50 protein-coding genes and 1 tRNA gene (2 of these 51 only partly in view) are annotated in these 57,671 nt (G+C 46.0%); 22 read left to right on the plus strand and 29 right to left on the minus strand.

All coding sequences use genetic code 11. From position 1 onward, the window contains the following. Together EKG39_RS03475 and EKG39_RS03480 are read right to left on the minus strand one after the other, a co-directional pair. Positions 1 to 949, minus strand: partial view of a general secretion pathway protein GspB gene (locus EKG39_RS03475; RefSeq protein WP_126504238.1) — the 5' portion only. The gene continues 86 nt to the left of window position 1, outside the view; the window shows 949 of its 1,035 coding nt (coding positions 1-949); its start codon is at positions 947 to 949; its stop codon lies beyond the left edge, outside the window. Beyond that, positions 949 to 2,571, minus strand: coding sequence for an ExeA family protein (locus tag EKG39_RS03480; protein ID WP_126504240.1), 1,623 nt, complete (start codon positions 2,569 to 2,571; stop codon positions 949 to 951). The genes EKG39_RS03475 and EKG39_RS03480 overlap by 1 nt, the downstream gene beginning before the upstream one ends. A gap of 210 nt (positions 2,572 to 2,781) precedes the next feature. On the opposite strand from EKG39_RS03480, the gene EKG39_RS03485 reads away from it, so the two are divergent. Continuing rightward, complete coding sequence (locus tag EKG39_RS03485) at positions 2,782 to 4,023, plus strand: multifunctional CCA addition/repair protein (RefSeq protein WP_126504242.1); 1,242 nt, start codon at positions 2,782 to 2,784, stop codon at positions 4,021 to 4,023. Between the two features lie 221 nt (positions 4,024 to 4,244). After that, complete coding sequence (locus EKG39_RS03490) at positions 4,245 to 4,511, plus strand: Lpp/OprI family alanine-zipper lipoprotein (protein WP_012141430.1); 267 nt, start codon at positions 4,245 to 4,247, stop codon at positions 4,509 to 4,511. A 325-nt stretch (positions 4,512 to 4,836) separates the two neighbouring features. Here the strand turns inward: EKG39_RS03490 and EKG39_RS03495 are convergent, their stop codons facing one another. The 5 genes from EKG39_RS03495 to folB form a co-directional block, all read right to left on the minus strand. Beyond that, positions 4,837 to 5,838, minus strand: a complete 1,002-nt coding sequence (locus EKG39_RS03495) for a L,D-transpeptidase family protein (RefSeq protein WP_126504244.1) — start codon at positions 5,836 to 5,838, stop codon at positions 4,837 to 4,839. 159 nt (positions 5,839 to 5,997) lie between these two features. Then, complete coding sequence (locus tag EKG39_RS03500) at positions 5,998 to 6,891, minus strand: putative RNA methyltransferase (RefSeq protein WP_126504246.1); 894 nt, start codon at positions 6,889 to 6,891, stop codon at positions 5,998 to 6,000. 51 nt (positions 6,892 to 6,942) lie between these two features. Then, entirely contained in the window at positions 6,943 to 7,743 is an 801-nt protein-coding gene (locus EKG39_RS03505) for an undecaprenyl-diphosphate phosphatase (protein ID WP_126504248.1), read from the minus strand. A 97-nt stretch (positions 7,744 to 7,840) separates the two neighbouring features. Next, positions 7,841 to 8,338, minus strand: a complete 498-nt coding sequence (folK, locus tag EKG39_RS03510; protein ID WP_126504250.1) for a 2-amino-4-hydroxy-6-hydroxymethyldihydropteridine diphosphokinase — start codon at positions 8,336 to 8,338, stop codon at positions 7,841 to 7,843. Further along, positions 8,339 to 8,692 carry a dihydroneopterin aldolase gene (gene folB, locus EKG39_RS03515; RefSeq protein WP_126504252.1) on the minus strand — a complete coding sequence of 118 codons (354 nt, stop codon included), beginning with the start codon at positions 8,690 to 8,692 and terminating at the stop codon, positions 8,339 to 8,341. A gap of 307 nt (positions 8,693 to 8,999) precedes the next feature. Between folB and plsY the strand changes: the two genes are divergently transcribed. Continuing rightward, positions 9,000 to 9,602, plus strand: a complete 603-nt coding sequence (gene plsY / locus EKG39_RS03520; protein ID WP_126504254.1) for a glycerol-3-phosphate 1-O-acyltransferase PlsY — start codon at positions 9,000 to 9,002, stop codon at positions 9,600 to 9,602. 275 nt (positions 9,603 to 9,877) lie between these two features. Here plsY and tsaD read toward each other — a convergent pair whose 3' ends face one another. Beyond that, positions 9,878 to 10,891, minus strand: a complete 1,014-nt coding sequence (gene tsaD, locus EKG39_RS03525; protein ID WP_126504709.1) for a tRNA (adenosine(37)-N6)-threonylcarbamoyltransferase complex transferase subunit TsaD — start codon at positions 10,889 to 10,891, stop codon at positions 9,878 to 9,880. A 283-nt stretch (positions 10,892 to 11,174) separates the two neighbouring features. Here tsaD and rpsU point away from each other — a divergent pair, with 283 nt between their 5' ends. The 5 genes from rpsU (at position 11,175) to EKG39_RS03550 (ending at position 15,906) form a co-directional block, all read left to right on the plus strand. Continuing rightward, positions 11,175 to 11,390 carry a 30S ribosomal protein S21 gene (gene rpsU / locus EKG39_RS03530; RefSeq protein ID WP_012141422.1) on the plus strand — a complete coding sequence of 72 codons (216 nt, stop codon included), beginning with the start codon at positions 11,175 to 11,177 and terminating at the stop codon, positions 11,388 to 11,390. A gap of 6 nt (positions 11,391 to 11,396) precedes the next feature. Further along, positions 11,397 to 11,840, plus strand: a complete 444-nt coding sequence (locus tag EKG39_RS03535; protein WP_126504256.1) for a GatB/YqeY domain-containing protein — start codon at positions 11,397 to 11,399, stop codon at positions 11,838 to 11,840. Positions 11,841 to 11,937: 97 nt separating this feature from the next. Then, positions 11,938 to 13,659: a DNA primase gene (dnaG, locus tag EKG39_RS03540; protein ID WP_126504258.1), complete on the plus strand. Its 1,722-nt coding sequence runs from the start codon at positions 11,938 to 11,940 to the stop codon at positions 13,657 to 13,659. A gap of 131 nt (positions 13,660 to 13,790) precedes the next feature. Continuing rightward, positions 13,791 to 15,623, plus strand: a complete 1,833-nt coding sequence (gene rpoD, locus EKG39_RS03545; protein WP_185817510.1) for an RNA polymerase sigma factor RpoD — start codon at positions 13,791 to 13,793, stop codon at positions 15,621 to 15,623. 206 nt (positions 15,624 to 15,829) lie between these two features. Then, a tRNA-Ile gene (locus EKG39_RS03550) sits at positions 15,830 to 15,906 on the plus strand. A 482-nt stretch (positions 15,907 to 16,388) separates the two neighbouring features. On the opposite strand, the gene EKG39_RS03555 is transcribed toward EKG39_RS03550, so the two are convergent. Then, positions 16,389 to 16,991, minus strand: a complete 603-nt coding sequence (locus EKG39_RS03555) for a YagK/YfjJ domain-containing protein (RefSeq protein WP_126504262.1) — start codon at positions 16,989 to 16,991, stop codon at positions 16,389 to 16,391. A gap of 383 nt (positions 16,992 to 17,374) precedes the next feature. Beyond that, on the minus strand, positions 17,375 to 17,560 hold the full coding sequence (locus EKG39_RS03560) for a helix-turn-helix transcriptional regulator (RefSeq protein WP_126504264.1): 186 nt from the start codon (positions 17,558 to 17,560) through the stop codon (positions 17,375 to 17,377). 463 nt (positions 17,561 to 18,023) lie between these two features. Here EKG39_RS03560 and EKG39_RS03565 point away from each other — a divergent pair, with 463 nt between their 5' ends. Next, a complete protein-coding gene (locus tag EKG39_RS03565; protein WP_126504266.1) occupies positions 18,024 to 18,614 on the plus strand; it encodes a hypothetical protein in 591 nt (196 codons plus the stop codon). A 242-nt stretch (positions 18,615 to 18,856) separates the two neighbouring features. Here the strand turns inward: EKG39_RS03565 and EKG39_RS03570 are convergent, their stop codons facing one another. The 9 genes from EKG39_RS03570 to EKG39_RS03610 form a co-directional block, all read right to left on the minus strand. After that, a complete protein-coding gene (locus EKG39_RS03570) occupies positions 18,857 to 20,620 on the minus strand; it encodes a hypothetical protein (protein ID WP_126504268.1) in 1,764 nt (587 codons plus the stop codon). A gap of 785 nt (positions 20,621 to 21,405) precedes the next feature. Continuing rightward, complete coding sequence (locus tag EKG39_RS03575; RefSeq protein ID WP_126504270.1) at positions 21,406 to 22,716, minus strand: McrC family protein; 1,311 nt, start codon at positions 22,714 to 22,716, stop codon at positions 21,406 to 21,408. Next, positions 22,697 to 24,448: an McrB family protein gene (locus EKG39_RS03580; RefSeq protein ID WP_126504272.1), complete on the minus strand. Its 1,752-nt coding sequence runs from the start codon at positions 24,446 to 24,448 to the stop codon at positions 22,697 to 22,699. The genes EKG39_RS03575 and EKG39_RS03580 overlap by 20 nt, the downstream gene beginning before the upstream one ends. An 18-nt stretch (positions 24,449 to 24,466) precedes the next feature. Next, positions 24,467 to 25,603, minus strand: coding sequence for an HNH endonuclease (locus tag EKG39_RS03585; RefSeq protein ID WP_126504274.1), 1,137 nt, complete (start codon positions 25,601 to 25,603; stop codon positions 24,467 to 24,469). Next, positions 25,604 to 26,302, minus strand: a complete 699-nt coding sequence (locus EKG39_RS03590; protein WP_126504276.1) for an OmpA family protein — start codon at positions 26,300 to 26,302, stop codon at positions 25,604 to 25,606. After that, complete coding sequence (locus tag EKG39_RS03595; protein WP_126504278.1) at positions 26,302 to 28,068, minus strand: MotA/TolQ/ExbB proton channel family protein; 1,767 nt, start codon at positions 28,066 to 28,068, stop codon at positions 26,302 to 26,304. Before EKG39_RS03595 ends, EKG39_RS03590 begins: the two co-directional genes overlap by 1 nt. A 260-nt stretch (positions 28,069 to 28,328) precedes the next feature. After that, positions 28,329 to 29,300, minus strand: a complete 972-nt coding sequence (locus EKG39_RS03600) for an Abi family protein (protein WP_126504280.1) — start codon at positions 29,298 to 29,300, stop codon at positions 28,329 to 28,331. A gap of 2 nt (positions 29,301 to 29,302) precedes the next feature. Next, a complete protein-coding gene (locus EKG39_RS03605) occupies positions 29,303 to 31,120 on the minus strand; it encodes a restriction endonuclease subunit S (RefSeq protein ID WP_126504282.1) in 1,818 nt (605 codons plus the stop codon). Next, entirely contained in the window at positions 31,120 to 32,601 is a 1,482-nt protein-coding gene (locus EKG39_RS03610) for an N-6 DNA methylase (protein WP_126504284.1), read from the minus strand. The genes EKG39_RS03605 and EKG39_RS03610 overlap by 1 nt, the downstream gene beginning before the upstream one ends. A 304-nt stretch (positions 32,602 to 32,905) precedes the next feature. Between EKG39_RS03610 and EKG39_RS03615 the strand changes: the two genes are divergently transcribed. Further along, the gene (locus tag EKG39_RS03615) at positions 32,906 to 33,310 is read left to right on the plus strand and encodes a hypothetical protein (protein ID WP_126504286.1); all 405 of its coding nucleotides are present in this window, start codon (positions 32,906 to 32,908) and stop codon (positions 33,308 to 33,310) included. Between the two features lie 206 nt (positions 33,311 to 33,516). Here the strand turns inward: EKG39_RS03615 and EKG39_RS03620 are convergent, their stop codons facing one another. Continuing rightward, positions 33,517 to 33,666, minus strand: coding sequence for a hypothetical protein (locus tag EKG39_RS03620; protein WP_126504288.1), 150 nt, complete (start codon positions 33,664 to 33,666; stop codon positions 33,517 to 33,519). An 80-nt stretch (positions 33,667 to 33,746) separates the two neighbouring features. Here EKG39_RS03620 and EKG39_RS03625 point away from each other — a divergent pair, with 80 nt between their 5' ends. Beyond that, positions 33,747 to 34,085: an elongation factor Ts gene (locus EKG39_RS03625; RefSeq protein ID WP_126504290.1), complete on the plus strand. Its 339-nt coding sequence runs from the start codon at positions 33,747 to 33,749 to the stop codon at positions 34,083 to 34,085. 86 nt (positions 34,086 to 34,171) lie between these two features. Here the strand turns inward: EKG39_RS03625 and hsdR are convergent, their stop codons facing one another. The 3 genes from hsdR to EKG39_RS03645 all read right to left on the minus strand — a co-directional run bounded on the left by hsdR (position 34,172) and on the right by EKG39_RS03645 (position 39,379). Beyond that, positions 34,172 to 36,640 carry an EcoAI/FtnUII family type I restriction enzme subunit R gene (hsdR, locus tag EKG39_RS03630; protein WP_126504292.1) on the minus strand — a complete coding sequence of 823 codons (2,469 nt, stop codon included), beginning with the start codon at positions 36,638 to 36,640 and terminating at the stop codon, positions 34,172 to 34,174. Positions 36,641 to 37,326: 686 nt separating this feature from the next. Beyond that, entirely contained in the window at positions 37,327 to 38,082 is a 756-nt protein-coding gene (locus tag EKG39_RS03640; protein WP_126504296.1) for a hypothetical protein, read from the minus strand. Further along, positions 38,072 to 39,379 carry a tyrosine-type recombinase/integrase gene (locus EKG39_RS03645; RefSeq protein WP_126504297.1) on the minus strand — a complete coding sequence of 436 codons (1,308 nt, stop codon included), beginning with the start codon at positions 39,377 to 39,379 and terminating at the stop codon, positions 38,072 to 38,074. The genes EKG39_RS03640 and EKG39_RS03645 overlap by 11 nt, the downstream gene beginning before the upstream one ends. 1,574 nt (positions 39,380 to 40,953) lie before the next feature. Between EKG39_RS03645 and EKG39_RS03650 the strand changes: the two genes are divergently transcribed. From EKG39_RS03650 to EKG39_RS03695, 10 genes are all read left to right on the plus strand, one after another. Continuing rightward, entirely contained in the window at positions 40,954 to 41,502 is a 549-nt protein-coding gene (locus EKG39_RS03650; protein ID WP_126504299.1) for a Na+/H+ antiporter subunit E, read from the plus strand. Beyond that, entirely contained in the window at positions 41,489 to 42,472 is a 984-nt protein-coding gene (locus tag EKG39_RS03655) for a universal stress protein (protein ID WP_126504301.1), read from the plus strand. Before EKG39_RS03650 ends, EKG39_RS03655 begins: the two co-directional genes overlap by 14 nt. A 6-nt stretch (positions 42,473 to 42,478) precedes the next feature. After that, positions 42,479 to 42,757 (plus strand): MrpF/PhaF family protein, encoded by a 279-nt coding sequence (locus EKG39_RS03660; RefSeq protein WP_126504303.1) that lies wholly within the window; start codon positions 42,479 to 42,481, stop codon positions 42,755 to 42,757. Beyond that, the gene (gene mnhG, locus EKG39_RS03665) at positions 42,744 to 43,043 is read left to right on the plus strand and encodes a monovalent cation/H(+) antiporter subunit G (protein WP_126504305.1); all 300 of its coding nucleotides are present in this window, start codon (positions 42,744 to 42,746) and stop codon (positions 43,041 to 43,043) included. Before EKG39_RS03660 ends, mnhG begins: the two co-directional genes overlap by 14 nt. Further along, a complete protein-coding gene (locus EKG39_RS03670) occupies positions 43,031 to 43,354 on the plus strand; it encodes a Na(+)/H(+) antiporter subunit B (RefSeq protein ID WP_185817511.1) in 324 nt (107 codons plus the stop codon). Before mnhG ends, EKG39_RS03670 begins: the two co-directional genes overlap by 13 nt. A 90-nt stretch (positions 43,355 to 43,444) precedes the next feature. Further along, a complete protein-coding gene (gene mbhE / locus EKG39_RS03675) occupies positions 43,445 to 44,101 on the plus strand; it encodes a hydrogen gas-evolving membrane-bound hydrogenase subunit E (protein ID WP_126504306.1) in 657 nt (218 codons plus the stop codon). Then, positions 44,098 to 44,406: an NADH-quinone oxidoreductase subunit K gene (locus EKG39_RS03680; RefSeq protein WP_126504307.1), complete on the plus strand. Its 309-nt coding sequence runs from the start codon at positions 44,098 to 44,100 to the stop codon at positions 44,404 to 44,406. The genes mbhE and EKG39_RS03680 overlap by 4 nt, the downstream gene beginning before the upstream one ends. Positions 44,407 to 44,446: 40 nt before the next feature. After that, positions 44,447 to 45,877, plus strand: coding sequence for a complex I subunit 5 family protein (locus EKG39_RS03685; RefSeq protein WP_246028399.1), 1,431 nt, complete (start codon positions 44,447 to 44,449; stop codon positions 45,875 to 45,877). Then, positions 45,877 to 47,373 (plus strand): proton-conducting transporter transmembrane domain-containing protein, encoded by a 1,497-nt coding sequence (locus tag EKG39_RS03690; protein WP_126504308.1) that lies wholly within the window; start codon positions 45,877 to 45,879, stop codon positions 47,371 to 47,373. The genes EKG39_RS03685 and EKG39_RS03690 overlap by 1 nt, the downstream gene beginning before the upstream one ends. Next, a complete protein-coding gene (locus EKG39_RS03695; RefSeq protein WP_126504309.1) occupies positions 47,370 to 48,677 on the plus strand; it encodes a proton-conducting transporter transmembrane domain-containing protein in 1,308 nt (435 codons plus the stop codon). Before EKG39_RS03690 ends, EKG39_RS03695 begins: the two co-directional genes overlap by 4 nt. A gap of 256 nt (positions 48,678 to 48,933) precedes the next feature. Here the strand turns inward: EKG39_RS03695 and EKG39_RS23730 are convergent, their stop codons facing one another. Both EKG39_RS23730 and EKG39_RS03700 read right to left on the minus strand, forming a co-directional pair. Further along, positions 48,934 to 49,062 (minus strand): hypothetical protein, encoded by a 129-nt coding sequence (locus EKG39_RS23730; RefSeq protein ID WP_281276224.1) that lies wholly within the window; start codon positions 49,060 to 49,062, stop codon positions 48,934 to 48,936. A gap of 71 nt (positions 49,063 to 49,133) precedes the next feature. Continuing rightward, complete coding sequence (locus EKG39_RS03700) at positions 49,134 to 51,299, minus strand: TonB-dependent receptor (RefSeq protein ID WP_126504310.1); 2,166 nt, start codon at positions 51,297 to 51,299, stop codon at positions 49,134 to 49,136. A 519-nt stretch (positions 51,300 to 51,818) separates the two neighbouring features. On the opposite strand from EKG39_RS03700, the gene EKG39_RS03705 reads away from it, so the two are divergent. Beyond that, entirely contained in the window at positions 51,819 to 52,241 is a 423-nt protein-coding gene (locus EKG39_RS03705; RefSeq protein WP_126504312.1) for a hypothetical protein, read from the plus strand. 103 nt (positions 52,242 to 52,344) lie between these two features. Here the strand turns inward: EKG39_RS03705 and EKG39_RS03710 are convergent, their stop codons facing one another. The 4 genes from EKG39_RS03710 to EKG39_RS03725 form a co-directional block, all read right to left on the minus strand. Then, the gene (locus tag EKG39_RS03710) at positions 52,345 to 53,397 is read right to left on the minus strand and encodes a 2-oxoacid:ferredoxin oxidoreductase subunit beta (RefSeq protein ID WP_126504314.1); all 1,053 of its coding nucleotides are present in this window, start codon (positions 53,395 to 53,397) and stop codon (positions 52,345 to 52,347) included. Between the two features lie 102 nt (positions 53,398 to 53,499). Further along, complete coding sequence (locus EKG39_RS03715; protein ID WP_126504316.1) at positions 53,500 to 55,329, minus strand: 2-oxoacid:acceptor oxidoreductase subunit alpha; 1,830 nt, start codon at positions 55,327 to 55,329, stop codon at positions 53,500 to 53,502. A gap of 104 nt (positions 55,330 to 55,433) precedes the next feature. Further along, positions 55,434 to 57,227 (minus strand): FAD-dependent oxidoreductase, encoded by a 1,794-nt coding sequence (locus EKG39_RS03720; RefSeq protein WP_126504318.1) that lies wholly within the window; start codon positions 57,225 to 57,227, stop codon positions 55,434 to 55,436. 266 nt (positions 57,228 to 57,493) lie between these two features. Next, positions 57,494 to 57,671 carry the final stretch of a methyl-accepting chemotaxis protein gene (locus EKG39_RS03725; RefSeq protein ID WP_126504320.1) on the minus strand. It continues 1,940 nt past the right edge of the window, so only the last 178 of its 2,118 coding nucleotides appear in the window; the start codon falls outside the window, past its right edge; it ends in the stop codon at positions 57,494 to 57,496.

A 57,671-nucleotide genomic window follows, 5' to 3' on the forward strand; every position in this document is an offset into this window, starting at 1 on the left:
CAATCATATCGCCTTGTTGTAACTCGGCGCCATCGACATTAAGCCAACGATTATTCGGATCGCTTGCATAAACATGAGCATTAATATTAAATTCCGGCACTTGCAGTTGTAACCCCGCCGGTAACTGACCATATTTAGGTAAATCATCCGCTTTTGGGGTAGGAATAGGGTCGAGTTTAGGCTCTGTCACCGGGCTGGCGACAGACTTTTCTACTTCAACCTCTTTAAGCGCCGCTTCAAATGCCGCTAATAAGTTATTCTTACTCTGGTACTGCTCCTTCTTCTCAGGGGCATCTGACTGAACGGGAGCCTTATTCATTCCTAGTTCAGAAGCAGCCGCATCCACCTGATACTTCAGCGCATCGAGCACCTCTTGCCCTCTGTGGTTACTATTCGCACCTAATATTATCGGCTCTTCAGCCACAGATGAAGATTCCCTTTCAGGGTTCAGTTGAGTCACCTCGACAGCGCTAACCTTTTCCTGCTGTACTCTTCTTTGTTGTACCGTTCCTTGTTGCACAGGTACGGCCTTAGGGTAACGACTCTCAACAGCGACAAGCTTGGTCGGAAGCGCCATAGCTAACGGCAGGGCAACCTTTCCGGCTAATTTAACGTCATTATCACCTGAGGCTGATCTATTCTTTTCAACCTCAGCAGCTCCCTTAAGTTGACCATCGGTGCTTAACGGTACAGAGGAGCGACCTTCTGGAGTTCGGGCTTCGCTCAATAATTGAATAGAGGGAGTGTTGCCCGAAGAGAAGTGACTCGTTGCCAGCCAGACAATGACGACCAACAGGCTCAATATAATCACGATGAGCGACAACATCAGTGTGTTGTTTTTGGGTTTAGAAAAATTATCGTACTGAGCCCTGGGCGTTAACACAGGGTCGAGATCGGACTCCAGCTCCTGTTGTTTAGCCCGCGTGACGGCCTCGAGTAATATGGACATCAGTATTGTCCCTTACTTTCCAGCGAACCTTCTACCAACCTTGGGCCCTGAGCACTCAGATAAAGGTTAAGCTGCACTAAAGTTTGACTGCCGGCAATCGCATCGGCTCTTAAGCCATGTTCACGTTGGAAGCGTTTAAGCTGCTCCTCTAACTGGCTATCGAAGTGGTTAACCAGTCTGGGAACCGTGTTATCGATATGAGCCAAACTGTTCTCTAACCATTGAATTTGCGCCGGGTTGGCCCCCTGGCCAATCTCTCTGGGTTGATCTGAAGGTGCCTGCCAAAGGATCTCGAAGGTGCCGCTGAAATGGCGGGTAAACCAGTCTCGCTCAACCCAAAGCTGTTGTTCATTGAGCTGCAATAACAGCTGCTCTCCCTGTCTGGACACTACCGTTCCGTAAAAGGCTCGCTGCTCAGCGTCAACCAGATAAACAACCGCTGGAAAGTTTAACCTTATCAATGAATTCCAGTTTCCCTGTTGCTGGAAGCAGGACAAGCCCTGCTGCTCTGCCGACTGGCAGGCAGTTAGCCCGATATAGGGCACCTTGCCCCACAGGCCAAGAATGCTGGCATAGGCAGAGTCTATGCTACGGCTGCTATCTATCGCACCGTTAAGCACCCGCTGACTCGAACTAAGCTTTGTGGTAGTCACTTTTGCACTACTCTCTTGTTGAGCCGCTTGAGGCACTTGCAGACTCTCGACTCCCTTCGGTGAAGTCAGATTCACTTGATTAAATATCAGGTAACCCAGCACGCAAGTTAAACCAATAGCGGTAGCCACACCCAAGGGAAGCAGATAGTTAGTCTGCTTAATATCTTCGCCCAATACTTCGGCCGAGGCAGAGGTCACCATTTTATGGTCAATAGGCACTTTAGACTGGGCATAGCCGGCCATCAATGCACGCTCACACAGAAGGTTAATCAGTCTCGGAATACCACCACTGTATTTATGCAATGCCTTTATAGAGCGGCGGTTGAAAAGGGGTTCATGTCGACCTGCGACTTGCAGCCGGTGCTGAACATACAGACCCACCTCTTCGGGAGTCAGAGGAAGCAGGTGATAACGGGCAGTGATCCTCTGTGCCAGCTGACGCAGCTCCTGCCGTCTTAACAGCTGTTGTAATTCCGGCTGTCCGATAAGGATCACCTGGAGTAACTTCTTCGTATCCGTTTCTAAATTGGTCAGCAGACGCAGCTGCTCAAGCACTTCGGCTCGCAGATGCTGTGCTTCATCGATGATAAGAACCGTATTGCGCCCTTTCTCGTGATTGGCCAGTAAGAAACTACTCAGTAGATCGGTCAGCTGTTTCAGGCTGGGATCCTTCTCATATTCAATAGAGAGTTCATCACACAGGGTGGCCAGAAGCTCTAGCTCGGTGAGAGAAGGGTTGAGAATAAACGCCGTATCGGTATTTTCCGGTAATTGGTTCAGCAGACAGCGGGAAACGGTGGTTTTTCCTGTCCCAACTTCACCGGTCAAGAGTACAAAGCCACCGGTTTCTCCCAGCCCGTAAGTCAAATGAGCCAGCGCCTCACGGTGCCTGTCACTGAGGAAGAGATAATGGGGGTTGGGTGCGATAGAAAAGGGGTTATCGCTTAATCCAAAAAACGCCTTGTACATGCAGCTATCTATCCTTATACCGATAAAGATTTAAAAAACAGTTAAAACTAAAGCTAACGGCCCGGCATGTCAAAAAATGCGGGGAAAAATGAGGTCAATAGACGTATATTTTACAAATGAAGTCGACTCAATCGGGTTTTGTTGCGGCTCGATAGACAATGCGTGATAATCTTGAATTAGTCTCACCTGTGTAACAAAAGCGAATTAATAGTGAAATTCTACCTCGTCGGCGGCGCCGTTCGCGATAACCTGCTTAACCTTACAGTCAAAGATCGCGATCATATGGTCGTCGGTGCAACCCCGGAGCAGATGCTCGAGATGGGATATCGCCAGGTCGGCAAAGACTTCCCCGTATTCTTACATCCTGAGACCCAGCAGGAGTATGCTCTGGCCCGTACGGAGCGTAAAACCGGTGTCGGTTATGGAGGCTTTAGCTGCCATGCCAGCCCGGATGTCACCCTGGAGGAGGATCTGCTCAGGCGCGATCTCACCATCAACGCCATAGCTCAAGATGAGCAGGGGCAGTTATACGATCCCTATGGCGGCGTCGACGATATTAACAATAGAGTATTGAGGCATGTCTCCGATGCCTTCGTCGAAGATCCCCTGAGGGTGCTCAGAGTGGCACGCTTTGCCGCGCGTTTTCATCGACAAGGCTTCACCATTGCAGACGAAACACTGGCGCTGATGACTCAAATCAGCCGCAGCGGTGAACTTGAGGCCCTGACTGCCGAACGGGTTTTTCTGGAATTAGATAAGGCCTTAGCAACTGATAGCCCTCACCTGTTTATTCATGTACTCAATCAGTGCGATGCGCTGGCCATCTTGTTTCCGGAGATCCATGCCCTGTTCGGTGTGCCTCAACCGGTAAAATGGCACCCGGAGATAGACACAGGCATACATACCCTGATGGTGTTAGAACAGGCCGCGAAGCTGAGTAATGATAACGCGGTGCGATTTGCAGCTTTGGTTCACGATCTGGGCAAAGCCTTAAGCCCGAAAGAGCACCTGCCCAAACATCACGGTCATGGTCAAAAGGGCTTGGCCCTTATCAAGGCGCTTTGTGCCAGAGTCAGGGTACCCAATGACTATAGAGATCTGGCTCTGCTCGTCAGCGACCTTCATCAGAACATTCACCAGATTGAGGAGTTAAGGCCCGACACCTTAGTTAAGATATTCGATAAGGCCGATCTGTGGCGCAAACCCGAACGACTCGAGCAGATTGCTCTCGCCTGTGAAGCCGATGCCAAGGGACGGTTAGGCCAGGAAGATTGGGCCTACCCACAAGCCGATTACTTCAAACAATGTTTTATGGCTGCGAACAAGGTTGAAGTAAAGCCCATCATAGACGCGGGCTTTAAAGGAGCAGAGATTAAAGCTCAGTTGCAGTTAAAACGCATTGAAACTGTCGCAGAAATAAAACAAAGCTTTAATCAAACGATTTCACATTAGGCTCACTTTGAATACAACAACGGGCTTATTTGCATAAAACTTCGAACTAATGCTTGAAAATTAGTCATTGAACTTGCATTTAAGCCGATATTCGCTAATGTATTCAAACCTAAGGGTGAAAATTCATAGCAAAATAAAATAGCTATGACATAATTAACATGTTGCAGGCGTATTTTGCGGCTGTTCCATTTCAATCCAACCTAATTTAAAGGGATTTCCCAATGAACAAAAAAGTACTGATGATTGCTGGTGTAGCAATGACTGCCCTTCTAGGTGGCTGTGCAAACACTACTGCTCTTGAAGAAAGCGTAGCTAACCTTGGCAACAAAGTTGACCAACTATCATCTGAAGTTAGCTCTCTGAAGTCAGAGCAAGGTGCTCTTTCTGCAGACGTTAAAGATGCAAAAGCAGCTGCTATGGACGCACAAGCAGAAGCTAAGCGCGCAAATGATCGTCTTGACAACGTTGCTTCTTCTTACAAGAAGTAATTTGTCTGTATCGGCAATGCGTCAGTGTTGCCGATATCTCTCCCCCCCTCATAACTTTCCAGTCTACTTCCAACATAACAGTTAAAAACCTAAGCAATTCTCCTCAAGTATCTCTTGGCACTAAAACTTGTCGCTTACAACCCAAGCACTCAAGCTGGTTCAAACTCTCTAATAAATGAGCTCAGAATAACGATCGTCGCCTCAAGCATTTACCCGTTTTAAGCCAATAAAAAAGCGCCCACTTGGGACGCTCTGTTCACGTAAACCTTGCTAATAGCAATTAACAAAGGCTATAGCTGGCTAAGAGCTATAAACTGGCTGAGGGCTATAAACTGGCTGATGGCTCATTTTCGCTGACGCTAGATTCGGCGCTGGCGGCTGATTCAATATCCATGGAGGGGGTGATACTGTCTGAGTCATCCATTGAGCTAATATTTACCGGTAAACCATTTTGAGTTAATAGCGCATCATTGGCTTTAAAGCTATCGATCCCGTCCTGGCTAATAAATTTCACTATCCCCGCCTTCATAGAAACGACCTTCTCACGCGTTTTATCAGACTCTGACTTAGAAAGTGCCGAATGCACTTCGATGATCTGACTTCCGTCGGGCTCAGAGGAGATCTTAACGGTTTCATTGATCACTCTCACCGAATCTCCATATTTTGCCTGATGGAACAACCATTCAATATCGTCAGGATTTAAACGTACACAGCCGGAGCTGACACGCATGCCGACACCAAAATCTTTATTGGTACCATGAATGAGATAACTGCCGTCTCCGTGAGAGAGCTGCATGGCATACTTACCTAATGGATTGTCTGGTCCTGCCGGCACGACGCGCGGCAACACTTCACCGCGTTCGATAAGATGATCACGGCGTATACTCGCCGGAGGCGTCCAGCTAGGGTTGGGGATCCTTGACTTAATCTTAGTCACCATCTCAGGAGTTTCACGACCTACACGCCCAATGCCCACAGGGAAAACATGCACCTCTTTACCATTTGTCGGAAAATAATAGAGACGAAGTTCAGGCAGGTTAATCACTATCCCTTTTCTCGGTACATCGGGAAGCAACATCTGAGTCGGGATGACAAGCTTAGAACCCACAGCCGGAAGAAACGGATCGACACCCGGGTTTGTCTCCATCAACTCCAGAATACCTATGTTGTACTCTTTCGCTATGGTTTGAAAATAGTCGCCCTGCTCTACCACATGCTCCTGGACTTCACCGATAAGACGGCTGCCCTTCTCTGGCAATGGGTATACATTCGCCAGGGTCACTGCAGGAATTAAGCTTAAGATGAACCACATCATTACTCGCATCATCGGTATTTCTACTTCCTGTTCTGTTTAAATAATTTTACTTTCTTCGTTGTTACTCACACTTCTTTGATATCCAGTGCTGAGCAAGAAGCGATTACATTACCTGAGTCTAAAGATTAACCTGAGCGCTCGCTAATGCCCAGAAGAAAACGCCCACTGTCATTATCTCTTCTTCGACAAGGTGATAACAAAGTCGATCTCTAACGCCTCAAACGACGCGGCAGCTATCTGCTTACGCACCTTGTCATTGGCTCGCCACGCATAAGGAGTCATCTCCAGTAGCGCTAAAGCCTGATTACCATCAACAGCAAGTTTAAAGCTGACACGCTCGGTTTGAAGCAGCTCCAGTTCACCAGATTGAGGAATATTAAGCGATTTCTCCTGCATATCAGGATAGATATATTCTTTGAGCTGCCATAGATGACGAGGAGCCGGAGACACCTGGACCAAGAGACCACCTGGTTTTAATACCCTAATCAACTCTTTACCTTTGAGCTGCTTATCAATCAGAGTCACGAGATCTAAACTCTCACTAGCAAGAGGCAACTTCTTCAAGGTACTGACAATAAAGGTCGTGTCTGACTCTGCATCACTGTCAGGCATATCATCGGCAGTTAGTTTGGCTCTCGCCTCGGACTGAATTTTAGCGGCAGAGAAGAGTGCATTCTCAGCCTCGGTTATCCCATAAGAGTTCAGCCTCTTGGCAAGTGACTTACCTTCGCCACTCTGAGCAAGCTTAGCTTTGAGCTCACGCAGGTAATATCCTTCTCCGCAATCATAGTCGAGGTAATTAACCTCTCCTTCGTTCAACTCTGCTGCGTTGAGCAAAGCTGCAAGCTTTTCGACCACCGGCATAAAAATACCCGACTCTAACAGGAACCGTTTGGCGCGCATTACCTGTCTGGAATCGATCTGCGGCTTCTTAGCTTGGCTAAAGATCCAGTAACCATTGGTGCTTTTATCAAAGTGGTGTTTCTTAGAACAATGCAGCCCCCCAGACTCCTCATGAATTAACAGAGGTTGGTCACATACAGGGCATAAGTAGATACTTTTCATAATTTCTCTTTCAATAACGATGAGCACAGGGTTCTTCGTAAAATAGTCGGCTTAAGCAAACAGAAATGCACAGAGTATTGCGCCTAATACCAAACGGTAGATAACGAAAGGAGTCATCCCCATGCGGCTGATAAGTTTCAAAAACAGATGAATACAAGTATAGGCCGCAACGAATGACACGATAATCCCCAAAGACAAGGCCTGGTAATCTATCGCCAATCCACTCGATAAAAGATCTTTAGTCACCAATATGGCCGCACCTAAACTAACCGGAACAGACATCAAGAATGAAAATCGGGCAGCGGCCTCACGGCTGAGTCCCAGCATTAATGCGGCGGTGATCGTTGCTCCCGAGCGCGACGTTCCCGGAATGAGTGCCATAGCCTGGGCGATACCGATAACCAATGCCTTTTTCCAACCGACCTGAAATTCTGTAAACCCCGGTCTGAACATCCTATCCGCCCACCATAGAAGCAAGCCAAACACTATCGTGGTTGTCGCGATGACAGCGGTATTTCTTAAGTAAGTTTCAATAAAGTCTTTTGCGGTGAAACCGACAATAACGGCCGGAATGGTCGCAAGAATGATCCACCAGGAAAGTTTGCTCTCATCGGTCTGTTTCCGGGTGATAATACTGTCGGTCCAGGCTCTGAACATAGACCACAGCTCATGCCTGAAATACATAACCACGGCAAGCAAGGAGCCTGTATTTACCGCGACATCGAATGACAAACCTTGATCTTCCCAGCCCAGAAGTTGCGACGGTAAAATGAGATGAGCAGAGCTGGAGATAGGTAAGAACTCAGTCAAGCCCTGAATAAGGGCCAAGACTATGACCTGAAAGGTATCCATAGTTATCCTTTAAAAATAATATCTGAAACGTAAAAACAATTGTGAAAAATAAAACTGTCTCTGAAAAAAAACCTGAGCTGAAACAGAAAATCGATGCTTAAGACGGTGCCCAGACAAACGGAACCGGCCAAAGTTTTTGCTCTGTTTTGTCATACTCATCCCACAGAGCTTGGTAGCTTAGCTCTAATACGGGATGTAACAAATCCGGGGCAACCTCAGCCATTGGCCAGAGCACAAATGCATTTTTGGTGATTTCGGCTCTTGGAAGCTCGACAGGAGCTTGGGTAACGACATCATCATAAAGCAGCAGATCGAGATCTAATGTTCTGGGTGCAAACTTTTTGGCTCCGACCAGACGACCATGATTGCGCTCTATACTTTTAAACAGGCTCACGACCTCTGAAATACTCAGACTGGTATCGACCGCTACAACCATGTTCAAGAAGTTACTACCATCGAACCCTACTGCTTCACTGTCATAAACAGATGAGAGTGTAAGCTCCCCAAAATGGTAACTAAGCTCACTTAAGGCAGCCTTAAGGTAGCGCTGCGGTTCAATATTACTGCCTAAACTGATAAAGACTCGCGCGGACATCTAGCACTGACCCCGCTCGATTTCGACACCCACTGCAGCGGCGCTCGGTACGGCTCCGGGTTTCATGACGGTCACCTTCACCCAAGGCACATCGAACTCGGTCATTAAGCAGTTAGCGGTCATCTCGGCTACCGTTTCGATCAATTCAATCGGCTTTTCGGTGATTAAAGCTGTGAGGCGGTTAGAAACCGTTTCATAGCAGAGTGCATGTTGGTAATCATCACTCGCCGCAGCGGGTTTGTTATCCCAGGCCATATCGAGATCGATAAGTAAGCTTTGGTGGATCTTTTTTTCCCACTCATAAACTCCGATAACAGTTTCAATCTTTAACTGTCGTATTAAAACCCTGTCCATGACATCTCCGAATGTGAATTCTCTCTATGACGGTTTCTGATTTTTTATTTCATGAAGCCATAGATTTTTGGTCATTTACCACTGAGGTCAGATAAGCTAAATCGAATAAAGAGGATATAATCCGAATCTTATCAGTGATATTGTTCGTTCTCTCTTTCTAACGGGTTCAAACCCAAGTAGGATAAGCCTCTAAAGAGAGATTTTACTGCCCGGATATTCCCTTAATTACGACCGAGTAATAAAGAGGAAATATTGGGTAAAGTTTATTGTGGCGCGATGATACCTTAAGAAGGGTAAGGAAACCAATTTGACCATAACAGCACTCACTCTGGGAATGATATTGGCCGCCTATTTGGCCGGTTCGATCTCCAGTGCTGTACTTGTGTGTCGATTGCGTCGCTTACCCGACCCAAGAACTGAGGGGTCCGGCAACCCCGGTGCAACGAATGTGCTGCGAATAGGTGGCGCCAGCTCGGCCGCCATGGTGCTATTTTTTGATATGCTCAAAGGTGCCCTCCCCGCTTATCTCGCATTCAGGTTAGGCATAGATCATGTCGCACTCGGCGTTATCGCTATTGCAGCCTGCTTAGGCCATATTTTTCCCATCTTCTTCAAGTTTAAGGGTGGTAAAGGGGTTGCAACCGCATTCGGTGCCATGGCCCCTATCGGCCATGAACTTGCTCTGGCATTGATGGCGACCTGGATCCTAATGGTACTAATCAGCCGTTATTCATCCCTGGCAGCCATCACAACGGCAATACTCGCCCCCGTCTATACCTGGTTTTTAGATGAGAGATTTACCATTCCCGTCGCCATGCTATCGACCTTAATCCTTATTCGCCATCGGGATAACATACACAGATTGCTCAAAGGCGAAGAAACGAAGGTATCGCGGAAGAAAAAGAGCTAAGAAAGTTGCGAGTTGCGAGTTGCGAGTTGCGAGTTGCGAGTTGCGAGTTGCGAGTTGCGAGTTGCGAGTTGCGAGTTGCGAGTTGCGAGTTGCGAGTTGCGAGTCAAAAGTATGCGGTTCAATAGATGATAAATAAAGCCGAAAGACGCTAAAACCTCAAGTCCTAAGTTCTAAGTTCGAGTTCTTCAAACATAAAAAAACACCCCGCCTGAAAACAGACGAGGTGTTTACTAATGACTTACAGCTTACACCTTAAGATTTTTCGCTCCTCAGGATCATACCGCGGGCAGCGTATCCAGTGGCCAGCGAGGCTCACCCTTAACTTCTAAGTCTTCTATCTGACCGGCCTTAAGTCGTTGTAAACCGGCATAGGCAATCATGGCACCGTTATCGGTACAGAATTCCCCGCGAGGATAATAAACTTGACCGCCCTGGGCCTGCATGGTCTCGGCCAAGGTTGTACGTAAACGAGCATTGGCGCTCACACCACCGGCAACGACTAAACGCTTATAACCCGTCTGCTTCAGTGCACGGCGACACTTGATGGAAAGAGTATCGACCACAGCTTCTTCAAAGGCGCGGGCAATGTTAGCGCGCGTCTGTTCATCATCGGGTTCCTTGGCAATGGTATTGGCCGCAAATGTCTTAAGCCCCGAGAAACTGAAATCGAGTCCAGGTCTGTCGGTCATAGGACGAGGAAAACGATAATGTCCTGTCTCTCCCTTTGCTGCGAGCTTTGACAAACGCGGCCCGCCCGGATAATCGAGTCCCATCAGTTTTGCTGTTTTGTCGAATGCTTCACCGGCGGCGTCATCGACTGACTCACCGAGCACTTCATATCGACCAATTCCCTCTACGCCGACCAGCATCGAGTGTCCACCGGAGACAAGCAGCGCTAAGAAAGGGAACTCAGGCACATCATCTTCAAGCATAGGTGCGAGCAAATGACCTTCCATATGGTGCACACCGACAGCAGGCTTTCCCCAAGCATAGGCTAACGAACGGCCCACACAGGCACCAACAAGTAGGGCTCCGACAAGTCCAGGGCCCTTGGTATAAGCAACACCATCGATATCATCTAAGGTACAATTTGCATCGGCAAGCGCTTGCTTCACCAATGGAACAATCTTTCTTACATGATCTCTGGAAGCCAGCTCAGGGACGACTCCGCCGTAATCGGCATGAAGTTTTACCTGACTATATAATGTATGAGACAACAAGCCCTGCTCGTCATCAAAAACAGCGACCCCTGTTTCATCGCAAGATGTTTCAATACCTAAAACCCGCATCATATCCCGTCAAACTGTCATAAAAGGCTGCTAATTCTACCTCCTGTGCTTTAATTATACCAATAGACTTAATCATTCTATTCTCATCAGATAGAATTAAGGGATCGCACCTACATGAGGCAGGATCTGAAAAAAGATCAATTTACCAGAAAGATCTTAGAATAGGATCGCAATAGGGGCTTTACAAAAGGTGTTAAGTCGGTATAGAATTCCGCACCATTTTTAAATTAACTTGGGTCAAGTGATTGACTCATTACAAACTACACCTAAGGGGTGATGGCGTATGCCAATAATTAAAGTACGCGATAACGAACCATTTGACGTAGCTCTACGTCGTTTTAAACGCTCTTGTGAAAAAGCCGGTATCTTAGCTGATGTTCGCGCTCGTGAATTCTACGAGAAGCCAACTACTGCACGTAAGCGTGCTAAAGCCGCTGCAATTAAGCGTCTTGCTAAGAAGCTTTCTCGCGAAAATGCGCGTCGCGTACGTTTATACTAATCTCTTATGAGCCTAGTTGATCAGCTAAAAGACCAGATGAAAGAAGCCATGCGTGCCAAAGATAAGGTGCGCTTGGGGACTATTCGTATGGCACTAGCCGCCGTTAAGCAGATTGAAGTGGATACCCGCGAAACTCTGACTGACGACCAAGCTATAGCGGTCTTAACCAAAATGGTTAAACAGCGTCGCGATTCGATTGCACAATATAGTGCGGCCGGACGTGATGAACTAGCAGATATTGAAGCAGCGGAGATTCAAGTTCTTGAACACTTCCTGCCTAAACCTCTTTCCGAAGAGGAAATTGTCTCGCTAGTTGATGCAAGCATTGTTGAAATGGGTGCATCCTCCATGGCGGATATGGGTAAAGTAATGGGAGCGTTAAAACCTAAGGTCTTAGGAAGAGCTGATATGGCGGCAATAGGCGCTATGATCAGAGCTAAACTTAAGTAATTAGTATTTGATGCGTGAATAAGCCGTGCTCTTGCACGGCTTGTTTGTTTATATTGTTTCTGTTTTATCTTCGCGAAAGGCGGCATTTACCAAACTAATGGCGATACCTCGTGATTTTATCAATGAGCTAGTAGCTCGAATCGATATTGTCGATCTTATCGACGCAAAAGTACCCCTGAAAAAGGCGGGTAAGAATCATTCTGCCTGTTGTCCGTTTCACAGCGAAAAATCGCCCTCTTTTACCGTTAGTCGAGATAAGCAGTTTTATCATTGCTTCGGCTGTGGTGCCCATGGAAATGTCATCGACTTTGTCATGGAGTACGACCGACTCGATTTTATCGATGCGATTGAAGATCTCGCTGGCCAATTGGGCGTTGAAGTCCCAAGAGAGCAAGGCACAGGCCCAAAACGCGATGAAGGTTTAAGTCGCGACCTCTACCAGTTAATGGAAGAGGCAAGCCTCTATTTTCAAAGCCAGTTAAGACAACATAATGACAAACAAAAGGTCCTCGATTACTTAACACATCGAGGACTCTCCAATGAAGTGGTTGAACACTTTAATATTGGATTTGCTCCCGATGGATGGAATGGTTTATTAGGCCGTTACCGTCAAAATCAGGATGCACAAGACAAGTTACTTACTGCCGGAATGGTGATTGAGAACGATAATGGCAAACGTTACGACAGATTTCGTGACAGGCTTATGTTCCCCATTCGTGACAGAAGAGGCCGGGTTATCGGTTTCGGTGGCAGAGTTTTAGGCGACGGCACACCAAAGTACTTGAATTCTCCGGAAACGCCCATATTTCATAAGGGCAATGAGCTATATGGACTCTATGAGCTAAAACAGCGCCATAGAGACCCCAAGCAGGTACTCATTGTTGAAGGTTATATGGATGTGGTTGCACTGGCACAATTTGGCGTCGACTATGCGGTCGCCTCTTTGGGGACCTCAACCACAGCAGAGCAATTTCAGCTACTGCTACGCAGCGCTAAAGAAGTGATCTGTTGCTATGACGGGGATAAAGCAGGCGTCGAAGCGGCGTGGCGTGCTCTTGAAACGGCATTACCTTTGCTTAAGCCCGGTAACCAAGTCAAATTTATGTTCCTGCCTGAAGGTGAAGACCCGGACACTATGGTTCGTCAGGTAGGCAAGGAAGTATTCGAAAATCAGGTTAATGATGCGCAGGAACTACCCGAGTTTCTTTTTGAAACCTTAGCCAAGCGATATGGCTCAGATAAAGGGACGTTGGCCAAGCAAGCCATTACTCTGACAGAGAAGATACAAGATACCGTTCTACAAAGTTTATTGCTCGAAAACTTGGCCTATAAACTGGGTATGAACGGTGCGGAAGAGCTAAAGCGGAAACTTGGTTTCTCTTCAAAAGAACAAGTAAAGCCTCTTCAAAATAAAGCGTTAAAAGGACGTGGAACCCCATTGCGATTAGCCATCGCTTTGCTGGTACAACATCCTAGTCTTGGTGAAGGACTGCCAGAACAACCAGCGCTTAAACACCTAAAGATGGCCGGCATTGAACTGCTGATCCTCTTGTTAGACGAAACTCGTGTGAAAGTAAAACACAGCGCACAACTACTTGAGCAGTTCAGGGGCGATAAACAACTCAGCACCCTGAAAAAACTGACCCAATGGGATCATCAAGTGGCGGATGAAAACTTACAGCAAGAGTTTAGAAAAACCCTGATTTGGTTGAACAATCAATATATTGAACAACGTTATCAGGAGTTGAGTCTAAAACAGAACCATACTAAAGAAGAAAGGATTCAGCTGACTAAGCTAATCTCAGTCATAAAAGGCTAAAATTAAGGCAGTTTCTGTCTCAAAAGTAAGCGCTTTGACTGGCACAAGGAAGCGCACAAGGCTATAATTGACGATTTGCGCGGCAATGTTTTGCGCGTCGTTTTAACAGTTACCCAACTTGGATGATATCTATGGAGCAAACTCCTCAGTCGCAACTTAAATTGTTGCTAGCCAAAGGTAAAGAGCAAGGTTACTTAACCTATGCAGAAGTGAACGATCACTTGCCTGCAGATATGGTCGATGCCGACCAGATCGAAGATATTGTCCAGATGATTAATGACATGGGTATTCGCGTCTACGAACAGGCGCCGGATGCTGATGAAATCATGATGTCTGAAGACAGCACCGATGAAGATGCTGCCGAAGAAGCTGCCGCTGCACTTGCCACGGTAGAAGCCGAATTAGGCCGTACAACCGACCCGGTTCGTATGTATATGCGTGAAATGGGTACCGTTGAACTTCTTACCCGTGAAGGCGAAATTGTTATCGCTAAGCGTATTGAAGAAGGGATCAACACGGTTCAAGCCTCGGTTGCCGAGTACCCACAAGCGATCTCGATGATCCTTGAGCAGTTCGATCGCTATGAAGCCGAAGAAGTCAGACTATCTGATATCATCTCAGGCTTTGTCGATCCAAATGCCGATGATGTTGCACCTACGGCGACTCACGTTGGTTCTGAACTCTCTGATGAAGAATTAGATGATGAAGACGATGAAGCTGAAGATGACGAAGATGAAGAGGAAGGTCCAAAAGGTCCGGATCCTGAAGAAGCTAAAGAGCGCTTTACTCAACTAAGAGAAGTGCACGAAAATACACTGAAGGTCATCGCTCTTAAGGGACGTGGCCATCCAGAGTCTACCTTAGCGCTATTTGAAATTGGCGAACTCTTTAAAGAGTTCCGCCTAATGCCTAAGCAGTTCGACCGCTTAGTTAAAAACATGCGCGCTATGATGGACAAGGTTCGTGTTCAAGAACGTCTAATCATGAAGCTTTGTGTTGAACAAGCTAAGATGCCAAAGAAGAATTTCGTTAAGGTATACACCAGCAACGAAAGTAGCATCGAATGGTTTAACGAAGAACTTGCCTCTAAGAAGCCTTATGTCGAAGGTTTAGAGATGGTTGAGCCGGATGTCCGTCGTTGTCGTGCAAAACTTGACGCAATCGAGCAGGAAACCGGTCTTGCGATCGCTTCTATCAAAGATATCAACCGTCGTATGTCAATCGGTGAAGCTAAGGCTCGTCGTGCGAAGAAAGAGATGGTTGAGGCAAACTTACGTCTGGTTATCTCAATCGCTAAGAAGTACACCAACCGTGGTCTACAGTTCCTGGATCTGATCCAAGAAGGTAACATCGGCTTGATGAAAGCGGTAGATAAGTTTGAATACCGTCGTGGTTATAAGTTCTCGACTTATGCGACTTGGTGGATCCGTCAGGCGATCACTCGCTCTATTGCCGATCAGGCAAGAACGATCCGTATCCCGGTTCATATGATTGAGACTATCAACAAGCTTAACCGTATCTCTCGTCAAATGCTTCAAGAGATGGGTCGCGAACCTTCTCCGGAAGAGTTGGCTGAGCGTATGTTAATGCCTGAAGATAAGATCCGTAAGGTATTGAAGATTGCCAAAGAGCCTATCTCCATGGAAACCCCTATCGGTGATGACGAAGATTCGCACTTAGGTGATTTCATCGAGGATACAACCCTCGAACTTCCATTGGATTCTGCGACTGGCGAAAGCTTGAAGAACGCAACTCACGAAGTACTTGCAGGCCTAACAGCCCGTGAAGCAAAAGTACTGCGTATGCGTTTCGGTATCGATATGAACACTGACCATACACTTGAAGAAGTTGGTAAGCAGTTCGACGTTACCCGTGAGCGTATTCGTCAGATTGAAGCGAAGGCACTGCGTAAATTACGCCACCCTTCACGCTCAGAGATATTGAAATCCTTCCTGGACGAGTAATTCTTAGCAAGCTAGATCATCAAATAATAAAACCTGCCTAACCGGCAGGTTTTTTTTGATTAGAATTCGGCTAAAGCCAAGGTATATTGATTAACAGATAAGCAGTTGAATTCAAAGTTGTGATTTCTTAGAAGATCACGGGTGACAACGGCATTTAAACCTCGTATACTTCTGTTCGCTTTCGGTAGTGACGACTTCCTTAAGTAGGCCCCTTAGCTCAGTTGGTTAGAGCATACGACTCATAATCGTCAGGTCCCCAGTTCGAGTCTGGGAGGGGCCACCATAGATTCAAACGGAAAAGCCCATTGATAAGATGGGCTTTTTTGTGTCTGGAAAATAACTATCAACGCACACCAGTTAATACTCATTCACATCATCTAATAGAATTACTGTAGTTATTACTGCAGTTAGCTAAAACTGCCTAGGTCAAAAATGCTACATCATGCACTAGCTTGCACAATGAAAACCATCTAATAGCTATGTTTATAACATCCAACCACCAGTAAATGTGGCATATCTCGAAATCTAGACAATAATTGGTCATAGTATTTCTGTACCTACCAACACCTACGATATTGGAAGCAGCCATGAGTGAAAAAAAAGCCATCTACAGAGTTGGGAACCTTCTAGTAATCAACTTTTATAGGGGCCACTCAACCTATACGCCCCCACCGCCATACAACCAAAAGAAGTGTACGCCAGTCATACCGATTACTTCGAGGGGCAAAAATAAAAATAACCTTTGTCCCTAGTCTCTGCATATTGCTACTCACAGCCTCTCTTTTGGGTGCGAGCTTTTAAGCGGCTAGGGCTAAAAGCTTTGTACCTAGAAGGTATACCTGACTTGCCTTCCACCTTAGCCAAATAACTCAAATGTAGCACCGCATCCATTAGACTCTCAGATTGGAGAGTAACATTATGGTAGTTGCACCTATGGATAGAACTACCACCAGCCTTAATCCACTCTGCTAACACCAGCTTCGCCATCCGATAAGTTGTCCTAATCTTATGACCCTCCAACATCAGTGCCAGATGATAATGCTGAGCCTGAGCACTTGCTTTTTCCCTACACCAAGCATATCCAATATGACGAAAACCATACTCTCTCGTCAGCCTCGCTTTCAGTGCCTGTATAAATGTACTTAGATGACTACTATCAACGGTGCCATGTATTTGGTGCAAGTCAAAACGGCACACAAAGAGCTTAGTGTCATAGCTAAGCATTGCCAGCATCTGATCAATTATTGCTTTCAGCATCTTGGTATAGATTCCACCATGCCGAGTATTGATCTGCCAAACTTCATCTCTGTATGTGAAGTAAGGGATTTTCGTCACATATTTATTTTTTCGATACAGCACATCGTCCATTGAACACCCCTATAAAGCGTTGATAATTACCTGCTTATGGAACTGCATAATACAAATTTGAAAATGAGCACCGAACAGTCTTAACAAAGAATGCGATTCTGTTAATCAACCTTGTTTCTCAGGGTACTTTTGCTGTAACTGACGTGGCGCTCTCTGAAATGACTCCTGTGGTATCTGTTGATTTTAAGATTATGGTCTGGCCTCTATTACTAATTACCCAAACTTTTCGCCCTATCCATATCTCTTCAACCCTAGATACCACAAGGCCATCAACTCAAATTCATAGCTTTTTTATCTCCAATAAAAGGCGCAAATAACGTGATAATTGGTCCTGATAGGTAAGCTTCAATCTCAACTTATCTATTCCTGACTGATGAATAAGGCTATTCACCGTTGTTTTCAATCCATTCGATAAGATCTTTTTCCCGAAATCCTACCGTGCGTCCCTGCATTTTCACCGGCTTAATAAAGATCCCATCCTTGACCCATTTCCAAATCGTACGACGATCACGATTCACCAATTTACACACTTGCTTAATAGTTAGTAGGCGTGGAGTTTGCGGATACATATCTCTTTCCTCATTCTTGTTTCGACGCTCACAAGATAAGAAAAGCTCAGACAGTTTTCGACCACTTGGTGAGTACTTAGGTACCTAAGTGCTCATTAAAAGTAGAAGGTGAAAAACGCCAAAAGCGCTTAAACTCGGGAGATGAGACAGAAAATGGAGGTTTACATAATAACCTTGAGTCAAGCATCTCAGTTGCTGAATCCCAGCCACCTCTTCCCCGACTTAGCCTTGTTTTCACAATGAAAAAGGATTGTAAATAACCCTCGAAGAGATTAAGGTTGTGCAGCATTTACAAGAAAAAACTAATGGACCAACCCCTGACTTCAGACTTCTAAAGCTCAAATCCTCATACGGCTTAGACTGGGGTACTTAAACAACTGGTGGCAGCACTCATCCAATAAAGATAATCGTGTTGCTGTATCAATTACGCTGTATGGCCGACTAGGGGTAATCTGGAGATTAAATGACTATATCAATTGAGCGACTACTCAGAATAACAGCGGTTAGAACTCCTGGCTTTGAACCTCGTTATGGGTGTTTATCACCGTTCAACAAGGATGATGCTCTAGGCGTACTAGCTCAAGTGCAAAAGAAGCACCCAATAGGCTTAATGGTACTCGAATCAGAAATCGCAGGTTGTGAAGCTGCAGGCCGCACGTTAATAAACGGAGTCAAGTTAAAGATGATTGCCCACGGGTTAAACCAAGCTTCAGCAGACGCGTTAGCTCTGTTAGTCTGGCGTGAAGTGTGTGGCTCATTACGCTGCCAGTCTTGCAATGGAGTAGGAGAACGATACAGTAAACGTTATCGAACACTCAATGAGTGCCAAGCTTGCTGTGGCACAGGTAAGACAATACTGACGCCTAAAAACCTGGCTAAGGATTTTTCAGTGTTGGTAGGGGAAAAGGTCACAAGCAAGGCATTTAATAAGAGATATTATAAACTGTACATAAATGCAGTCGACCAGCTGCATAAATGCGAGAGTGATGCGGCAATGTATGCGGCGTCGATACTGCGGATGATAGCGTTGCAAGATGTAGTTACCACTAGGTAGTTTGAACGGTATGATAAATATGCATACCAGGGTCAATATTCAAGGCTCGAAGCTGTGGGGGATTATTGCCCAACTCAGCAGGCATTTTCAGGACTGCGCAAGACCGCGCTGGTTAGCGCTAGCTATATGTAGACTGATATTTCGTATATCAAGAACTAGGAAGAACTAGGAGCAACTAGAATGAAAAAGGGGCTTAACAGCCCCTTCTCGTTTTTGTCAGTACTACCTGATAGTACTGATATTTAAAAACCGAATGACTTCAAGATCTCTGACTGGTTAGCTTTAACTTTGTTGAAAATTGCTTCTAACCCTCCAGTATCAATGCCAATAACATCATGCTTAAAGCATTCCGTGCCACCGCCGACAAACTTAAGGACATCTTGCATATCTATCGAGTCATAAGAAAACATACGTAAAACATAGGACTCCGTTAGCAGTGCTAGCAAGTTCGTGGTTTCGATATATTCCTGCCCTACGATTTCAACACTATCTTTTAAAAGGTTACACCGAAGAAACCGGGTTGATAATGAATATTGTGTAACTCCAATCTTCCAGAATGATTGACCTTCAGATGTTTTAAAGTGAATCCAATATACTCTACGCGGTAGCACCTGAAGTTCAAGGGAGTCACGCACTTCCATAATGTTAGACAAAGACCTTCCACAAACAGGACATCCATGCCCACGACGTAACTGAGTTATCTTTGGCGACCAAATTTTATTGTCATGGATGCACTGAACATCGACTCGCGAATGAGCTTTTGTGGATACTGGTGGAGATACCAATCTATAGCGATGTTTGCCTAGAGCCTCGATTTCACAAATTAGCTCTGATGGAGTAGGATTATATAAACCAGCGCATTTGGGACAACCATGGCCCTTACTTATGATATCAGGAGTCGGTAAATATGGATGACCAAACAACCATCCTGGGCCATGGCTTTCGCACTCAACAAGGCAAAGTGAGGCATTCCCACAAAACACTTTAAAGCCAACGACTGTAATGCCTTCTGCACATACCTGATTAAGCCTCTCTAGGCTTTCCGGTTCTGTTTTTTGGTATTGACCATTGCATTTAAGGCACCCCTTTATAGTTCTTACCTTATTGACAGAAGGCATCCACGGCCTCGCCCATTCCCAGCATTCACCATGAACAACACACCTTAACATTAGGCGAGACTCAGAGTTTTCATATTCCGGGATATCAACTAAAGAGAGATTATCAGGCAATGCTGACGATACTTTTAAGAATACACGCTGATAATCGAAATTATAGTTACCAGAGCATTGTGGACAGCCCGCCCCCTGTAACAACCTCTCTATTGTTGGCTTCCATGGTGTTGGGGAGAATTGCCACCCAGGGCCACAGATATCACAAGAAACATAAACCTTGGAACTAATACCTTTATAATCATCAATTGATAAGGGAGTGTACTTACCTTGTCCCACAACTTTGATCTCATCCAAGGCTTCTTGCTCAGTGCGTTTGTATTTCAAGGAGCATTTTGGGCAGCAATAAAGTTCGTGAAGCACCTTAGCTAACTTCGGCTTGAAGGGGGTTCCAAATGCCCAACAATCTCCATGTATGGAGCAAGTTAACAGGACAGCTGACGAGTTATTCTTGTAGTTCTCAATTCCAATTATGGTTAGGGTGCCAACTTCAGCATCACCCTGCACAGCGCGGCTGGTTACAGCATCCTGCGCCGCTTGAATAGCTTCCGCCTTAGTTTTTCGATAATTTCCTGCACACTTGGGACATCCAGGTTGGATTCTGTTTTTAAGAGTGCCAATGGTAGGTATCCAAGGTTTTTGGAATTCGGTTCCCAATCCGTGAGAGTTCTCAGTGTTTGTACATTTGACGATGCAGCGGGAATCCTCATTCATAAAATCAGGGATATCATGAACGACATAACGCCCCTCACCTAAAACATTCAGCTGCTCGATAACCTCTTGCTTTCCTTTTTGGTTTACCTGTTTTTTTTCTGCTGTGCTATTTAGTTTTGCCATTGCAATAACCTCTTCAATTTAAAAGGAGTATTGCAGCCGAAACAAATTAATTATTAATAGCTAATTTGGGCTGCACCTTTCAAACAGAAGCAGGTTATAGTTAGAGCATTGGCTTACCCTGAATAGCATAAGGTCACTAAAACCAAGAGCTTTAAGTAGTAGAATGTGGGGTCTATTTGTTACGGTATCGTTGTCGTTCACTTCTAAACCAAGTTTAAAAGTGCTGCACAAGTCATTAATAGCCTGAACTAAAAGTTTGGCACGATTTCGAATGCTAAAGTCAGTTGATACTTTTTGATGTTTGGTGGAAGGCCGTGTCGAATCACCATAATTGTCAATAAAGAACTGAGCACAACCATGCTGCTCAGAAAGTGATGCCTGAGGAGTTATACTCTTTGAAAAATATATAGTTAAAAACTTCAATTCGATTGACTTGGGATTCGTTAACGTTTGGCGATAATTTCAATTTAGCCAGTTTATACATGTATACCCTAAAATCAATCCCGAAGAGTACGCTTAGTCCTCTGAACTTTCTAACACGACTCCCCAGCTCTCATGTAATAGCCGGTAGCCATACCACTTCAATCCAGCCGCTGAATAATCTGAGCCCACATACAGCCCATTGTATTACATTTAGCATATAAGCTACGACAAGCATCCCCGTGAGAAGGTTTATCGGATTGTCGGCTTTGCTGGTGGAATACAACTAGGGCGGTAATCCCCCCTCGTACCAAACTTGGTACAAGCCTCCCCCATGACCAAACGGCAAAGGATTTAGGCACTAGTCATGCTACACCTTCGGTTAACTGCTCTGAGTTTAATCTTTCCAACGGACAATAGTCAGTTTCGAGATCATAGGGTACGACATGCAGCCTCAAACCAGGTGTAAACTCAAAACAGGCTAAGGACTCTGTGAACCCTTGGTGCTTTGGATAGATCAGATACAAATCACCTTGACCATCAAGGTACTTCTCGCCGTAGGCAAACAGTTGATACATATCTGACTGGCTCAAGTTGTATTTGTGCTTTGTGGTATTGAGTGAAGCATCTAACAACTTCCACTTGGTATCCATCACGGTAACAACACGTTCTTTATCATAAATCACAATGTCAGGTTTTAACCTGAACCAGTCTTCTCCCTGATGGTGGGTCAAACACTGACTAGAAACTTGCTCTTTTAATTTTAATGCTGGTGGTAATTGACGCGACAGCTGTTTAGCAACGTACTTCTCAAACAGCTGCTCCATCGGAAACAAAAAAGATAGTCCGCAATGGCTGCCAGCCATTGCAACAGGTGACTGGTAGCTAAGAATAAGCTCACACCAAGGTTTTAGTGGTCGGTAGTGCGCAAGACATCTGTCATCCCTCCAGCGCCTAAAGTCATTAGCATGGTTCACCGACAACTCAATATCGTTAAATACGAACAGCAGCTCACTTGCTAATCGTTGATTAGCACTCAACTTCGACCACTTAAGCACTTGCTTTAATGATGAATGCAGAAGGCGATTCTCGGCACGGTTAGCATGGTAAATATCATGAGAGACATGGAAGTAATGCTGGCGGCCTGGGCGCTGCCTTAATTGCTTGGCAACTTGTAACTGACCTTTAAGATAGGGGGATTCGCGCTCTACACGTTGGTACTCGCTTCTAATACCTTGCTTGACTAGTTTAGAGACCGCCTTTAAAAAGTGAGTAATTAGTAGTTCATATAGCGGTTGCTTCAACAGCTGTAGATTAGACTGCTGAAACTCCTCCAGTTTTAACTTTTCAACTCGCGCTAACATCTTTATCAGGGTTTTACGGGCGATCTCAGGATCACATTTTTCAGTAGAAGTCTTAGGCAAAATCTCAATACGGGTTCGACATGGCGTTTCAAGTACGCCAACAAAATTAATCACCTGTAACGCCACTGACGAACCGTGACGCTTTGCTTTAACTAATTCACGTTGACTATCGCCATTACTGACACCATTAGCCAATAACCACTCAAAAGCTGACTTAGGTATTGAGTGGCAATCTATGCAGTGGTTATTACCACCGTTAGTTAATAAGGCATACTCCCTAACAGTGACATTGTTAACCTTGTTGCGAGTCATAAATGCCTTTATATGCTTCAGGGTTAAGCAATGCAGCATTATTTCGTTGGTAAGGTCTTATGCCATCTTGTGACCAGTCGTTACCCATCAATGCCAATACTGAAGCCTCAGTAAACTTCTCTTCAATAAACTTCAAGCTGATATCAGATTTGAGATGATCACCTAGAACTTGCCCTACACGCTCCCAGTCTTCAAAAAAGTATTCTTCTAGCAAAGGTAATATTTCGAGCTCAAATATACGTGCCAAACGTTCAATAGTGGGGTCATTTTTTAACGGCAAGAAGAAGCTATGACCGATGGTATGTTCACGGTCATATAACAGCTCAATGCGCTGATTAATGGTTTCAAGTAGCTTCGCTATATTGATACCTTCAACATCAATATCTTCAAGCAACTCATGCTTTGGCATCATCTCAACGAACTCAAATCGACGACGAAGCGCAATATCAACCTGAGCCAGCGATTTGTCAGCCGTGTTCATGGTGCCGATGATATGTAGATTAGAAGGAACAGAGAACGACTCTTTAGAGTATGGTAATTTGACCGATAGTGCTTCAGTTCCACCAGCACGTTTACTGGGCTCAATAAGCGTTATCAATTCACCAAAGATATTCGAAATATTGCCACGATTGATTTCATCGATGATCAGTACATAGGGGGTATAGCTTAGTGCTAGCTCATCATTTAATTTGAATTCATGTGTGTTTGATTTGTGTAACCCATGATTTTCTTCTAAATAACTAAGAATAGGAAATATGTAGGAATGGTTTGAAATATCAGTCCAAGTACCATGGTACGAATATGCTTTTTCAAAATTATTTTTACTAAGATCATACGACTGATCCGTTGACAAAGTAATTGTGACCTTATCATTGAAACCAGAACAGTTTTTAACACTAAATTCTTTACCCGTTTTTGTTTTGAAAATTTTAGATTGATTAGCTAACTCTTCTACAAATGAATGCAAGGAAGTAGTCATATTGACAACTTCATATGAGTCATTCAATCCATTATTTACAACACCAGATGTCGCCTGAGAACAAATTGTTTTAAACACCCCAGACTCTACACTGTATGACAGTACACCGTTATCGCTGTTAGCCTTTAACCCTTCGACAAAATCTTCATAGCTAAAGCTCTGGTGGAAGGTCACAAATCCAATACGATTGCTCGCAACAAGTTCATCAAAGCGCGCTTTGATTTTAATACGGTCATGCTGGTGTTCAGAGAGGTAAGCAGGCTCGACAATAGCAAGCGCTTGATTGATTGTATTGTAGGTTTTACCTGTGCCAGGTGGTCCATATAAGATTTGATTTAATGCTGTCACTTGATTACCCACTTCAGTTTTATCTGTATCAATATCTTCACTAGATTGATTAGCTTGCCCTATTAATGACAACAATTGTTGAATAGCGTGTTCATTTTCAACATTAAAAGCATAACCATACTGTGATTTACCCTCAAATTTAGGTAACCGACGAAAACTAGTATTTTTAGTTATCTGCCAATCCGTCTCAACCCCCTCTATTGCATCTACCTTACCTTTCAAATTTATGATGTTTGGGTGAAGAACAAGCGGTTGCTTAACGACTATTCGATCTGGTTTATGCTTAACATAAATATATGATTCTTTATCGAGACAGTGCTCATAAGCATAGGAAGGATGATTATGGCTATCATCAGCCCCTATTATTTTAAGTATTATTTTATGAATTTGTTCTGAATTTAACATGTAAAAGCCTTATGAAAATCATCGAACTTTTGCCTGAAACTTTTCAAACTCATTTAAGGCATCAAAAGCTGTAAAAACATTCCATCCATGGGTTCGTAACACTTGTGCATTTGCCATGTTGATAAGCACTGCAACTTTCCTTCTTGGCCAACAAAGATCGATTGCAATCATATTGCCGTTATCATTGATAACAATGCCTAGCTCAGCACCAGGTAATCTCGTTGACTGGCACTTTTGAAGGAGACCATCTAAGGCTGTATCAGCGCATTCACGGACATTATTATAGTCAAACACATCAAATTTATGTTGCTCGCGCCGTAGTTTATTGATTTTTAGGACATCTTCATTACTAACATAGATATGACCATGGTGTGGTTGTTTTTTATGGCAATCGGCACAAAGCACCCTTAAGTTTTCAGGCCCGTTATCAGACTTATTACCGTTAATGTGATGAGCGTGTAATAGCTTAGACTCATTCGTTAATTCAACACCACATTGCTCGCAAGTGTAATTTAATTCACTTCTCAACTTAGCCGAAATTGAAGGCCAATCAGCTGTATAGTTACTCGACGATTTTTTGCTATTTATAGGTAAGCTTTTAAAGTAAGAGCTATATACCTCAAAGAACTGTTCAAATGAGAAGTCATTAAATACTTGATTTTTTATTGCAAAGCTCTGCGTTGCATATCCCTTGTAATTAAGAATTTTTAAACAGTTTTTACATACCCCTAAATCTGTTTCACCTTCAATATCTTGCTTTAACTTAAAGTTACGTCCAAAAACAGGAAATAGTCCATCCATACGACTAATCACATCATATCGCTTAAAACGTCCAGTTTCTCTCATGAACTCCAATGTTGAGCACTCTGCAACATGAATTCGACGGCCTAACTTTCCATCCGCTAAGACAAACTGAATTTCGTCACCTTGATCAGGTATATAGAGCATTACTTGATGGCCATCGTAATTTAAAATTCCGTTAGAACCATCAATGGCACTAAGCTCTATATCCCTGCCTAATATCAACCCTTTGGTTAAATGGCTGCCAATACTTTCTAATTCATCTGCACGACTAGTTATTGAAAAGTCAGTCACCACTTTACCAAGCGGCGCGACAGCACGATGCAGAGCACTAAAATCAACAGTAAGCTTCACTTAGTTGCTCTCCAATATCCGTTTTATCTGAATATCTGCATTAGTAATGGCCCGGAAAGACACTCGTCGAGACATAGCTGCATCCTCAACACCGTCATGTATAATCGCACGAGACGATGAAAAACCAACAGCCGCGATATTAGCCTTAATCCAATTAGCCTCGTCAGGCATCAGGGCATAACCATATTCTAGAACTGCGCGCGTTCGCCCTTGTGACAGCCGCATGTTATAAAAGTAAGCCTGCGCTTCTGTAGACCCACGTAACCCAACACTTGATGTGTGCCCTTCAATCCTGATTTCATCCAACGAGTCTCGGTAAGGCGCTAAAACCATAATATAACGAGGGAAGAAATCATTAAGAATCGCCTTATAAGCTTCACTTAATTTGGTTTCATTGTTAGCAAATAAAACATCCGGCGATTGAAAGTTAAATGCCAATGTTTCCTTATCGATGGTTGCGCCCCATTTAGAGAGGTCTTTTTCAAACTCTTCCTCTAAAGCCTCAAATATTGCGACCTGATTTTCCTGATAAGCTACCGCCACATCCTTAATCTTGTCGTTTTCCTTTTGGGTGATCATCATGAAAACGATAGCAATAAACAGAAACACCATCATCAGGCCAGCCATTAAATCAGAAACCGTCAACCAGTGGTCACCACTGTCTTGATTCACATTTCTAGTGCCAAATATCTTATCCATTAGGCTACTCGCTGATTAACAACTTCATTCATTGCGTTGGTCAATTTGACGTAGTCATCAACGAACTTACCACTCACTTGCGCGAGTGCCTGACCCATCTCATTCATCACTCGGTTAATTTCCTGCTGCATAGCTGTATCGATGAGTTTAAGTTGTGAATCGACCGCCTCACCTGTTAAACCAACCTGCTGCTTAACTTGATCTTCCATAGCATCAAACGTGCGCTTAGCTTGATTGATCTGTTGTGTAGCGGCGTCATCAATCACTTCATTCAATCTTTGCTGTAATTTATCAGCTGACTTAATCACGGTGTCACGGACTTGTTCTGTATCGGTAACAAGATTCAGGTTCGCTTCTTTCATGGTTGAAGTAATATCTTTTGCATCAGCGACTAACTTCTCGATCATGTCGCGCATAGTGTTATTTAGATCGCTTACTGCATCTTGCAGGTGCTGTTTTATTATTTCAGTCTGAGATTGAAGATGATCTGAGCTCGTTTGCAAACTCTGGTTCGTGCGAGCAGTGTTATCAGTAAATTCGTTGGCTGCAGTATCGATATTTTTACTGATAAGCTCAGAACTCTCAGTTAAACGAGTACCGACACTGGTGATACCTTTTTCCGTTTCATTGGCAAACTTTTCGAGTAGTTCATTGGAGGTTTTTACATGCGCTTTGATGTAATCATCTGATTCAGATAGTAGTGATTTGTAATGTTCACTGGCAGTTGAAACCGCTGCCGAAATATCATTAACTGTATTCTGAACTTGCTCTCTGATCTCTGGCACCGCTTTAACGGCTTCATCACGCATCAATTTGAAGGCTTCGAGATGACGTTCAAGTTCAGCTAATTGATGCTGATTCACCTCCATAACGCCTTTCAATTCATGCATCGATTCAGGGATCACTTTGCTTTGCTCACTAATGTGCGCAACCGATGATTCAGTAGCCGTTATAGACTCAACACCTTGGGCATATTGCAGCTGCATTTGCTCAAGTTGAAGCTTATAGTTTTCTTGCCAATCAACTAACTTATGTACAGCCTCATTGAGCTGTTTAAAGTTTTCACCAAACTGTTCAGTTAGGTTATTGTTAAAATCTGTAATGACCTGCTTCAGCGCTTCAATAACTTGTTCGGTAGCAGATTTTGATAAAGTATCGGCAAAGTCTTGCAGCTTAAGCCACAACTTTTCAGAAAATTCTTCAAAATTTTCTTGTTGTCGAGTCGCTTGGTCTTGCGCATTTTTTACTGAGATTTTGGCGTTATCATTAATGTCACCACGAAGAATTTTTAACTGGCCAAACAAAGTAGAATCTTCATTACCGACAATAGCTTCTTTAAGTATCTTTGTTTCTGCAACCTGCGCTTGCATTGCACCAAGAATAGCCTCCGGTGTTGCCTGAGAAATACTAGCTTCAGCTTGCTTAGGTTTTAAAAAGGAAAATGTTGATAAGGTTTTAAATATTAACGATGAAAAAATACCAGCCAAACTGGTAATAAATGCCGTTTTAAGACCTTCTAACAAGGGCGGAATGCTCGCTTCTATATCAAGTTGGTTAAACTCAAGCAAGCCCAGCACGATACCTAAAAACGTACCAAAAATACCCATAGTGGTTAATAGCGTCGGTACATACTGCACAAACTCAACTTGCTGCGCCTTTTTGGTAAACCAAAGGCCTAAACCAAATACAACAGCCATTGTAAGTAAGATGACGCTGTTAACGATATTGGTATCGAACGCACGCAATAAACTTTCTAATGTTTCCATATCTATCTTCTTTAATTAGTAATATTGGCTTTAAACCAGTGTGATTAAGCTAGGAACATCGAGCATAATCAGTTAATAATGACCTAAACCCATATAGAATATAGCCATTTATAAGCGTTATAAATGTGTCCTTTCATGGCACATTTAACGCAAAATTCATTTGCAATTTAACGGTTTTCCGTTATAGTTTGTCTTAACACGGCCTCTGCCTCTTAGGTTTTCCTTACGCAGAGGTTTTTATTTGCCTGAAATTTGCCAAACTACTCCCACCAGCTTTCCCAATCTTCAGATAAACCAAGATCTTGTGCGCTGACTTTACGGTTTGAGTTAACCTCAGGAAACGCATTCAGATGTGTTTGTAAACGCACATGCCACTCAGTATTTGGGCAAACAATTTTCATAATATGACGAAGAATTGCGAATAAAAGGAACGGTTTTGCAATCAAGTCAGCCTTGCCAATAAAGCCATCACACCAATCGATTTCACCTAATTTGGGTAACTTAGGTTGGTCGATTACATTTCGATTCCATAAACGGCTATGGTGAGCGACTAAGTTACGCAAGTAATTTAGCGAACGTAGCCAACTAGAAAAAATCTTAAAATCATTTACACCATACTTAGTGGCGATCTTCTGCTGATCTGGCACTTTCATCATTGAAAAAAGCTGAGATAAAGCCCCGAAATCCCACACCTCTGTGGCAACCCATATTGGTAGTTCATTGCCGTGAGTTATACGGTAATGCTTAACAAAATCTTCTTTTGAGCGATGAATCAATCCCGCATATTTGTCCTGCCAATCAACGAATGCACTTTGGTTCGTATGACGATTAACACGTCCTGCAAACTTAGTATGGAAATTTTGAATATCATGATGCGCAAAGGTGTCCCGCTCTCCCAATAAGTGCGCGATATCGACTCTAATTGCAACTTCTATACGCTCTAAAGCATCTTGTGCTAATAGCCTAAGTTGCTTATCAAACACATAGAGTTGCGCTGCATCGACAAAGCTAGTGTTCTCAACAAAAGTATCTTGTTTAACACCAACCATCCCTTTGCCTTCAACTATCTCTAGCTTAAATTCCCGAAAGGGATACCAATAGGCACTGAGTCGGTAATAACCTATACGCTCAAGGTAGCTCAATGCTGCTGGCTCATCTGTCACCAGCATATTGCGCGACTTAACTAAATCCAATAACTCTTGATAACTCTTCCATGGTCTCTGGTAGGGCATAATTACACCGCCTGTTCGACGATGGCGTCGGTGAGGTGGAGCTGGGTGGTTTGGGCATCACTTAAACGGGCTTTGAGTTGGTCGCATAATGCCATCAGCTCATCGGCTTTAGCAACGATGCGGTTTTGTTCTTCGAGTGGAGGAAGTGAATGAATATAGCTATTTAACTTCGCACCAACGAAATGCTTTATGGTTGCACCTGTAAAGTACTCATCTAATACTCCAATACCAGCATCTACGGTTAAACAAAGTTGCAGATAATTACTCATTACACCGCCTAATGGCCTAGCTCTATGTATAGCCTTCTGAAAATAAACTTCCATGTCTGGATTTGACCAAATCGCACATCGTCCAGGCTCACCACCCTCACAGATTAATAAATCCCCGACTTGAACACGAAACTCTTCCAACTCAGAATCTTCAAATTTCATTAATTTGACATCATCGAGAACAAACTTGTGCCATTGAACATTTGTATTTCTTAAATATGGCAGTGGTTTACCTGAGTTTTTGGCTTTATCGAGCATCTTACCAAGCCGCGTTATAGCAATACTCCCGAACCTAACCCACTCCCAACCTTGCGGCAGTTCAAACGGCTTTTCTTCATCAGTGATGGTGGGCAGTGGTTTCTGCTTTTTGATTTTCTTATCTTTAATCAGCTGTTCTTTTTCTGCAGTGATACGCTCTAGTAGCTTAGCGGCAGGTTCATCATTAGAGTTTTGCTCCACCAGCTTGCCCATGACGGCGAGTTGTAGGATGGTTTGTTTTAGTGTGTCGATGCTGGCGCTGGTGGTGAATAGCGTATCGAAGTACTCGGCAACACATTGCCAGCTCTCTATAAAGTGCCGCTCAGGGCTTTCTACCTGCTCAGGGCTGTTAGCATCAGCAGAAGGAAGCAGTAACGCCCCTAGCAAGGTTTCAACTAAGGTTTGGTGTGCAATTAAGCTAGCTTCAGTTTGAGCTTCTAGGGCATCACATAGGCTCATCAGCTCATCGACTTTCGCGGCGATGCGGTGCTGTTCTTCGAGAGGAGCTACAGGTATCCATAACCTCGGAATATCTCCAAGGTTTAGTTTATTAGTATGGCTTCCTCCAGCTTTAATTTCATCATATTGCCTTAGTAATAATGGGCTATGAAATACCCTGTGTAGATACTCGGGTAATAATGATTCGTTGAAGAATTTTAATAAACCAACGCTTACGAAAAGGCTAAAAGGCTCGGAAGTATCAACAATTGTTGCTCTACCTAATGTGCCAATACGGCAAAGCAAAATGTCGCCAAGTTCAGGATTACAACGTTGGTTAATCTCTTCATGTTGCTCTTGTGAAATGTATTTACAATCAGCAAAAGAAACTGTTTTTCCATCTATATCTTTGACTGATATAAAAGGGACTCCACTTTCAATGTATTTAGGGGTGTGATGGACACCGTCAGTGACTTGCTTAGATAGTTCGTTTACTCGACCCCACTCCCATCCTTTGGGTAGCTCAAACGGTTTTTCATCCTCGCTAATTTCAGGCAAAGCTTTAGGCTTTTTAATCTTCTTGTCTTTCACCAATTGTGCTTTTTCAGCAGCAATGCGCTCTAGCAAGACTGATGCTGGCTCATCTTTCTCATCTTGCGGGACTAACTTACCGCGCACGGCGAGTTCTAAAATCAGCTCACGCAACTTTTTGATGCCATGCAGTGAAAATTTCTTCGATGAACCACGGCCTGACGCTGACTTTTGCTCGATGGCGCTGGTCCAAATATCCAGATTTTCAGTGATTAATTGCTCTGAGCTTTTCTTAGCCGCAACTTTTACATCATGCTCAGCCATTATTTAGCTTCTCCCGCAGAATCTTTAGGAGAAAGGGCTGCAGAAAGAATGCCTTTAAGCTGATCGCGTAAAGCTTGAATATCCGCTTGCTGCTTGGTGTAATCTTGTAATAACTCTTGTGGGTCATGGCTGATGACCTCGCCTACATGGGGGTTTTTAATATCTAGGTTGTAGTTGCGAGCGATGATGTCATCGATAGACACTTTCCATGCTTGCTCGTTTTCAACTCGTGATGCAAAACCGTCGGCTTCGCTACCCCACCAGCTAAGTTCAGTTGCAAACTCTTCAAACTTCATTGGCTTGGTTTTGTTATAGTTCTTTACCCCTGCAGGATATGGGTGCTCATAGAACCAAACATCTTTAGTTGGCTGACCTTTGGTGAAGAATAGGATGTTAGTTTTAATGCCCGTGTATGGGTTAAATACACCGTTAGGTAAACGTACGATAGTGTGCAGATTACATTCTTCAGTCAGCAGCTTTTTGATTTTGGTTTTAACACCTTCACCAAATAGAGTGCCATCAGGCAGCACTACCGCTGCACGCCCTTTCGTTGCTAGTACCTCGATAATTAACTGCAGGAAGAGATCAGCAGTTTCACGGGTTTGCATTTCGCTTGGGAAATTCTTTTCAATACCGTCTTCTTCGGTGCCGCCAAATGGTGGGTTAGTGATGATGACGTCAACTTGCTCATCCCAGCTTGATAATGGCTTATTAAGGGTGTTGCCGTGCTTAATCTGTACTGGCACCTCAATGCCGTGCAGCATCATGTTGGTAGTACACAGTAGGTGCGGTAGCTGCTTTTTCTCAACACCAAAGATTTGTTGTTGCAGCGTCTTGTGGTCTTCGCCTGACTTAACATAGTTAGTTTTAACGTGGTCAAAGGCACAGGCTAAGAAGCCGCCGGTACCGCAAGCTGGGTCCATAATAGATTCGCCAAGCTTAGGGTCTGTTACCGCGACAATGAACTTAGTGATAGCGCGTGGGGTATAGAACTCGCCCGCATTACCTGCGCTTTGTAAGTCTTTTAAGATCTGCTCGTACAGGTCACCAAACAAGTGACGCTCTTTTGAGTCGGTAAAGTCGATTTCATTGAGCTTGTTGATCACTTGGCGTAGTAGGGTGCCGTTTTTCATGTAGTTAAAGGCATCTGAGAATGCTTCTTTGACTACATAACCGCGCGAGTTTTTATCTATCGGCGCAGTTAGGTTTTTAAGCTGTGGAAATAGCTCGTCGTTAACAAAGTCCAGTAACTCTTCACCAGTGATGCCTTGATTGTCAGCAGCCCAATTGCGCCATAGGAACGTTTCAGGGATTGGTTCACGGTAGTCGTCTAGTTCAAGCTCTAACTCTTCCTCTTGGGCATCGAATACTTTAAGGAAGAGTAACCAAGACATCTGGCCAAGGCGCTGGGCGTCACCATCGACTCCGGCATCTTTACGCATAATATCTTGAATGGATTTAATCGCTGAACTGATAGACATAACAAAGCTACTTTAATTGCTAAATATAATGCTGGGGAGTATAGCAATACCTGTGCTGGTAATCAGTGAGTTAGTTATGATTATTTTGCTGATCTAGCTGGTGGAGTTTTCGCTTTGCTTGTAATGACATACGTTAGATATGTAAAGCGGAAAGTTTTCAGTTAACCGGTAATACTGCTAGGGAGCTATTATGGCGGTATTGTTAGGTTTTCGGGTTGTATAAATGCAATGCTTTTAATATCTGTTTGTGATTAAATAGCCAGCAAAACAACTAATTAGCAAGGATGAAAGTTAGTGGTGACCCATGATTGTTGAATGCCCCCATTGCAGCGAAGATAATGAAATCGAATACGCTGAAAACATACGCTGTAAAAAATGTGAGAAAGACTACAAGGGTTATGAGTTTTCTAAACGAAAAATCATAACAGGAACAGCGCTCGCCCTTTTAACTTATGTGGGGTTTCATACCCTTAATGACGAAATAAAAGGCTACGGCGATCGTTATCCTATCGCGGTGGAATACGCTCTGCTCGATAGCTGTATCAATGGCAGTAGCAATTCTATTTCTCAAAGCCGTTACCTTAGTAAGCGTGATGTTTGCCTGTGTGCGCTGGAAGGGGCTCAAGAAGATTACCCCTACTCTGATTATAAAGACGATGCGAAAGGGTTTGTGCCTATTTTTCGTCAGTATGCTAAGAGTTGTAGATAATTTATAGATAAAAAAGCGGCCACCTTGAGGGGGCCGCTTTCGCCGAGTTTAACCTTGTATGGCTTTATTTACCCTTTGGAACGTTTCCTCGCCCCTTGCCAGACGGTTTACCCGTCGTGCTTGGGTAGTTGGGATTGTTACCTGGACGAGGTGCTGCCGGTGTTTTCGGGCTTGATTTTGGTGTTGATTTGCTCAAGGTAGCCTCCTTATTTGCCTGATTTTTTGTTGATTTCAGCCGCACGTTGTGCGCGAGCACCAAAACTGCCTTTGTCTACCTTGCCGCCATTTTGCTTGGCTGTACCTGATTGAATTCGAGCAGCGGCTTCAGGTGTCATTGGGGTTTTACTTTTAGTCATATTCAATTCCTTTTTTACTGGTTAGATTAATTAGTGTCTTCGCTAAGACAGGCACAGAATGACATAGAGGTCGGGGACCCATGGGGACAGAAGTAAAACAGAAACAAATAAAAGAGTTACTGCAAAAGCTAAACCTGAGTATTAACAAGTTTGCAGGATTGGTTTATGAGGCGCTTTATGATGACGATGACAAAGAGGCGGAGCAAAAGCTTGCTGAGAATATTAAGAAGCAGTTACAGCGGAAAACAACCAAAGAGGAAGTGTTAGATTCATACCTCGATATATTGGCAGAGCAGCCTAGTTATCAGGCGCTAAATCTTGATAAAGTCCGCAGCCAATTTGTTAATCATAGCTGCTTAAATGATGATATTACGATGAGTCTTACAGAGCTTTCAGGTGAACTGGACAAGCTAATTTAACTGCTAACATAGCAACTAAATCGATAACTAATTCGATAACTAATTGTATAAGCAAAGGGGAAGCTACCCCCCCTTTGTTACTTCTATTAAGCCGACTGCTGGTGGAACTGGTAGATCTCAGCTTCCAACTCGCTAATCGCTTGCTCGTACTCTTTTTTACCGCCAAAGCCTTTTTTAACGATTTCGCTTAGGCTACCAATCTCGTTAAATGGCTGCACTTTGAGCACTTGCATGGATTCGATCTCTTGCACTCCCATGTCGGCGTATTTAAGCAATAGATTCTCTAGTACCGTTTGGGCGGTATCTGAATACTTGGTGAAGTAATTACGCTTCTTAACGCTGTTTGCGCGTTCCTTACGGGTGAGCGGTGGTTGGTCATATACCACATGGCAGATCATGTCGAAGGGGTCCATCTCTTTGCCGACTTCATCCTCTAGGGCTTGCCAAATTATGCCTTCGTTTGCGAGCTCATCTATCACCGCTTGTTTACGGTCAGATTCATTCCAACGCTTTACGAACTCATCGAGTGAACTGAACTGCTTAGCCATGGTTTTACGGGTGTAGTCTTTAAAGGATTCGGTGACTAACTTGCCGTCGCTGTCGTAATACTGCACGCGCTCTGCGACCTTACTGACGCTGACACCCGATACGCGGTACTTATTTACTTTACGGGTCTCATCGTCTTTCCACTCGCCATCTGCGCCCTGGTTGCCACTGTTACTACCGTCTTGCTCACCCTCACCTTGCTCGGTTCCAGAGAAGTCATCATGAAGCGGGTTATCTTGGTCATCGACTTCATTCTCTTCACCGCTGGCATCAATACCATCGATGTCTGTATCATCATCTTCGATATCCGTAGGGGTAACTATCATGACCTTTTCTGGTGTGCCATCGAAACGTTCATCTGCAAACAGTTCAGTGGCTTTTTTGAAGTCGAGAATGGTAAACCACAGCTTGCCATATCTGTCATCGATACGAGTGCCACGGCCAATGATCTGTTTGAACTTGGTCATTGATTGAATGTTTTGATCGAGCACCACCAGCTTACAGGTTTTGGCATCGACACCTGTGGTCATTAACTCTGATGTGGTGGCAATAACGGGGTAGGCTTTCTTGGGGTTGATAAAGTTATCAAGCTGGGCTTTTCCAAGCTCGTCATCTCCGGTGATCTTCATGACGAACTTGTCGTTCTTAGCCATCTGCTTTGGATTGAGGTTTGCAATGGCTCGGCGCATTCGTTCGGCGTGGTCTATATCATTACAGAACACGATAGTTTTCGCCATCGGGTCGGTACGTTTTAGGTAGTTAGTGATGGTCTCGGCCACCAGCTGTGTACGCTCATCAATCACCATGGTGCGATCGAAATCTTTTTGGTTATAGATTCGGTCTTCGATCACTTCGCCATTATTATCAATTTGACCTTTGGTTGGTCGCCAACCTTGAAGATCGACATCGATATCGACTCTAACGACTTTGTAAGGTGCTAAGAAGCCATCTTCAATCCCCTCTTTTAGTGAGTAGGTATAAGCCGGATCACCAAAGTAGTCTGAGTTTGATACTTCATCTGTTTCTTTAGGGGTTGCCGTTAACCCTACTTGAGCAGCACTAGAGAAGTACTCTAGAATTTCACGCCATGCACTGTCATCTGCGGCGCTGCCTCGGTGGCACTCGTCGATGATGATTAAATCAAAGAAATCTGGGTCTACCTGTTTATAGGCTTTTTGGCTCTCTTCTGGGCCTGTTAGTGCTTGATAGAGTGCCAGGTGTATTTCATAAGCAGGATCAACGGTTCTACCGGTGATCTTGGTCATCGATGGCCCGAAGGGCTGGAAATCGTTGATGCGGGTTTGATCGACCAAGATATTGCGGTCGGCTAGGAACAAAATGCGCTTCTTTGCACGAGCCTTCCATAAACGATAGATGATTTGAAAAGCGGTATAGGTTTTACCCGTACCCGTAGCCATCACCAGTAGCACACGGTCTTTACCCGACGATATAGCCTCTACGGTTTTGTTGATGGCTTGCAGTTGATAATAACGAGGGTGCTTACCGCTACCATCGTCATAGTATTCTTGGTTGATAATGGGCAGTTGAACCGAGGTATAGCCCTTCCAAGTACAATATCGATCCCACAGGACTTGTGGGCTTGGAAAGTCTTCCAGGCTTATCTCCGACTCAAGTAGGTGCTCTTCGCTCGTGCCTAGCTTGGTTTTGTCATGAAAGATAAAACCATCGCCGTTAGACGCAAAGATAAAGGGCACTTCGAGCAAACGGGCATAATCTAGCCCTTGTTGCATCCCTTTGCCTACCTCGTGCTTATTGGCTTTAGCCTCAATAACAGCAAGTGGCATGCTAGGTTTGTGGTAGAGCACAATATCGGCAGACTTTACGGTTTTACGCACACCCAATTGACCACGCACAATAACCTTACCATCACGCAGTTTCACCTCTTGGCGAATTTGCGTCATATCATCCCAACCCGCATCGGTAATGGCCGGCATTATGAACTTAGTGATGATATCCGTTTCAGTTAGCTTTGCTTTATTGATGCTCATAACTAATCCAGGTCCCTCTAGGATGATAACAGACAATACCAGATGTAGAGTTTGCCATAAGTTAGCCTAAAACACAGTACGAATGACGATGAATAAACCACTGATATGCCGATAGTTTGATCTGTATAGTAAATATGCATGCCTGTATCAATGTGTAGCTTACGATACCAAGCAAGAGCCATATGCTGGAACTGATTACGCCCTCCCAACTGAAAGCCCATATCAATCAAGTTAACGTCACGTCAGACACGAGAATTAAATTCGATATAATCCTTGCTGGTGGAAGTTCTATCATCCAGACGAAGAGCCACCAGCAAACAGAACTGAGGCATCCGGGATACCTGAGATCTCTTGGATGCCTGAAACATTTGAAGTATCTGGGATACCTGGGATGCCTGAAATAATTGAGGTATCTGGGATACCTGGGATATCTTAGACATTTGAGGCATCTGGGATAGCATTGCAATTAATCGTTTCAATATCCAATCAAGAGGGCTTTTAACCAAGACAATGGATATCCCCAGCCGAACTCTTCTCGGGTGTTAAAATCTAATCGCATCACTTCTTGCTGGTGGAGCTCACGCAGTAATTTAGCCAACTAGGCTCACTTGATAGATGACCACAAGGTTGCAGTCATCTTTACTGACTATCAAGGCGTGTAAACAAGTTACTTTCCCGATGCTAGTTCAATCAGACACTCTGGCATCGTACTGGCGATAAAACTTACGTTGCTTCAGCAACGCCTTGGTGAGGGTTCGGCCTTGATTGTTGGCCGTTATCTTAATTGGCGGAATGATATCAGAGTATTTTTCCAGAGCCTCCCTCCAGCTCAGATGTTGACCGTGGATCCAGAAATCAAAATAGGCGCGCAGGCCCAATTCCTCATGCCAGCCTCCCTGAGCTATCTTGCCTGCGCTAGCGACCCGTTGAGTACGCTCCTTCTGCCAGCTGTAAAAATCAATGTAGCGGGTGCTATTTAGCCGTTCGCATAGCGCGCCCAGATTAAAATAAACATCCGGGCTTACCGAGGTGTCACTCGCCTCGGCCAGCAGCAACTCACGGCATTGACGCCTTAAATTGCGAATATCCAATAACCCTGTAAACTTGCTAGTTACTAATTCCTGTATCCAATACGCTTCTTGCTCAGCATAGTAATCCACAATACTGGTCTCACTCGACAAGCCTTGCTCGGCAAACTCTGCCAGAGCTGCTGTACGCTTGCTTCGCCAATGTCTAATTTCGGCTATACAGGTACGACACTTCTTTTGCCTCATCCCCAATGCATATTTTGCAAACGGCTTTACCTGCTCCAACAGGTGCTGTGCTATTTCACCAGGCGTCTGCAGGTATTTGAACGGCATTTGCAACAAGCCTAGACCTTTTGCGCCTCCAGCGATTTCCTTCTCACTTAAAGGTACTTTGATAGATAACTCAACTGACACGGAATGACCTCACATTTGATTCTTGTTTGTCTTCAAGCCATGCCACCCAGTTATTAAGGGAAACACGTTTCTCTTCAAGGTATTCATAGCGGTCGTAATGCTTACTGGAAACATCTTGCAGAGCATGGTTATGGATCCGGTCTCGCAGGTGTTTACTTATTCCCATCTCCCCCATAAGCGTCTTGCAGGTACGACGGATATCGCGCGGTACAAAGTGGCGAAAACCACTCTTTGTAACAAAGCGATTGATACATTGGCTGAAGCTATCAAGACGTATATGACGTTGTGGGTCCAAGCGATGTGGAAATATATATTCGCTACCTTCAGCGACTTCATGCATGGCTCTGAGCGTGGCCAATGCTTTATCATTTAAAGGGATAATATGGTGACGTTTGTTCTTACTTACAGCGGGGATTATCTCCAGCGTTGCCGACTCCCAGTTCACTGCCGACCACTTACTTGCCGCCAGCTCATAGGGGCGCTGGCCACCAGAATAAAAACACAGTTCAAGGAGACGGGCTAAATCAAACCCTACGCCGTTGGTATCGGCGAAGGTTTGTAGCAACAGGCGTACTTCACTGAGGGTAAGCCAGTTCTCTCCTACTCGCTCGGCGGAGCGCTGCTTAGGCACCGGAGTCACAGGGTTGAACTTCAAGCCATACTGTACATTGACAGCCCTATGGGCAGGGTCATGATCATGTTTCATCCCATAGTTGAATGCGGCCATCAGATAAGAGCGTACACGGTTGCTCTGTGTCTCTGCACCACGCTCAATGATGCTAGCCAGTACATTAATGATCTGCTCTACTGTCACCTCCTTGGCCTTGGTGTCCTCGGGAATAAAGGGGTAGACCTCCTTCTCTAGTGACTTGAGAGTGGCCTCATAAGTTCGCTTACCATCCTTCTTCATCTGCGCCGTGTAGGCATGAAACAACTGGCGTATTGAGCCCTGTCTCGCCGCTTCCTGCTGCACCCTAAGTGCTTCAGCCTCCTGTTCCGCTGCCAAGCGCTGTAATTTTTCGAGATGTTGCTTGGGATCGATATCCTTTTTTAATTGCGCACCAAATTGACGAGCCTGCTCTCTTGCCTCCGACAACCCCAATGTATTGCTCAGGATTCCGATCTGCAGGTAGACCCGTTCTTTGCCACGAAAATAACGGAAGATAAATGTCTTCATGCCGCTGACATTGACCCTGACACCCAAGCGCCCTGTTCCCCGCTCACCGGAATCATCAAAAACCTCGTAAGGTTTAGCTTTGGCTTTGAGCCCCTGAACAAAACTTGCGGTAAATTTCATGACAGTCCCCAACAGCGTAGTTATTACTGCAGTTAGCATAGTAATTACTGCAGTTATTACTGCAGTTATAGTACAACTCAATGGGACAAATCAAGATAAGAAAAACCTAATGGATTAGGCAAACACATATAAAGTCAGTATGATAAGGGGCTTAACGAGACGAAATAAAATTTAACCAGACATTATTTATCATGACTCATAATCGTCAGGTCCCCAGTTCGAGTCTGGGAGGGGCCACCATAGTTTCAAACGAAAAAGCCTGCCTCGCGCAGGCTTTTTTGTGTCTGAAATTCAATGGTGACAACTTCATCTCAGCATATTCCCGCCCTTACGGTTCGAGTCTGGGAGGGGGCTATTAAACAAGCCAGTAGTTTCAAACGAAAAAGCCCATTGTTTCAATGGGCTTTTTTGTGTCTGAAATTGACTTATCGCCGCACAGTAATAAATACTCTCCCACCTCATCAGAAAGAATTACTGTAGTTAACTAAGGTCGCCTGTGTCAAAACTGCTACATCATTCACTAACTCACAGTACCAATCTCCTGATAGCTAAGCTTTATAACGGCCAACCAGTATCAAATATGGCATCTTCCTAAATCTGGATAATAATTAGTCATAGTATTTCTGTAACTTCCAACACTTAGGATATTGGGACCAACCATGAGTGAACCCTATGCCGTCTACAAAGCCGGGAACCTTCTAAAAGTTAACTTTCATCGATACCACTCGAGCTATACTCCCCCACCGCCATATAACCGGAACCGGTACGCACAAGTCATCCCCATAGCTTCGAAGACAAAAGCCACAGGTAAACTTTGTCCCTAGTCTCAGCTACTGTTATGCACAGCCTTTCTTTTGGGAGCGAGATTTAAAGCGGCTAGGACTAAAAGCTTTGTACCTGGTAGGTATACCAGCCATGCCTTCCAACATCAGTGCCAGATGATAATGCTGTGCCTGAGAACTGAATTTCGCCCTACATCGAGTATATCCAATATGACGAAAATCATACCCTCTCGTTAGCCTGGCTTTCAGTGCCTCTATGAATGTACTTAGGTGACTACTATCACCAGTGGCTTGCCTTTGGTGCAAGTAAAAATGGCACACAAAGAGCTTAGTGACATAGCTGAGTGACATAGCTGAGTGACATAGCTGAGTGACATAGCTGAGCAGACATTTTCCGGACTGTACAAGACCGTGCCAGATAGCGCTAATTAAGTGTAGGCAGAGATTGCTTATATCAATAACTAGATTGAAAAAGCCTTCCTCAACTTTAAACGTTTCCCAGAATTTAACCTTGCAAATAGTGTCAGCTACTTTCATTGCAGGTGGAGTATAACTGTAACCATCCAGACGGCGGAATCATCATCTACACTTTAGTTGAGACCGTTAAGTAGTCGCGCCACCGAATGAGAGTGGCAAGACTAATAAATGGCAGTTTTCAATGCGTATTTAGTGAGTTGACGGCTAATGGCTCGGGTGATGTCACTGGTTAAGATAAAGCGGGGGTACCCATGATATTGACGCCATATGTGGATGTACCCCGTGAGACGACGCAGTGGTTCTTTGGGCTGCAGGATGAGTCGACTATCAGGTAAAGGCTGGTTTAATGATTTGATGAATATTCATTTCCGGAGTGTATGGTTTCGCGCGGTTGCTTTTACCTTTATGTGGTGGATGCTCACTGCGGGGTCTGTAAACTCATGGCTGGTTGGTGCACCAGTAGTGCTCGTTGCTACGTTGATAAGTATGGTACTGGTGCCTCCTTTTTCCTGTTCGGTAGTTGGCTCTGTTCGCTTCGTGCCATTTTTTATTTGGCACTCGCTGCGAGGCGGCGCCGATGTAGCGTGGCGCGCATTTCACCCCAAAATGCCCATAGCCCCGGGTCTGGTTGAGTTCCCCTTGCGCCTTCCGCCGGGAATGTCTCGGGTATTCATGGTTAATACGGTCAGCCTGCTGCCTGGTACATTAAGTGTCGAGTTGGGAGCTAACCGTCTGAAAGTTCATGTGCTCGATACACGAAAAAATGTGTTATCGGAACTCATAAGGTTAGAACAAATTATTGCCAAAATGTTTAACACATCCCTGCAGGATGCTAAAGGAGATGAATGCAATGAAGAGATTTAAAGACATACTTTGTGTATTGGAACCAGTGAAAGTTTGCGAACCAGCGCTGGAACGTGCCGTCACTCTGGCCGAGAATAATCAGGCCTGTTTAACTGTGGTTGACGTAGCGCCATACGTCACTGTCGGTATTGGGATGTCTGATGGTGGCTCTGGCTTGGCCAATTTACAGGCCGCAATGGTTAGCATACACAAACAACGATTGGAGGCATTCGTCGAGCCGTTCACTAAGCGGATTAAGATCGAAACTAAGGTGTTGGTTGGCACCCCTTTCCTGGAGGTCATACATGAGGTTCTGCGTAACGGCCGCGACTTGGTGGTCAAGGTACCCGAATATCAGGATTGGATAGAAAGGTTATTTGGCAGTGACGATATGCATCTCTTGCGCAAATGCCCATGTCCGGTTTGGTTAATCAAATCGCAGGCACCAAAGACCCACCGGGTCATTCTGGCCGCAGTCGATGTCGATGACACCCATCTACAACAAGAGGTGGAGTCACGACATGCACTTAACCGTCAGGTACTCGAAATGGCCAGTTCTCAGGCTCTGGCAGAGGCTGCCGAGTTGCATATAGTGCATGCATGGAATGTGTTAGGAGAGGGTTCCATGCGTCATGGGGCATTCATGAGTGCGTCGGAAAGAGAAGTCAACGCCTGTGTCGAGCAAGTCAGGCGACAACATGAGGCTAATCTGGATGATCTGATGTGCGAGGTGAGCGCCAATCTGGGGAAGGATACTTTGCACTACCTTAAACCCCAAACACATCTGATAAAGGGTGCGGCTCGCAAAGAGATACCGGCGCTGGCCAGGCATATCGACGCGGATCTTGTTGTCATGGGAACGGTAGCCCGTACAGGTGTATCTGGTTTTATCATGGGCAATACCGCGGAATCAATCCTGAATCAGCTCGATTGTTCCGTACTCGCGATTAAACCACCTGGCTTTAAGACGCCGGTTATATTGGACGATTAAATCCGTATGCAAACCCTATACCTCACACTGGCTTTGTTCCTCTTGCTGAACCTCATTGTCGGAATGTGGCGGGTGTTGCGCGGTCCCACCGCCGCGGATCGCATGTTAACGGCACAGCTATTCGGCACCACATCAGTGGCTGCAATGTTATTGCTGGCACAGGCGATGGACAAACCGGCCCTACGCGATGTAGCACTGGTATTCGCCTTGCTTGCGGCGGTAACTGCGGTAGCTTTTATCCGACGCGCCTGGCGGGTTAGGGAGAAAAAGCATGACACCAATTGATTTCATCTCCTCTGCCCTGCTAATCGCCGGGGGCGTATTCTTCCTGGCTGGTACCGTGGGGCTATTACGATTTCCTGACGTTTACACTCGCCTGCATGCCCTGACTAAAGGCGATAACGTGGGCTTGGGGCTGGTGATCGCCGGGCTGGCAGTTCAGGTTCAAAGCTGGTTTACCGTTGGCAAGTTGCTGATGATTTGGGTCTTGGTGATGCTCGCCAGCGCCAGCATTTCTCATTTAATTGCAAGACGTGCTTTGCTGCGAGGTATCAAGCCGTGGAAGCGTTGACCATACTTAACTGGGCGTTAGATGGCCTTTTGGGAGTGAGCTTGTTCAGCCTGGCCTGGCTGGCACTCGCAAGCCCGGATATTTTCAAGGCGATAGTGCTATTTATCAGCTTTGGGCTGCTGATGGCATTAGCTTGGGTGCGGCTCAATGCACCGGATATCGCTCTGGCTGAGGCGGCTATTGGTGCAGGCCTGACCGGTGCCCTCTTACTCGCTGCGTTTGCACGACTCAAGGATAACAGTACCAGTGTATCTGACGGCGAGGAAATTAAGTCACACATGCATCATGATTCAAACGAGCTACCAAAATAAAGGCAAGCCAAAAGATGTTACTTGCCTTAATGAGCTCGAATTAATAGTTATCAATAAGCGCAGTCCTCAGCGAGAACCAGGAGAGATGATATGGACAGGAATCGTTGGTTGTTGCCATTGTTGCTGATGCTCTTTGTGGGCCTCGGTTATGCCGTATTGTCTATTCCTGAACCAGTGGAAGGTCTGCCCAAAATGCTGGTCGACAACATGGAACTAGGGGGGGTGTCTAATCCGGTGACTGCTGTACTGCTCAACTTCCGCGGCTACGATACTTTGTTGGAGATGGGAGTATTGCTGGTCGCTCTGCTTGGCGTGTGGTCACTCGGCGGCATGCCTGATTATCACGAATCTAGCCCGGGACTGGTTCTGGACATAATGTCACGTCAGCTGGTTCCCGTGCTGATTATCGTGGCCGGGTATTTGTTGTGGGTGGGCGCCGATGCGCCGGGGGGAGCCTTTCAAGCCGGAGCACTGCTGGGGGCTGCGGGTGTATTACTGCTGCTTTGCGGATGGCGTATCGGCAACAAATGCTCCGGACTACCATTGAGAATTCTTATCGTTCTGGGTCTGGGCATGTTTGTCATGGCCGGTACGGGTTTACTTCTGATAGAAGGTGAATTCTTACAATATCCGCCTCCTGTGGCCAGTGAGCTGATATTGATAATCGAAGCGGCGGCTACACTGTCCATAGGTACTACGCTGGCGGCCATGTTTCTGGGTAGCCGACCGGGGGAAGCGGACAAATGAGCTATGTTTACCTCTATGCGCTCCTTGGTGTGGGCTTGTTCGTTCTGGGCTTGAACGCCTTGATCGTTCACGCCCATTTGATGCGCAAGATACTGGCTGTCAATGTGATGAGTACAGGAGTATTTCTGGTGCTGGTGGCACTATCTTCCCGTAATGAGGGCATCTTACCGGACCCTGTGCCGCATGCCATGGTGATTACCGGCATCGTGGTTTCGGTGTCTGCTACAGCATTGGCACTCATCTTGATGCTGAAGCTGAACCGGGCAACCGGAAAAAATGAACTTCCCGACAGGAGCCGGGACTGATCACTGCAAACGGATGAAATTGCTGCCTATGGAGTTAATATTGGGGGAAGTCCCGTGGATTGTGGTGCTGATCATCTTACCTTTAACGGGTGGCATGGCTTGCTTCCTGTTCCCGACAATATCGAAATCACTGGGTCTGCTTACTTCTCTGGCTGTTATCTCTTGTGTGTGGGGGCTAGGTTGGCAACTTGAAGAGGATGGGGCGCAGCGTTACGCCATTGGTGGCTGGGGCGCCCCCTTAGGTATCGACCTTTACGCCGATGGACTAAGTCTGGTGATGGTGGCTGTGGCGGCCTTGGTGGGATTGGGGATCAGCGTCTATTCCAGCAGTTATTTCCGTCGCGATAAAGCGAATCACTTTTGGCCGCTATGGTTGTTCCTGTGTGGAGCACTGAATGCACTATTCCTATCCTCAGATATTTTCAATCTCTATGTCACACTGGAATTGCTGGGATTGACGGCTGTGGCCCTTGTGGCATTGGCCGATGGTTCGGAAGCCCTGACCTCAGCCATGCGTTATCTGCTGATCAACCTGATGGGCTCTTTGTTTTATCTGCTGGGTGTTGCCTTTCTTTATCACAGCTTTGGCAGTCTGGATATTGCAATTCTGGCGCAACGAGTTGAACCGTCGCCCGCAGTCTGGGCGGCGGTGGGATTGATAAGTGCTGGCCTGCTTCTTAAGACTGCGCTTTTCCCTATGCATTTCTGGTTACCGGCAGCTCATGCCAGTGCTCCTGCGCCAGTGAGCGCACTCTTGTCCGCATTGGTGGTCAAAGCTTCTTTTTATATTCTGCTGCGCATGTGGCTGGAGATCTTTCCTATTGTCGGTATTTCATTCGCTCAGTTACTTGGATTGCTTGGCTCGGCGGCCGTCCTTTGGGGCGGAATTCAGGCACTGCGCCAGACTCGGCTAAAATTGCTTGTTGCCTACTCGACGGTATCGCAGCTAGGTTATCTGTTTCTGGCTTTTCCGTTGGGAATGAGTATAGCCTGGAAGGGGGCGCTATATATGTTGTTGTCTCATGCTGTAGCCAAAGCGGCGATGTTCATGGCGGCGGGCAATATATTAGCTGCCGGAGGACATGATCGCATAGCGGATCTCTCTTCGATCACACAACGTCTGCCCCTGACTTTAACGGCATTTTCCTTAGCGGGTATAAGTATTATGGGTCTACCGCCTAGTGGCGGGTTCATCGCCAAGTGGTTACTGCTGGAGGCATCAATACAATCGGGGCAGTGGTGGTGGGGAGCTATTCTCCTTCTCGGCGGGTTACTGGCCGCAGCTTATGTTTTCAGGGTCGTTAGTCATGTGTTTACCCAAGCCGAGGCGACACACGAGGCCCGGGAGGTACCGGCCAGAATGGAGTGGACCGCTCTGGTACTGGCTTTGGTCGTTATCTTTTTGGGCGTGTTCGCTTCTTGGCCGTTGGCAATGATGGAGATTGGCTCTCCCTTCGGAGGAGGTAGCTGATGAATTGGAATACGGCTCTGCCCTTGATGGTGCTCGGCAGCTCCCTCCTGCCGGGACTGATGATCTTCTTTTTGTCCGAGGAGCATGTTGTAGCTCGCACATCGCTTAACCTAGCCAGTGCAATACTGAAAATAGTGCTGATTGGGGGCATGTTTTGGGGGATGTTACACGGTCACCATTACGAGTCACGTTTAGCGCTACTGCCTGGACTCGATTTGGTACTGCGTGCCGGACCACTATCGATGCTTTTCGTTCTGCTTTCCGCCGGATTGTGGCTGGTCACTACCGTTTATGCCATTGGTTATCTGGAGGAATCACCTTACCGAAGTCGCTTTTTCGGCTTCTTCAGCCTGTGTGTAACTGCTACTGTCGGTATTGCTCTAGCAGGCAACCTGATGACCTTTTTGGTGTTTTATGAGCTATTGACCCTGTGTACTTATCCGTTAATAGTACATCGAGGAACCGAGGTGGCCCGAAAAGCTGGTAGAACTTATCTAATCTACACTATCTTCGGTGGTGCATTGCTGTTGCTGTCGTCGGTGTGGCTCTACACTCTTGCTGGCACCTTGGAGTTTACGGATCGTGGATTCCTGTCTGGTCTTGATACCTCTCTCCACCCAACACTGATATTAATCTTCGCGTTGTTGATCGCCGGGCTGGGTGTAAAAGCGGCATTGTTCCCCCTGCATGGCTGGTTACCTCTGGCCATGGTGGCACCGGCACCAGTGAGTGCACTGCTGCATGCCGTAGCCGTGGTGAAGGCAGGGGCATTTGGTATTGTACGGGTTGTTTACGATGTATATGGCATTGAGTTTGCTACTGATTTGGGGCTGACACTCCCTTTGGCGATACTGGCTTCGGCTACTATCATTTACGGTTCGCTGAGGGCCTTGTTTCAAGATGAACTGAAGCGTCGACTTGCATTCTCTACGGTCAGCCAGGTGTCATACATAGTGTTAGGCATAGCGGTTGCCGGTCCCGTCGCGACTATTGGTGGCCTGATCCATCTGGTACATCAGGGGGTACAGAAAATCACCCTGTTCTTTTGCGCAGGAAACCTCGCAGAGACACTGGGAATTCACAAGATCAGTGAGATGAATGGAGTAGCTTGGCGCATGCCGTGGACCATGGCTGCATTCACGATTGGTGCCTTTGGTATGATAGGGGCGCCGCCACTGGCAGGTTTTTTCAGCAAGTGGTATCTAGCACGAGGTGCATTGGATGCCGAGCAAGACTGGGTGATACTTATTCTGGCCGGTAGCAGTATACTGAATGCCGCTTACTTTCTGCCCATATTGTATATCGCTTGGTTTAAGAAGCCTCCCGATAGCTGGCCGGCCGAACGCTCTTTCGGGCGTAATGAGACATCTTGGGCATTACTGATTCCTACAGTGGTAACCGCTATGATGACATTGGCACTTGGGTTATTGGCGTCTGCGCCGTTCAGCCTGTTGGAGTGGGCGAGTCAAATTGTGAACAGAGGATTCGCGCAATGAACGGCATAGTGAGTGGATTCCTGCTTGTATCTGCGCTGGGATTGCCGCTGTTACTGGCATTTCCACCATTGCATCGTCGCCTGCCCTGGCCTGTACATATTGCCCTATTACCAGCGATTGCCCTGGTGTTTATTCCTGTGGATCTTTGTATCGAACTGCCTTGGTTTCTGCTGGGTACAGGACTGGGGCTCGATGCGGGCTCTCGCTGGTGGTTGGCGATATCAGTGATGATGTGGGGCGTAATTGCCATTTTTTTGCTCCCGCCAAACGGGCGTAATGTTCATCACCCTCTGACAAGCTTGTTTCTGTTATCTCTAACGGGACAGATGGGCGCAGTTCTGGCAACAGATATGGTCAGTTTCTTCGCGCTTTCTACCCTGATGGGGTATGCGTGTATTGGCTTGTTGCTTGCCGATGCCGATGAGACGATTCGTCGCGCCGGACGGATCTACCTGGTGTTGCTGATCTTGGCGGATATTATCCTTTTTGAGGCTATGGTGATGGCCGAAGCGATTTCTGAAGATCTGGGTTTTGCAACCTTGGCCCGGGTAATTTCATTATCCAACTCCTTAGATCTCTACCTGTCGATAGTGCTTGTTGGTTTCGCCTTCAAGGTGGGCTTATGGCCGTTACATATATGGTTGCCATTGGCATATGCCACTGCTCGCCCCGCTACAGCACTGATGTTATGGGTTGGTCCCGTCGCAACTGGATTGCTTGGTGTACTCCGTTGTCTGCCTCTTGGTGAGGTGTCTGCGCCGATGCCGGGAGGGGCACTCCTGTTTCTTGGCGCGGTCACAATCCTTTATGTCATCTTTTTTTGCTTTAAGCGGGCACAACGTAGACAGCAACCTGCTTATTTTGCCACCATAGTGACGGGAAGCTTTGTTATGGGCTTAGGGGCTGGCTTGAGCGATCCTGCTCTATGGAGCGGGTATGGAGACCTGGCTCCTATCTTTGTTTTCACTATGGGGTTGGTGTTGGCAATAATGATTGTCAGTTTCGAATGGTCTATGGCTAAGGGCGAGATATCAGGGGCAAATAAGGTGGATAGGACGCTACTGGAGAGCTGGTTTGAAGCTTTCGTTCACTGGGGCCGACGCGCAGGAATCGATACTTTACCTGATTTTCGCGCTCTATGGCTTGCCAGACGGGATGGGCTCAGGCAAAAGCGTATATGGCAAAGAGCGTTCGACGCCGGTGAATACTTTCTGCAGCGCTGGTCATTCGCGCTCACTCTGTTTTTGCTATTAGTTATCGTGACTGTGGTTCTTTTATTCCTGGATGCTGCGGCAGTTCTGTAAGGTGAAATATTATATAAACTTAAGTTTTTTAATCGGCTCATTAACGGAGCAGCCATTCCACCATATTTGAAGTGTCATTTTCGATAAGGTTGTGCAACTCAAGTTCACCATCCTTGCAGTTCAAACCAGGGAGGGGCCTAATAGACGAGCCAATAGTTTCAAACGAAGAAGTCTGCCTCGTGCAGGCTTTTTTGTTTATGCGCCGAAGTTAAGGTCACTGTTAGATTGCAAAAATAGAACTAAAGACAGCAGTTACTTATGACTGTTTCTGAAATACGACTTCGCAGTCAGCAACATCGGTGACCGTTAGTGGATACTGCGCAGTCAGGCTGCTTGGGCAAGTGCTCAACATCAAAAGGCCAAGCATCATCATACTTCTATACATATTTCTGCTACCTATACGAAAAAAGCGCGCCACCAAAAGTGACACGCTATTATCTAAATCAAACCAAAGAGTTAGAAGCTGAGTTCATAACCAAGAGAGTAGTTACGCCCCTTGCCTGCAAAGTAATACGATGAGTGATTACGAATTTGGCTAAAGTAGTTAACGTAATATTCATCTGTCAGGTTTTCGATAGCCAGCGACAGGCGGCCGTACTGACCAAGATCATATCTCATAGTGGCATCAAGCAGGCTATAGCCTTCGAAGCTCTGAGATTTCTCTTCGTTATCGGCATCCATCAAGGTGTTGAATTGAATACGGGTACTTAGCGCATCGGTAACATCATAATCCATAGCCAGCATCAATCTGTCCGGAGATATATTCTTCAGATCCATGTCGCTATCTACGCTACCGTCACCATCTGAATCAACTTCACCGTCGACCATAGAGTACAGCGCCTGTAAGCGAATTTGGTCATTCAGCTGGTAACTGGCTGTGAATTCAGCACCACGTATCTCAGTGCGTTGACGGACAACATCATAGGTACCGCCGGTATTTAATGAGAGGTTGGCACCATCTTCAGCTAACGAGTAGTAAGTGGTAGCAGATACCAGCCACTGCTCGTTGGTATAGTTGATACCAAGCTCATAGTTATCGGTTACAACAGGCTCGACTGCAGGCATCGACATGAAATCGATTGCCGGCCCACCTTCAACTGGCTGCTCTTTACTACCAACCCAGTTTCCGCGTAACACACGCCCGATATCCGGTAAACCGAAGCCTTGGTTAAAGCCTGCGTAGATATTCATATCTTCAGTCAGGCTGTATACTGCCCCAAGGTTATAAACCAGCTGCGAGAAGGATTGCTCACCACCGATAACGTCGACTTCGCCATAGGCAACGCCATTTTCATCCTTTAGACCGTAACCATAGAGTGTTTGATGATCTTGAACTTCGACGTCTGTATTTTCATAGCGCAAACCACCAGTCAAACGCAGATCATCGGTAACCAAAATATCACCCTGTACAAACGGAGCGATACCGAAGTACGACATCTCAGGAGTCACACCTAAGCCAGTTTCAAGCAGATACTGCTGTGTGCTGTCATCCAGGATATCAATACCGGCAACCCAGCTATCATCCAGATCGAGTAGGTCAATCTGACTATAAGCAAGCTTCATACCTTTCTTAGTAGAGATGATGCTCCCCTGATCTTTAGCCACCGTCGATGTTGGATACCAGGTTGCTTTGCCATAAACTGCTTCGAAATCCTGATGGAAAAACTGCACTGTTAATCCGCCACCAGCAAGATCATCGTGGCTATAGGTCAGGTTATAAGACTCAACATCATTGGTGATAGGTTCGCCGTCCGGTGTTCCTTTTTCGATGCTGGTCACTATGCCATTTTTAAAATCCCCCTTAACCGCAACATAGTCGTTATTCCCTTCCAGCTTATAACGGTTTGCAGAAAACTCCAGGCGTTGATCGCCGTGGTTAACACCTGTCTTAAGGAAAAAGTTATTTGCAGTTGAGTCCTGAGTTTCCCCCTGGATAAGGTTCATACCAATAGGATTACCATTGCCATCATAGTAAACCCCCTGATCATACCAAGAGGTAGCAAACACAAGGTCAAAATCTTCATCGAAATGACGCAAGTTGTACCAAACTTTGCTGCTGGTTGAATCGCTCTCGAAGCTGTCGTTAAAACGAGTACCTACAGTATGTTTCCAATTATCACCTTTCTTAGCTGACATGGTGATGTAGTTGATGATACCGCCAGTCGCGCCCATGCCGTGCACGGCGCTAGCACCGTTAACGACTTCTACACGCTCTAACGTAGACGAGTCCAGTGGGTAACCGTAACGGTTACCGTTACGTAGCGGGTTGTTCTGTGGCACACCGTCCACCAGGATCAGTGCGGTGCGCCCGCGAAGGTTTTCCCCCTGGTTTGACAATTTCTGACGGCTTGGTGTCATACCCGGAACCATGTTCGCCAACACAGAGGTTAGATCATCACTAATGCTGATCTGCTTGCTGATCTCCTCTTCGGTGATCACGGTAATTGAGCCAGGGATCTTATCAACATCTTGCAGATAACGGGTGGCGGTAACTACGATAGTTTCATCAATTTTTACAGAATCTGTTTCGGTATCGACTGGAGCTTGTGCCATGGCCTGGGAAATAGAAAGGGCCAATACCGAGAGTGGCAGACCAAGGGTATTTAGAAGTGGGGATCTCATTTGTTAATCCTTGTTAATAAAAATGTCAACGCTGTCATTTTGACATGCGAATGTTAATAATTATCATTTGAATTATCAATAGGTGGATTCACTAAAGTTGACTTAACTCAAAAAATGGAACACTTGTAAGAAGCATAAAGACATTTATGCTAAATCTAGTCATTCTTTCAGCACAAGATAAAAAATGTTTAATCCATGGGGTTTAGGAGGGATAGCGATTAACCATCTTACTGTTGATTTATAAATAAAAAATAAGAAACAACTCCAAATAGATAGCCATCTGAGCGCATATTTATGCAAACGAATGCTTAAATGAAACTAGCATTGGACTAACGACTTGTACGCTCTAATCCTAAAAAAGTTCCTAATGGTGTCCTTTATCAACCCCTCCCACTCTTTTGCATTGCTAAGATTCTAATTTTAGTGACATAACCCACTATTCAAAAGATAAAACTAATGTAACATTAAATTCCATAAGAAAAATCTGATTTAACAGGTAATACAAGGGAGAAGTGACAGATGTTCATGATTGAGTTAAATGATACCGGTTGGAGATACTGGCTGGTAACGGCTGCACTGCTTACCTATGGAGTCGCCGCCGATCCCATAGGTTTTCTGCTCGCTATCGGCCTTACCCTTGTTCATCTGCTCCACTTTATCATTAACAAACGAAGTGTTACCGCATTTCCGATACAGGTTAGATTTTGGTATTTGTCGCTTCTGCTGTTGGCGCAAGTTGAGGGGCTTAGTTGGATATATTGGATCCCGGCAATCGGCACCTGGGCTCAGGTACTCTTTGGCTACTGCGCCATGGCGCGTTTCGTTTCACTACTGCCCTGGAACAGTAGTGAACCTTTTTCATTTGCTCAAGTCTGCCGGACATTTCTTGCGCGCCCCGTTAAAGGAAGCATCAAGCAAAAGGTTGCCGCTGAAAATAATTGATGCTCAGTAAGCCCACCGGATGTGGGCTTATCTATGAGAAAACATCAGATCTGATCCATAACCTGTCACTTTTGGCCAGGTCTGTTTATGCTCCCAGCCCTTCCTATCTGAAGCTATCATTTATCGTCTGCAACACATGGTTTCCGGGGCAGAGAGTCTCCTGCTTCAGAGCATTGAGCGGGGTATCGGTAGTCTGGTTTATCTCATGGTAATCATCGGCTTCCGGATCGATATACATTAAGCCGGTTAATATCTTTCCCTCGGCCTTCACCTGCTCAATTCTGGCCATGGCGTGCAGACGATCATGGGCGTCATAATCAGGCTGGATCCGTGACAGGCGCAGTATTGAGCCATCATGCAAACAGATATCTTCGCTATCTGCATCACTATTCTCGCAGCGGATCTCCTGTTTCACCGGCACAAAATCGGCTACCGCCGCCGTGACTATATGGTCATGAACATAGTCATAGGAGCGGGTCGACTCTGGGGTGTTATTAAAGGTGACGCAAGGGGAGATGATATCGATGAAGGCGAACCCCTTATGGCTTATCGCCGCCTTAATAAGGGGCACGAGCTGGGCCTTATCACCGGAGAAGCTGCGGGCGACAAAGGTTGCACCGAACTGAAGCGCACTGACGCACAGGTCGATATCGGTAAACAGGCTGGCTTCTCCTGATTTATTTTTCATCCCCAGCTCCGCCGTTGCCGCGAGCTGACCCTTAGTCAAACCATAGACACCATTATTGGCAACGATATAGAGCATATTGAGCCTTCTGCGTACCACGTGGGCGAACTGACCAAAACCAATGGATGCACTGTCGCCATCACCCGACATGCCCAGATAGATCAGGTCTCTGTTCGCCATATTCGCACCCGTTGCCACCGACGGCATGCGGCCGTGTACCGTATTAAATCCATGTGCGTGGTTAAGGAAATAGTTTGGTGCCTTAGAGGAACAGCCAATGCCGGATATTTTTGCAACCCGATGAGGCGGAAGTGATAACTCGGCGCAGGCCTGGGTTACCGCGGCGGTGATGGCATCGTGTCCGCAACCGGCACAAAGGGTCGACAGGGCCCCCTCATAATCCCTGTGGGTTAAACCAAGATCGTTCACCTCCAGACGTGGATGTCTGAACTGGGGCTTGCGATAACTCATACTGACTCCCTTTCCATTTTCCTTCGACTCGACTCAATTCGTCAGTGCTAATATGTTCAACTTCAGGTCACTTTCAATCATCATCCGATATAAGAGATTTTATTATCCTGCCACTTGATTGGTTTGCGCCGCCATAGACTCCTGCACAGAAGCAGCTATAAACTCGCCCGTAATGGCCAGGCCATCGTAATGAAGTATTGCCGTCATCGCCGCTGGATCTATCATCAACTCATTACAAAGCAGTGTCCTGAGTTGACCGTCTCTGTTCTGTTCGATAACAAATACCCGATCATGGCTATCGATGAAGTCGAGTACCTGCGCAGCAAAAGGAAATCCCCTGACACGCATAGTATTGGTTTTTACCCCCTGCTCACCCAATAGCGCGACAGCCTCCGGAATAGCTTCCAAAGTCGATCCGTAAAAAACTAAGCCTACGGATGCAGACTTAGCGTTAACTTGTATAACGGGCTCAGGCAGGAGTGTGGCTGCGGTGGCAAATTTATGATTCAAGCGCTGCATATTATTGGTGTAATCTTCTGCCTTCTCAGAATACCCGGCTAACTCATTTTTTGAGGTGCCTCGGGTGAAGAAGGCACCTTTCTTAGGGTGGGTTCCCGGTAGGGTACGATAGCAGATCCCATCGCCATCGATATCGGCGTAACGAGCGAAGGCGGCAACCTCGTCCAGATCCGCGGCATCGAGCACCTTTCCCAGATCGTATTTATGAGCATCATCCCACCCGAAGGGGCGGCTCATGTGAAAGTTCATGCCGGTATCGAGATCTGTCATCAATATGATTGGCGTCTGCAGTCTGTCGGCCAAATCAAATGCTAATGCGCTAAATTCGAAACATTCATATGGCGATGACGGCATCAAGAGTACCTGCTTACTATCGCCATGTGAGGCATAGGCACAGGTCAACATATCAGACTGCTGGGTACGGGTCGGCATACCGGTCGATGGCCCAGCTCTCTGTACATCGATAAGAACCAGAGGTACTTCGGAAAAATAGGCCAGCCCTAGAAATTCGGTCATCAGCGAGATCCCGGGGCCACTGGTGGCGGTAAAGGCACGTGCGCCATTCCAGCCGGCTCCCATGGCGATACCTATGGCAGCGGGCTCATCTTCGGCCTGGACTATCGCATAGTTTTTCTGCCCGCTGGCAGGGTCAATACGCAACCTTTGACAGTAAGATGAAAACTTCTCGATAACCGAGGTAGAGGGGGTTATCGGGTACCAGCCGACCACAGTGGCACCGCCATAAACCGCCCCAAGCGCGCAGGCAGTGTTGCCGTCGACCATAATTTTGTCACCCACCAGATCCCGGCGTTCAAGGTGTATGGCTAACGGACAGCTAAACTGTTTAGCCGCAAATTGAAAACCAAGCTCCAGGGCATACAGGTTTGGACGGATAAGCTTATCTTTTCCCTTAAACTGTTCCGATACCAGCTGCCTTAGAACCTGAAAATCGAAGCCCAGCAGTGCGGCCAATGCCCCCACGTAGATCACATTCTTAAAGAGCTGTCGCTGGCGTTGATCGCTGTATTCGTTGCGGCAGATCTCGGAGATAGGCATCCCCAGGAAGGTGATATCCTCCCGCTCAAGACGCTTAGGTAACATGCTGCTGGAGTCGTATAACAGATAACCACCTGCTCGTACCGAATCGATATCTTCACCTAAGGTCTGGGCATTCATGGCCACCACCATCTCTGGCGCCCCACCGCGACGTCCCAGATAACCTTTCTCGCTGATCCTCACCTCGAACCAGGTGGGCATCCCCTGAATATTAGATGGGAATATATTCTTAGCGCTTACCGGTAGCCCCATTCGCATAATGGCCTTGGCAAACATATTGTTAGCACTGGCAGAGCCAGTACCATTGGTATTGGCAAAGCGCACTACAAATTCATTGATTGATTGACATTGGGTCATTTGGTCGCAGCCTTTACATTATTCAAGATAAACTTTTTCATGTCCCTGGCATCTCTAGAGTGAGCAGCGCTCGGCACATCCCCCGCAGATTGACTCACACCCAGTCATTCGATCGCGGCCTTCGCATTATTCAAGATGAACTTCTTCATATCCCAGGCGCCGGTAGGACAACGCTCGGCACACAGTCCACAGTGAAGACACACATCTTCGTCCTTGATCATCAAATGGCCCGTCTTCAGGGGGGCTGATACAAAAAGTTCCTGCTCAGGATTTATATCACTGACCCTAAGCCTGTTCACGACGATAGGATCTCTTACCTCTGTCTCCTCGGCCTGAGCCGGGATAAAGTTAATGCAGTCCACCGGGCAGACATCTTCACAGGCGGAGCATTCGATGCAGATATCTTCACTGAAGATGGTATGAACATCACAGTTAAAACAACGATGAGCTTCGTCAAGGGCAAGCTTCTCGTCATAGCCTAATTCGACCTCACTCGTCAGCTTCTCTATCGCCTCCTGCCAATCGAGACGCGGCACAGGATAACGTGAGTCCAGCTTTATCTTATTATGGTAACTCCACTCATGAATGCCCATCTTCTGGCTGACAAGGTTGAAATCACTGACAGGTCTTTCTAAGACCGGGTCTTTACCATGGCATAGCAGATCGATAGAGATGGCAGCCTTGTGACCGTGAGCCACTGCGGTAATGATATTCTTTGGACCAAAGGCGGCATCGCCACCAAAAAATACCGTCGGTAAGCTCGATTGCAATGAGGTCTCATCGAGCACCGGCTGTTGCCATTCATTGAACTCGATGCCAATGTCACGCTCTATCCAGGGGAAGGCGGTATCCTGACCTATGGCGATCAATACTTCATCGCACTCCATCATCACAGTATTACCCGTGGGAGTTAACGTACGCTTGCCCTTCTCGTCATAACTGGACTTCAACTCCTCGAACAGCACGCCCTTAAACTTCCCCTTTTCCATGACGAATTCTAACGGCGTGTGATTAGGGATGATCTCAATGTTTTCCCCGGCAGCATCGCTTTTCTCCCAGGGGGAAGCCTTCATCGCTTCGAAGGTCGAACGTACCACCACCTTTACCTGTTTGCCTCCCAGGCGTTTAGCGGTTCTACAACAGTCCATGGCTGTGTTGCCGCCCCCCAGAACGATAACCCGCTCACCGATACTTCGGGTATGACCAAAGGCAACACTGGCTAACCAGTCAATCCCCAGAGTCAGATGATCCTTTGCCTCCTGGCGACCTGGGATCCTGACATCACGACCTTTCGGCGCCCCGGTCCCCACAAAGACCACATCAAATATCTCCTCAAGCATGGCTTTCATGCTATTTATGGCAACACCAAAACGAACCTTGAGTCCCATTTGCAGAATCAGATCCAGCTCTTCATCGAGAACAGTTTCCGGTAGGCGAAACGCGGGAATTTGACTTCGCATCATGCCACCAGCCTGGAGATCACGTTCGAATAGTGTGATCTTGTAACCCAGCGGCAGTAGATCCCGGGCGACCGTTAGTGAGGCGGGACCGGCACCGATCAGGGCGATATGTTTACCGTTCTTCGTTCGCGGGATCTCCGGCAGTAGAGCCTGTATATCCCCCTTATAATCTGCCGCGACACGCTTCAAGCGGCAGATAGCCACAGGATCGTCTTCGACACGTCCCCGACGGCATGCTGGCTCACAGGGACGGTCACAGACCCGTCCCAAAATGCCGGGAAAGACATTTGATTCCCAGTTGAGCATATAGGCTTGAGTGTATTTTCTGTCGGCGATCAGACGAATATATTCGGGCACCGGCGTGTGGGCAGGACAGGCTTGTTGGCAGTCAACCACTTTGAGAAAGTGTCGGTAGTGGGAAGTATCTGTTTTTTTCAAAGTAACAACCTTGGTTAATGACAGACTTGTTAATGAGGCTAACGTTTTCCTGTATATTTAATGTACATCATAATCACCAACAAAGAAGGTTTTTTTGTTATTTTCCAGCCCAGTACCGGATCGAGTGTACCGAATTAAGCTTGATGCAAGATTTCAATCGGTGACAAAGGTGACGCATCAAGCCAGAGAGAAGATGAGCAGGCTCATGCGCCCTAAGCATGAGCCTTAGTCATGAGCCTTAGCTGCCTGCCAAATAATCTGTATCGCTAAGTCTTCAATCGACCCAGCTGCTCATGCTGTGACTTCACTAAATCGGCCAGATTAGTACTGCTGTCCAGCGCTTCACCGGCAAGCCTTGCGAGATCGGATGCGGAATCAGAGATCCCGGTTATATTCTTATTCACCTCTTCGGTGACGGCACTTTGCTCCTCCGCCGCGGTGGCG

The organism is Shewanella atlantica (assembly GCF_003966265.1).
GTDB classification, from domain to species: Bacteria; Pseudomonadota; Gammaproteobacteria; order Enterobacterales; family Shewanellaceae; genus Shewanella; species Shewanella atlantica.

Bases quoted from the DNA above. Each gene is read 5' to 3' on its own strand.
- rpoD (WP_185817510.1), top strand. From the start codon at position 13,791: ATGGAGCAAACTCCTCAGTCGCAACTTAAATTGTTGCTAGCCAAAGGT.
- EKG39_RS03600 (WP_126504280.1), bottom strand. From the start codon at position 29,300: ATGCCCTACCAGAGACCATGGAAGAGTTATCAAGAGTTATTGGATTTA.
- EKG39_RS03505 (WP_126504248.1), bottom strand. From the start codon at position 7,743: ATGGATACCTTTCAGGTCATAGTCTTGGCCCTTATTCAGGGCTTGACT.
- EKG39_RS03480 (WP_126504240.1), bottom strand. From the start codon at position 2,571: ATGTACAAGGCGTTTTTTGGATTAAGCGATAACCCCTTTTCTATCGCA.
- EKG39_RS03575 (WP_126504270.1), bottom strand. From the start codon at position 22,716: ATGACTCGCAACAAGGTTAACAATGTCACTGTTAGGGAGTATGCCTTA.
- EKG39_RS03655 (WP_126504301.1), top strand. From the start codon at position 41,489: ATGAAGAGATTTAAAGACATACTTTGTGTATTGGAACCAGTGAAAGTT.
- EKG39_RS03710 (WP_126504314.1), bottom strand. From the start codon at position 53,397: ATGAGTTATCGCAAGCCCCAGTTCAGACATCCACGTCTGGAGGTGAAC.
- EKG39_RS03645 (WP_126504297.1), bottom strand. From the start codon at position 39,379: ATGAAATTTACCGCAAGTTTTGTTCAGGGGCTCAAAGCCAAAGCTAAA.
- folB (WP_126504252.1), bottom strand. From the start codon at position 8,692: ATGGACAGGGTTTTAATACGACAGTTAAAGATTGAAACTGTTATCGGA.
- EKG39_RS03620 (WP_126504288.1), bottom strand. From the start codon at position 33,666: ATGACTAAAAGTAAAACCCCAATGACACCTGAAGCCGCTGCTCGAATT.
- EKG39_RS03650 (WP_126504299.1), top strand. From the start codon at position 40,954: ATGAGTCGACTATCAGGTAAAGGCTGGTTTAATGATTTGATGAATATT.
- folK (WP_126504250.1), bottom strand. From the start codon at position 8,338: ATGTCCGCGCGAGTCTTTATCAGTTTAGGCAGTAATATTGAACCGCAG.
- EKG39_RS03500 (WP_126504246.1), bottom strand. From the start codon at position 6,891: ATGAAAAGTATCTACTTATGCCCTGTATGTGACCAACCTCTGTTAATT.
- EKG39_RS03680 (WP_126504307.1), top strand. From the start codon at position 44,098: ATGAGCTATGTTTACCTCTATGCGCTCCTTGGTGTGGGCTTGTTCGTT.
- EKG39_RS03555 (WP_126504262.1), bottom strand. From the start codon at position 16,991: ATGGACGATGTGCTGTATCGAAAAAATAAATATGTGACGAAAATCCCT.
- EKG39_RS03560 (WP_126504264.1), bottom strand. From the start codon at position 17,560: ATGTATCCGCAAACTCCACGCCTACTAACTATTAAGCAAGTGTGTAAA.
- EKG39_RS03715 (WP_126504316.1), bottom strand. From the start codon at position 55,329: ATGACCCAATGTCAATCAATCAATGAATTTGTAGTGCGCTTTGCCAAT.
- EKG39_RS23730 (WP_281276224.1), bottom strand. From the start codon at position 49,062: ATGTATAGAAGTATGATGATGCTTGGCCTTTTGATGTTGAGCACTTGC.
- EKG39_RS03625 (WP_126504290.1), top strand. From the start codon at position 33,747: ATGGGGACAGAAGTAAAACAGAAACAAATAAAAGAGTTACTGCAAAAG.
- EKG39_RS03580 (WP_126504272.1), bottom strand. From the start codon at position 24,448: ATGTTAAATTCAGAACAAATTCATAAAATAATACTTAAAATAATAGGG.
- EKG39_RS03490 (WP_012141430.1), top strand. From the start codon at position 4,245: ATGAACAAAAAAGTACTGATGATTGCTGGTGTAGCAATGACTGCCCTT.
- EKG39_RS03700 (WP_126504310.1), bottom strand. From the start codon at position 51,299: ATGAGATCCCCACTTCTAAATACCCTTGGTCTGCCACTCTCGGTATTG.
- EKG39_RS03695 (WP_126504309.1), top strand. From the start codon at position 47,370: ATGAACGGCATAGTGAGTGGATTCCTGCTTGTATCTGCGCTGGGATTG.
- EKG39_RS03535 (WP_126504256.1), top strand. From the start codon at position 11,397: ATGAGCCTAGTTGATCAGCTAAAAGACCAGATGAAAGAAGCCATGCGT.
- tsaD (WP_126504709.1), bottom strand. From the start codon at position 10,891: ATGCGGGTTTTAGGTATTGAAACATCTTGCGATGAAACAGGGGTCGCT.
- EKG39_RS03605 (WP_126504282.1), bottom strand. From the start codon at position 31,120: ATGGCTGAGCATGATGTAAAAGTTGCGGCTAAGAAAAGCTCAGAGCAA.
- EKG39_RS03705 (WP_126504312.1), top strand. From the start codon at position 51,819: ATGTTCATGATTGAGTTAAATGATACCGGTTGGAGATACTGGCTGGTA.
- EKG39_RS03595 (WP_126504278.1), bottom strand. From the start codon at position 28,068: ATGGAAACATTAGAAAGTTTATTGCGTGCGTTCGATACCAATATCGTT.
- hsdR (WP_126504292.1), bottom strand. From the start codon at position 36,640: ATGAGCATCAATAAAGCAAAGCTAACTGAAACGGATATCATCACTAAG.
- rpsU (WP_012141422.1), top strand. From the start codon at position 11,175: ATGCCAATAATTAAAGTACGCGATAACGAACCATTTGACGTAGCTCTA.
- EKG39_RS03590 (WP_126504276.1), bottom strand. From the start codon at position 26,302: ATGGATAAGATATTTGGCACTAGAAATGTGAATCAAGACAGTGGTGAC.
- EKG39_RS03565 (WP_126504266.1), top strand. From the start codon at position 18,024: ATGACTATATCAATTGAGCGACTACTCAGAATAACAGCGGTTAGAACT.
- EKG39_RS03570 (WP_126504268.1), bottom strand. From the start codon at position 20,620: ATGGCAAAACTAAATAGCACAGCAGAAAAAAAACAGGTAAACCAAAAA.
- EKG39_RS03610 (WP_126504284.1), bottom strand. From the start codon at position 32,601: ATGTCTATCAGTTCAGCGATTAAATCCATTCAAGATATTATGCGTAAA.
- EKG39_RS03495 (WP_126504244.1), bottom strand. From the start codon at position 5,838: ATGATGCGAGTAATGATGTGGTTCATCTTAAGCTTAATTCCTGCAGTG.
- dnaG (WP_126504258.1), top strand. From the start codon at position 11,938: ATGGCGATACCTCGTGATTTTATCAATGAGCTAGTAGCTCGAATCGAT.
- EKG39_RS03615 (WP_126504286.1), top strand. From the start codon at position 32,906: ATGATTGTTGAATGCCCCCATTGCAGCGAAGATAATGAAATCGAATAC.
- mbhE (WP_126504306.1), top strand. From the start codon at position 43,445: ATGGACAGGAATCGTTGGTTGTTGCCATTGTTGCTGATGCTCTTTGTG.
- mnhG (WP_126504305.1), top strand. From the start codon at position 42,744: ATGACACCAATTGATTTCATCTCCTCTGCCCTGCTAATCGCCGGGGGC.
- EKG39_RS03660 (WP_126504303.1), top strand. From the start codon at position 42,479: ATGCAAACCCTATACCTCACACTGGCTTTGTTCCTCTTGCTGAACCTC.
- EKG39_RS03690 (WP_126504308.1), top strand. From the start codon at position 45,877: ATGAATTGGAATACGGCTCTGCCCTTGATGGTGCTCGGCAGCTCCCTC.